This is a genomic window from Microbacterium sp. bgisy189 (genome assembly GCF_965345345.1).
GTDB lineage: Bacteria > Actinomycetota > Actinomycetes > Actinomycetales > Microbacteriaceae > Microbacterium.
Genome location: NZ_CBDRMZ010000014.1, coordinates 1 through 43,754 on the forward strand (window position 1 = coordinate 1; position 43,754 = coordinate 43,754).

The window sequence follows — 43,754 nt, forward strand, 5'->3', positions numbered from 1 at the left end:
CTTCGATTACAGCCCGATCACGGAGCGACCGACGATTTCGTGGCCGAATGGGGCCCGAGTGGCGTTCTATGTCGGGCTGAACATCGAGCACTATCAGATCGACAAGCCCTCCACGAGCATCTTCGGCGGTACCGCGATGCTGCAGCCGGATCCACTCAATTACGGCTGGCGCGATTACGGTCCGCGGGTAGGCCTGTGGCGGATGATCGAGAGCCTCGACCGACATGGAGTGCCCGCAAGTGTGCTTCTCAACTCCGACGTTTGTCGGCACTACCCCCAGATTCTCGAGGCAGGCCGGCAACGCGGCTGGGCGTGGCTCGCGCATGGCCGCGACAATTCCACCTTCCAAGCTGGAATGGGTGCTGACACGGAGCGCGCCTACCTTCAAGACGTGACGGATACAATCGCCTCCGCCACCGGAGTACGGCCGCGGGGCTGGCTTGGCCCGGCGCTCACAGAGACGTTCGAGACGCCGCGGATCCTTCGGGAGCTGGGGTATGACTACGTCCTGGACTGGACGAACGACGATCAGCCGTATCCGCTGAACGTCGACGGGATGTTCAGCGTTCCCTACACGATAGAACTCAACGATGTGACGATGTTCGTGAGTAAGAGCTATACCGGCCCGCAGTTCCTGGAAGCGGTGATCGACCAGTTCGATCAGCTCTATTCAGACTCCGAGCACTCGGGTCGCGTCATGTCGCTGCCGTTGCACCCGTTCATCGTCGGCCAGCCGTTCCGCCACCGCTACCTTGATCGGGCCCTCGAGCACATCACGTCTCACGATGGTGTCTGGGTGACGACGAGCGATGCCATCGCGGCGCACTATCAGTCGACGGGGAACAGGAGAGCCGATTCGTGACGAATACGGAGCTGATCGATGAGTACGCACGGCTGCGCGACGAGTTCAAGGCCAAGGGATTGGGCGGCCGGATCGGCTACGGCGAGAAGCCGGCGCTGCTGATCGTCGACTTGATCACCGGATTCACGGACAGCCGTTCGCCCCTGTCAGGCGAACTGGAGTCACAGCTGGCCGCCACCAATGCCTTACTCGTCCCCGCCCGTGAACTCGAGATCCCCATCTTCTTCTCGACGGTCGCGTACGACACCGAATTGCAGGAGGCGGGGCTCTGGATCAAGAAGATCCCGTCCAACCACCTGTTGGTGGAGGGCAGCGAATGGGTGGAGGTCGACAGCAGGCTGGGCCAGCTGCCCCACGAGATGACCCTGGTGAAGAAGTACGCATCCTGCTTCTTCGGAACTGATCTCGCCGCACGCTTGATCTCACGGGGTGTCGACACCATCATCATCGTCGGCTGCACCACCAGTGGGTGCGTGCGCGCCTCGGCGGTTGACGCCTGCTCCTACGGCTTCCACACCATCGTCGTCGAAGAGGCAGTCGGCGACCGGGCAGCCCTTCCGCACCTGGCCAGCCTCTTTGACATCGACGCGAAGTACGGCGATGTCGTCAGCCTCGACGACGCACGTGCTTACCTGCGGGGGCTTGCGCAACAGAACGATTGACTGCAGTAACGCCGTGGGGCCAACTTCCTCTGTGCGGAATATTGAACCGGCGTGCAGGCCGAGATCCCGCAGATGCTGGCGCAGGGCGGCGGATCCATCATCAACACCGCCTCGTCCCTCGGGCAGGTCGCCATCGCCCACCAGTCCGCCTACGTCACGTCGAAGCACGGCGTCATCGGCCTCACCCGAGCCGCCGCGGTGGAGTACTCCGACAAAGGCATCCGCGTGAACGCAGTGCTGCCCGGGGTGATCCAGACGCCAATGATAGACGCGCTGGAGGAGACCTACCCCGGCTTCAAGGACGCGCTGCTGACGAAGCACCCGATCGGCCGACTCGGCACGCCGCACGACATCGCCGAGATGGTCGCGTGGCTCGGTTCCGACGCGGCCGCCTTCGCGACCGGCGCGCAGTTCGCCGTCGACGGCGGGTACCTCGCGATTTAGACGAGGTGGCCACGACGGACGGGAGGCACGGTGTCAGCTGACACCGTGCCTCACGTCCGTCACCGGTCGCGCCGCGACCCGCGTGTCAGCCGTTCTTCGCGGCCAGTCGGTCCGTCTCGCTGTCGTTCCGCCACCCGGCGGTCGCGCCGCCGTCGACGCTGTAGTTCTGTCCGGTCACCCAAGAGGACTCGTCGGAGGCCAGGTAGAGCGGCATGTACGCGATGTCCTCGCCCGTGCCGGGGCGTTGAATGAGCGCGTTGCCGACCTGCCAGGCCTTGCCCTCCGCATCCACCGCCTTGTCCGTCGCCGGGGTGCTGACGAAGCCAGGCGAGATCGAGTTCGCGCGGACGCCGTAGCGGGCGCCCTCCGCAGCGAGCGACTTCGTCATCGCGATGACGCCGCCCTTCGCGGTGGTGTGCGCGACCTGGCGAGCGGCTCGATCCCGCGACCTTCGCGATCGACGGAAAGCAACTCGAGATCGATCTCGAGTTCGAGGCCTGGGCCAAGAGCGCGCGCCGCATCGGCGCAGCCACCCGGCGTCCGGCGAGGACGTCGCGGGGCGGACGGGCCGATCTCAACACGGTGCGTGAATGGGCCAGTCAGAACGGACACCAGGTCAGCGATCGCGGCAGGGTTCCCGCGTCCATCCTCGAGGCGTACGACGCGGCGCACTGACGCGGTCACTCCTGGGCTGAGCCGCGCGCTGCGCGCCAGTGCTCCGTGACGGGATAACCGGAGCGCACGTGCGCGCGCACGTGGACCTCCCCCGAAGGGGATCCGCTGCCGCCCGGCTCCGGCGGCGGAGGGTTCTGTGTCCAGCCTGAGCCAGGGACCCAGACCGTCCCCGGTTGCACGGGCGCGTCGGCGAGCGCGGGATCGATCAGCTGACGCGCGAGAGCCACGGCCTCACCCAGATCGGTGATCCCGCCGGCTGAGGGCGTGCCGGCCGCGAGCACCCGGTAGGGACCGTCCCAACCGTCCGGGACCGTGAACGTAGTGAACGAGTCGAGCTTTGACAGTGCACGCTTCGCGTCGATGGCCATCTGCAGCTCGCGCAGGTCGACGCGCTGCGTGCGTGCAATGGTGACGATGTCCACCAGGTCTTTCGCGCGGCTGCTGGGGCGGCCGTTGTAGGTGCTCATCGTCGCAGTGACCTTCTCCGCGACCTGATCGGAGATCGGGAACAGCCGGTAGGGGTGCGACGGGACCGGCCGCCCCAGCTGCAGCCGCGTCGACGGCTCGATCGTCTCGACGCGGCCGACCGGGGGAGGGCCGACGACCACGTCGATGGGGATGTCGGAGATCCTCCGGCCGGTGTTCGCGTCCAGACATGTGAACACCAGGCGCCGGGTCGCGACACCCGGCTGGTTCTCTCCTCGCCCGGTCGCACGGGCACGGGTGAGCTGGAACCGCACATGGTCGCCGAGATCACGCGCGGCTGCCTGCTCGAGCGCCTGCTGCGCGGCATCCAGATCGGCGGCGCCGGTCGAGGCCAGATCCAGGTCTTTCGTCGACCGTGACTTCGGCACCCGGGCGAGCATCGCCGTGCCGCCCTTGAGCAGCCACTCGGACTCTTCCCCCTCCGCAAAGACCCGGCTGAGGAAACGATCGTGCTGTGCCTGCACGATCTGCGCATTCACATCCAGCGCGCTCGCGCCGTCACCGGCTGCCTTCGTCGCGGCCGCCTTGATCGCCTGCGCAAGCCCCGTCCAGTCTTTGTAGCCGTCGGGCTCAGGCATCGGCCGGCACCACCGCGTCGACGCCCGCAAGAGCGAGCAGATCAGCCGCGAGCGCGGCACCCGAGGGGTACTTGTTGGGCTTGGCCAGCGGCTCCAGATACTCGGTCAGGCGGGCGGGGGAGAGCAGCTTTCCCGCGTCCGCGGCGTCGGCGAGCGCATCGGCGACGAGGGAGCGGTCGACCCACTGCTCGATCAGGTCGGCGATCGTGCGCTCGACGCTCATGGTCGGCATCCCGTCGACGGAGACCACCTCGGTGGGCGCGAGCTCGCGGGTGCGGAGCCGCACCCCGTCCAGGCGGGTACCGCGGCGGGTGGGAACGACGAACTCGAGTGGCCCGGGGAACCAGTCGCCGATGCCATGCAGCTGCGCGGCCGTCTGGCCTGCGGCGACGACGGGCGGGACGCCGGTGTCTGTGCGGGGACGGTCGGCGCCGCCGAGGGCGAGCCAGGTCGCGAGGATCGCCTCCTGCTCGTGCTCTGGCGCGCCGGCGAGGCGGTAGACGCCGCGCGCGACGCGGATGAGCGCGCCGCTGTTGGCGAGGCGCGTCAGGGTCGGGCGCGCCACGCCAGCCTCGAGCGCCTGGGCGGTGGTCACCAGGCCCCAACGCTGTGACGCGAGCTCGCCCAGACGAGCGAAAGTTGATCCTGCCATGCGCACAGTGTAGCGAGAAACCGCAACAAACGTTGTAGCTCGTTCAGATTGTCGACTTCGAGCCTCTGGGGCCACCCCTTAGCAGTGAGGGGGTTCCAAACCCTCGGGAACGGGTTATATTCGGGAATATAACCATCTGTGAGGAGGAGAAGATGCGGACCCACACCTGCCCGCCGGACCACAAGCACGGGCTGACCTCCACCTGCTACGTCGTCCACCTCTGCGGGTGCCGCGCCTGCATGGACGGCAACGCGCGCCGCCGCCGCGACCGCTACCGTCTCCTGGCCTACGGGCGATACCAGGACGCGCACCAACCCATCGAGCCGATCCGGCAGCACCTGCAGGCACTGGTCGACACCGGGATGATCCCCGAACGGATCGCCATCAGCGCCGGCGTCGGCGGCGCCACGGTCCGTCGCCTGCTCAACAGCGAGACGGCACGGTTCGTCACCGGCGCCACCGCCCGCAAACTCCTCGCAGTCACCCCCGACAGCAGCACTCTCGCCGCGCAGGGCCGAGTCAACGGCCGCGGCACCCGCCGGCGCCTCCAGGCTCTGGCCGCGATCGGATGGAACCACCACGAGATCGCACGCCGACTCGGCTACCCGCGCTGGAAGGTCAACAAGGCACTCGAAGGCGCCTACGTGGACATCCGTGTCCACGACGACATCGCCGCGCTCTACGACGAGCTCTGGGACCAGCAGCCCCCCACCCACACCCGAGCGCAGCGGGTCGGCCGCTCCTACGCACTCACGGTCGCACGCCGGCACGGCTGGCTGCCGCCGCTGGCCTGGGACGACATCGACACCGACCCGGCACCGCCCACAGCCGGGCAGGAACCCCTGCTCGACGAGATCGCGATCGAGCTCGCTCTCGCCGGCCAGAACGTCCGCCTCACCCGAGACGAGCGCCTCGAAGCCACCCGACGCGGGACCGAACGCGGACTCAGCCTCACCCAGCTCAGCGACCTGCTCGGCGTCGACGTCCGCACCATCGACCGCGACCGTGACGACCTCGGACTCCGGCAGGCCGCCTGATGAGCAAGACGCTCGACATCCTCGAAGCCGCCCTGCACGGCACCACCGCCGGCTACCTGGCCGGATGCCGCAGCAAGGGAGGATGCCCGAACCACGGCAACCGCCAGCTGCTCACCTGCACCGAAGCGGCCCGCGCCCGCCGCCACTACTTCTCGCTCGCCTCGCTCGAGGAGACCGAGCCGATCACCCGGCAGATGCTCCGCGACGCCAAGAACAGCCCCTTCGCACCGAAAGAAGCCGCAGATGTCTGACCAGCCGAACACCTTCACCATCGACTCCACCAAAGAGGGAGAGTGGCTGCGGGTCGTCCGCGCGCTCGGCGGCCATCGCTGGGCCCTGTCGCTGCGCTTCAACCCCCTCCCGCTGACTCAGCGAGGCGCCCGGCACACCCGGCCAACGCGGCAGCCCACACCCCACGCGGCAGCAGGCCACGGGCCGAACGCGAGACTGCACCTGCCCAGCTGCGCGATCTCCCCCCAGCTCGGCAACGGCCGCGGCGCCCACCTCAAGCAGATCCCCCACCTGGGCCGAACCGAGGAGCACTGATGACCGACATCGCCGTGCGCCTCCAGGAAGCCATGACCATCCAGACCGGCACACCCGTCACCGTCCGATGGAGCTTCCGCGAGTTCGCGCTCAACTGCACCCGCCGCGACGGCCGCCCCCTCACCCAACGGATGCACAGGCTCTTCCAGACGCTGCTCAACCGTGAAGCGCTCCGCGAGCTCACTCCAGGAGAAGACCCAACGATGGGATCCCGCGCAACCCTCATCGAGATCATCGACGACCTCGCCGTCAGCGCCGACCACCAAGGCGCCCGCGCGGCCGCGCTCGCCGAGGTCCTCCTCAGTGCCGGCATGTTCCACCTCGGCGACCAGCTCCGCCGCCAGAGCCACGCACTCTCAGAGCTCGACGCCGACGACGAAACCCTCGAGGTCATCGACGAGGCACGCACCCAGATCGCCCGAACCATACTGCTGCTCGACCAAGCCGACACCGCACAGGCAAAGGAGCGCAGATGAACCGACGCACCCGCCGCGCCAGCACAGCCCTCGCCGCGGTCGCAGCTCTCGCGCTCGGCTTCGGCGCCCACCAGCTGGGCATCACCTCCTGGATCGACACATGGACGCGCCCGCAGGCACCCGCCCCGGACCCGACCTACGACTACACCGCGCTCGCCGCAGTCGCGCAGGAGCTGCCGCTGATCGATCCCACCGAGGAGATTCCCGAGTATCGCCGCGCCACGTTCGGCGAGCGCTGGATCGACATCGAGGGAAACGGCTGCGATCAGCGAGACGATCTCCTCGCCGTCCAGCTGCAGGACGTCGTCCGTGACGGTTGCACGGTGCTCTCCGGCGTGCTCGACCCCGATCCGTACACGGGCACACGCATTGAGTTCGAGCACGACCGGATCGCCGCCCCTGGAGCCCCGGGAAGCTCCGGCGTCCAGATCGACCACATCGTCAGCCTTTCGGCGGCGCACGCCGGGGGCGCGTGGGCGTGGACCGAGCAGCAGCGCATTCAGTTCGCCAACTCGTTCGACAACATCGTCGCCGTCGATGGCAACACGAATGCGGCCAAGAACGACCACGGGCCAGCCCTGTGGCTGCCATCGAACGCCGACTACGTGTGCACCTACGTCGCCCGCTACACGGAGATCGTCGACACCTGGCACCTCGCGGTCGACGAAGCCGACCGCGGTGCGCTCGTGGACACGCTCTCAACCTGCGCTGCCCAGCAAGCCAGCGACGAGAGCGGGAGCATGTCGTGAAGCCGCTACGAACCCGCGTGGGATCTCGCCGCGCGCGCCTGACGCTTGGCCGCGCGAGCGCGGTCTACGACCTCGTTCGCATCCGTCGTGTCGACACCGAGGGTGCGCCTGATCACCTCGAGCTCGGCGTCGGTCCAGCGGGTGCGCCCTCGCATCCGCTCACCGAACGTGACGACGTTCAAGCCGAGCAGGTCGATCAGAGCCGCCTGCGTGGGAACCTCGGGCGCCCCCGCCCCGTCCGCGATCGCCGCCCGCAACCGCTCCGCGAAAGCCGCATCGCGCGCCAGTCCCGGCATCAGTCGCGGCCGGCGGCCGCGCTGCGAGGGCGCCCTGCGCGCGCGCTCCTGCGCGAATGCGTCGATCGCGGCCTCGTCGTAGAGCGGGGAGTTGCCTTCTATGGCAACCGGCTCGGGGAGCAGAGGACCCTCCTGGCCGGCTCTGCGCAGCTTGTTGCTGATGGAGCGCATCTTGTAGACCGCGACGACGGACACGCCGAGCTTCTCGGCGACGTCCGCCGTGGTGAGGTGCCGTCCGGTCATCAGCGCTCCTCTCAGCTGGATGAATATAACCACTTTCGCGGTTACGGCGCGCCGCGGCAACCAGACCCAACTTGGTTGGGGATGCTGGGGCGCATGGCTAACAAGGACGCGGACGCCATCCGTGAGGAGCTCCGTCGCATCGGCCAGCAGCTCGCGCAAGCGGACGAGCTGCGCGAACGCCGCGGCAAAGTCGTCGACGAGGCGCGCGCGGCCGAGCTGACCCAGCGAGAGATCGCCCTCCTGCTGGGGATGACCGAGGAAGGGCTGCGGAAGGCGCAGAAGTCCTACCACGGACGCGGGCGCTCTTACGGCGGCCGCCTCGCGTCCTAGCGACCCCGCCAGACCTTCATGGAGCGCCCGTCGACTGCGAAATCTGATTGCAATTTTCAAGCACTCTTGACTAATATAACCTGACGAATGAGGGGGTGAGATGGACGAGCTGAACTACCGACCCAAGCCGTGGACGCCGAAGGACGTGCCCACGATCTGGGTCGACCAGACCACCGGGCAAGGCGTCACCGACGCCGGCACGCCCGTTCGCCCCGTCATCGGCGAGCGCCGCAAGAACCCCAACCTGACGGACCTGCTCGACACGGCTGCCTCGTACGGCGCTAACCGCATCATGCTGACCGGGAAGCGCCCCGAGCCTGCGCCTGGCGTGCGGCACTGGCTGTACGTCCAGACCCCGAACTGGAAGCCCGGAGCCCACTGGGTCAACAACGGCCCGCCCACCGGTCGGTTCGAGCACGCGGTCACCGGCTTCAAGATCGAAGTCCGCACCGCGGAGGAGTGGTTCGGCGACGGGCCGCTGACCCCTGCCCAGGCTCGTCTGGCCTGGAACGTCACCGCGTCGATCATTCGCCACGCCGACGAGAACGCGCGCCTGTTCAACAGCCCTGCCGCCACCGGAACGAACCTGTGGGCGCTGTCGCTGCCGAAGAACATCAACCCCGTGCCGGTCGAAGACGACATCGCCCAGGAGATCCACTTCACCTCGGGCCTGCACCACTACGACCACCTGGTCGCGGGGGAGTCGTTCGCCAAGCACGAGGACTGCGTCCCGCTGATCGACCCGGCCAAGACGAAGAAGATCAGCGAGTTCGCCTACGTCGACGGCCGGTTCATGTTCGCCGGCGTCGGGCGCGAGCTCGGTATCGGCCCCGCGATCCGGCTGAACCAGGCCGCCGCGTACGAGCTGCTCGAGCAAGACCCCTACGCGCGCGCCCGCTTCCACGTGCGGTTCCGCGTCCCTCAGGGCTGGAACCACGTTGGCCTGCTCGGTGTGAAGCACCTGGACGTTCGCGAAGGCTGGTTCTATCCGAACCGGCCCGGAGCGGTGCACGACACCTGGGCCGACGGCAGCGAGATCCACGTCGCCCTCAAGCACGGGTGGGAGATCCGCCCTCACGAGGCCGTGGTGTTCCGCAAGGCCAAGCCTCTAGACACCTTCACCGAGCGCATGACGCGCGCCCGCGAGCGAGTCCAGCTGCAGGACGAGATGCACCCGGACCTGCGCCGCGCTGTGCTCGCCGCGCTGCGGAACATCATGCTGCACTCGATCGGTGCATTCGCCGCCGCGGGCCGCGACGAGACCCGCGTCGCCGCGTCGCCCGATGACGTCCCGCCCGAGTACAGGGCCAAGATGCTGCGACAGGGCAACCTCTGGATCTATCGCATCCCGTCGCGCCCGAACGACCGCACCCGAAGCTTCTACCACCCGGAGCTCGCCGCCCAGGTCTGGGGTCGCGCACGCGCTCGCGTCCTCCACGGCCCCAGCTCCCTCGGCGGCTACACCTCCGGTGCTCTCACGGTCGACCCCTCGACGCTCATCGGCATCCAGGGTGATGCGATCTACACGACCAAGCTGCCGGCGTGGTCCCTGCCGGACCGGTTCATCGGCGGCGGCGACGACGGCAAGACCGGGCGCCTGCGCCTGCAGGGCTACCTCAACGGATCCTTCATCACGCCGGAGACGCTGCGGCAGCGTGACGCGCTGAAAGCACGTGCCGAGCGGGCCGGCATCGCCAAGGCGCTCGAGCAGGCAGAGGAGAAGGGCTGATGGCTGACCAGCAGCGCACCGCCCAAGACCTCATCCGCGATCTGCGGCGCAAGGGCATCAGCACGGCCGAGATCGCCGAGGAGCTGCACCGCTCGCCTCGAATGGTCCGCAAGATCCTCAACGGCGAAACCAGCGGCGCCCTCTACCGCCAGGCGCTCCAGGAGCTCGCTGACACCGGACGCCTCACCCACGTCCCGCCGCGGCGCCGGCGCAAGGACGGCTCGATCGCCCCCGTGCGAGGCAAGGCCGGCGCCAAGCCCGTCATCCCCGAAGACCTCAGCGGCACCTACGTTGAGGGTCGCCAGGGTGGTCGGCTGCGCGTCGACGTGGCATACGCCACCGGGGGCGACCGGTACATCGAGATGCGCATCCCCAAGGGCCGCACCGCGAAGGGCCGCGAGCAGGCGAACGCCGAACTGATCAAGCAGGTCCGCAACGCCGCCAAGGGCCAGTCCCACGACAAGCAGAAGCAGATCACCGCCCACCTGACCTTCTCCAACGGCCGCGTGATGGAGGTCAACTCGTACAACGCCTCGACGATGCTCAAGCGCATCCACGAGAACGGCGGCGACGCCCTCGGCTGGTTCCGCGAAGAGTCGAAGAACCGATACGTGAACCTCGACACCAGCCGCGACACCATCACCGGCGTCACCCTCAACGTCGTCAGCACGGCCAAGACGACCGAGTACCAGAGGCAGGCCGAGCGCGGCCGCACTCACCGCCCCCGCTCGCTGTCGCCGGCGGAGCTCATCAGCATGGAAGAGAAGCGGCGCATCGAGGAGCGCCGCGCTCGCCGCCGTGGAAACCGAGGAGGTGGTCAGTGACCATGGCCGCCCCGAAGAAGCCCACAGCTGCAGCGAAGCCCCGCGCACGCAAGGCCGCGCCCCCCGCTGAGGAAGTCACCAGCGACGTCGACCAGGCAGCGACGTCCGAAGCACCCGCACGCGCACCTCGCGCAAGCCAGAAGCCGGCAGCGGCGAGCGCGACGCCTCCTGAGTCGGCCGAGGCGGAGACGCCACCGCCGGCGAAGAAGAAGCGGGGGCCCTACAACGTCGTCTACGTCCAGAAGAAGCCCGTCTCGATCCGTCTCCCCGACGACGCGCTTGAACTGATGGACTGGGCCAAGCAGGATGCAGCCAGCCGCGGCGACCGCCTCACCAAGGACGAGATCGTCACCGTTGCGCTTCGCGCCTACTGGGGCCGCAAACGGCGCCGCGGGTAATGACCGTCTCCTGAGCTGCTGGCAGGGAAGTCGAGATGAGTGAAACTAACGGGCCGGCCGAGTTGCCGGTCTACTCGATCGCCGAGGCATTCGTGAAGCGATCCGGAATGTATATCGGGCAGCCCGTCACGTTCGAGCGAGTGCACACGTTCCTGCTCGGTTTCGAAACGGCGATGTTGTACGTTCGCGACGAGCTCGCGCGCGATCGCAATGCGTTTCAGCCCGTGGGCGTGCTCGGTCAGTTCCGGGAGCAGCTGCGATCCGAGGGGCGGCTCAGGTGGGACTCCTGGTCCCTGACGATCGTGGCGGAAGCGATCGGCTGGACTGGCGACGAGCCTCCGGCGATCGACGATCTGACCGAAGAGCAGCACCTCGAGGCAGTCCGGGACCTTCTCCCGTTGCTCGAGAAGGTCTTTGCCCTCCCCGCGGAGCTTGTCACCTCGCTCCGTGACTCCGCCTGAGAAGGGTAGGCACCCCACCGCTGTCGGTGTGTCGTCCCGCCCATCGAGTTCGAGAACGCGTTCTATGCTGTGCGGCGATGATCAACCTGACCGCCACCGTCCCGCTTGGACCGCTGACAGAACTTGTCGGACGATCCCTCTCGGCGACTGGGAGATGGGTCAACTCATCCGGTAGCGCCTACCTGTCATATCCATCACTCAGAGGATCCTGACCCGGACGAACGATCGCAGTCGCTCGAGGGCAAAGGACCCGTGCGGATGTCGCGCGTCACACCTCGACCTCGAACGGCAACTTTCGCAGTGTCGTCGCGGAAATCCCGGTGCTCTTGTACATCCGGGCGTGGGCGTACTGGATCTCCGGCAGCAGATCGATGCGGCCGATCGCCTCCAGCATGATCTCGTCGGCCTGACCGGTGAGATGACGCAGTTCGGGGATCGCGTACCCGCCCACGTACTTCCCGGAGTTGAGATCCCAGGAGCGCACGGCCGGCAGCGCCTCCTCGATCCTCTCGCCGAGCTCCACCAGAGCATCGAACGTGTCCTGCCCGTAAGCGTGCGGGGAGAATGGGATCTGCGACATCGTGCCCTTGGTGACGTTGAAGCAGTCGCCCGTGAACGTCCACCACAGGAACGCCAGCCGCGACGCCGCGATCGCGCTGGCCGCGAGCTGGTCCTTCCGGTTCTGAACGAACAGCTTCCCCTCGTTGAGGGGCACCGTGGCGTGCGTGGTCTTGTCGTAGGTGACCGGCGGCACCGTGTACGTGCTCAGGAAGTACGTGGCGGTCTTCTTGAAACCGACGGAGTAGTCGCTCACACGGACAAGCGGCGTCGAGGAGATCGTGCCCTTCGCAAGCAGCGTGTCGATCAGCTCGAACATCGCGTCGCTGCTGGCGCGCATCCAGTTCGGGGTCCGCGAGCCGGCGGGCCGAAGCGAATACCGCAGTGTCGCCATCAGATGCGGACGGAACGCCTCGATCCAGCTGTGGGTGAGCGTCGTGTGCAGCTCGGAGACGCTGCCATACCCGGCGGCGGTGATGATCGTGCTGCGCACCTTCACCTGGAACAGGGCAGCCGGGCGTTCCTGGAAGGTGCTCACCCAGATCGCATCGAACCGCCGCTCGTAGAACTTCCGCAGTGACTCGTCGCGATCGGCGAACTGGCTGCGGATGGGAACGATCAGGCTGAGCCGGCCATCCGGGCGCGTGATCTGCGCCGAGCGCTCGCAGCAGGAGGCGTAGATGTCGTCGACGTTGTCTGTCTCGAAGCCGGTGATGCGGTAGCTGAGCTCGCGCCGGTTGACGTAGGGTGGGTTGCCGATGACGACGTCGAAGCCGCCCTGATTGGGGTGTGACACGTCGCCCCGCACCGGCAAGAAGCGCGGCCCGTACAATGTCCAGCGCATCGAAAAACACCCCGCGACCTTCCGACTACCTCCGGACGTCTTCGAGTACATCAACCAGGCACGCGACGAAGCCGCGGCCCGTGGTGATCGCCTCACCAAAGACGAAGCGATCACCATGGCAGTCCGCGCGTTCTGGGGCGGCAAGCGCCAGCGCCGCCGCTGATCACCACACCGACATAACCGACGAAAAGAACTCTGGAGGCATCTGATGAGCCGTCGATCTATGCTCGAGCAGGAAACCGATCCGCTACACCCCGCGCGGATGCTACCGCGCACCTGAGACGAACGCGCGGTCCTTCACCGAGGATGGCTACATCTCGACATGATCAACCGAGGCAGCGAGAAGATTTCGTGCGAAGAGGTGGAGGACCTCGTCTACCGCTATGACAGCTTCGATCTAGCGGCCGCCGTCGCGATGCTCGACCCCGTGTTCAGCGAGCGGGTATGCGTCTACGTGAGTCTCAAGGAGGGCGGCCCGCTCGGGCTCGAACGGATCCGCGCCGCCATGGAGTCCGCCGGGGTGGCTAAGCATAAGCACCCCGAGCGGCTGATCGCCGTCGACGACATGCCCCTCACCAAGGTAGGCAAGATTGACAAGAGGGAGCGGAGAGGGCTTTGCCCGCCGCGACAGCGCCTAATGGGGCAGACGCTCAGCGCCCGCGCCGCCACGCGAGCCAGTGGCGGATGCTCTCCTCGAGCGCGTGCAATAGAGGCAACATCACCCAGATGACGCACGCGACGGTCAGTGGCGTCGTACATAGGATCTGGAGGTACGGCGGCAGGCCGGTCAGGAGCGGAGCGATGAAGTAGGCGTTGAACATGGCAGGCGGTACCAGCGCGATCCACACTAAAATCGCCGTCCACCACCGCGGGCGCGCGGGACCGGCCGTCGGGATTGCACCGGTGAGGGCGTCCGGAGTCAGTGGACGGGCCTGCCCGATCGTGAGCGGCACGGCCTGTTGCAGGTGCGCCTGCCGCTCCTTACTGTCCTCCCACCGGATGAGGTCATGGGGGGAAGCGAACGTGATCTCGACGACAACCTGGCGCCGGTGCCGTTCCGAGACTCGGACCTTCGACTCCCGGTAGCCGGGGAACGACTGGGCCCGGCCGGTGAAACCATGCGCCCACTCGGTGAGATCGTCCAGCCGCCCGGGGACGGCTGTGCGCGCCACCCGAGCCGTGACCGTGAGGTTATCTGGTTGCATGGTGTCCTCCCGGGGCAGAGGAAGCCCCGTCTCCCAGCGTATTGCGCCGATGACGCGGCACTGAACAGCTTCCGACCATCGGGGTCCGGATCAATAGCGCGAAATAGTGCTCTTCCGAGCAGTGGAGTGTCACCGCCACTGCCGCCTCACGCAGGATGGAAAGTTGAAAGACCTGGATCGACGGGGAGGTCATTTGCACGAGGCGTTTCGCTTGCTGCGGGAAGAAAGGCTCAAACGAGGCCGATACCATCGCCGAGCGACGGTGTATCACCCGGACGTAGAAGAGGTCGACCAGCTCTACGGTGTCCGGCTTCAGCTGGAGTCCTTAGGCGCGCGCCGGACGGTGGACGGATGCTGCGCTCCGAGATCGGCGCTTCGCGCGAGTACGGGACGCTAATGGATGCGGCGCTGGCAGTCGGTGACATGGACGCCTGGCTGGTGGCGCACCACGCGTTCCTCCGCTGCTGCGTCGCGCGTGCAGACATCCCGTTGGGGCGGGTAGTGGACTCCTACCCGGAACGCTGCTTACACATCTATCAGTTGTGGCACCCGCAGTCGTTCGCCATCGCTCATCGCGAGTACGAGGCCGTCCTCGAGTCGATCGTCAGGCGTCCGACGCCCAGGGGATCGATCTGTCGCCGCTGGCGACCCACGAGTTCGCCTTCGACGATGCCGCCGCCGCCTTCGAGCAGTCCCGCGACGCGTCCAGCAGCCTGAAGGTCCTGCTCCGACCGTAGAGCGCCTGGGCCGTCGGGGCCGTCACAGGGAGCCACGCGGGCGGCGTGGGGTGGCACGGGCTGCAGTGGCACCGCGGAGACGATCCTCCCGCCTGTCGGGTCGGCATCGGAGCGCGCGGTGCAGGAGGAGCGCGCCCACGTTGCAAGTAAGCTTTCTGCCGTGCAGAATCGACAGCTCGGGTCGCCGGGCGATCCACCCCAGTATCCGATCGAGTCGGTCGACAACGCGCTGAAGCTGATCCTGCTGCTGGGTGAGGAGCACGAGCTGCGGCTCACGGACGCCGGTGCCCTCCTCGGGGTGGCGACCTCGACCGCGCACCGACTTCTCGCGATGCTGGCATGGCGCGGCTTCGTGCGGCAGAACCCGGTGACCAAGGCTTACGGCCCTGGCCCGGCGCTGACGACGGTGGCCTTCTCGGTGCTGCGCAGGATGGATGTCCCGAGACTGGCGCAGCCGATCCTCGAGGACCTCAGCGCCGCCCTCGGTGAGACCTGCCACCTGGGCACGCTCGAGGGCAACCATGTCCGATTCCTCGCCGTTGCCGAGCCCGATGTGGCCGTGCGCGTGGTTTCGAGACTGGGCAAGACCCTGCCGGCGCATTGCACCTCGACCGGCAAGGCGCTGCTTGCCGAGCTGAGCGACGAGCAGCTCTTCCGGCTGTACCCGGACGAGCAGCTCGAGATCGTCACACCGAACTCCATACGTTCCCGAGACGAACTCGTCGCCGAACTGGTTCGGACACGACTGGACGGTTATGCCGTGAATCGGCAGGAAAGCGAGGACGGCGTGGCGAGCGTCGCGGTCCCGGTCCACGTCTCGTCGGGACTGCGACTGGCGATCAACGCCTCCGCGCCCGTGCAGCGGTTACCGCCGGGCAAGGTCAAGTCCCTAGCGCGGTCACTGCGGGACGCCGCGATCCGCCTCGCCGAACTGTTGGGGTGAACCGGCCCGGGTCGTCGTAGCGCCCATGGATGCGCTGCGCACGCGAACACGCCGCTGATGAGCGTGGCTGCGGGAGCGACCGACCCGCCGCCGTGGGCCTCAGTGCCCGTTGGCCGGATCGTCCGGGTCGCGGGCGGCTTCTTCGCCTTGATCCAGCCCACTCAGCGTCGCCATATCCTCCGAGCTGAGCGTGAAATCGAAGACGTCGATGTTCTGCGCGAGATGCTTCTCATCGCCGGCGCGCGGGACGGGAACGATCCCTTCCTCGATGTGCCAGCGCAGTAGGACCTGTGCGGGCGACTTGTCATACTTCGACGCGATCGCGGTCACCGCGGGATCGGACAGCAGGGCTCCTCCGCGTCCGAGCGGGCTCCACGCCTCGGTCAGGATGCCGTGAGCGCGCTGGAAGCTGCGCTGTTCGACACGGGCGATGTCGACGCTGAGCTGGATCTGATCGACGTCGGGGACGACACCGGTCGCGTCGACGACGCGCTGAAGGTGGTGAGACTTGAAGTTGGAGACGCCGATCGCCTTCACTCGTCCCTCTTCGAGCAGTCTCACCAGACCCTTCCACGCTTCGACGTATCGGTCGAGGGCCGGAACCGGCCAATGGATCAGGAACAGATCGAGGTAGTCGACGCGAAGGGTCTTCAGCGATCGGTCGTACGCGCGCTGCACTCCCTCGACGCTGTGGTCCTCCTTGTTGAACTTGCTCGTGATGAAGACCTCGTCACGAGGGATGCCCGATGCACGCAGACCGGCACCGACGGCCTCCTCATTCGCGTACTTGTACGCCGTATCGAACAGGCGGTAACCGTAGCCGACCGCCTTCTCGACCATCGTTGCGCACTCGTCTCCCGTGAGTGGCCACGTGCCCACCCCGATTCGCGGGATGCGGTGACCGTGCAGGAGGGGGAGGGTGGTGTCGTCAGCTCTCATCGGGCGGCCGCCTTCGCCGGAGCCGTGCTCGAGGGCTCGAGGAGGGCGCGCAGCCGATGTATCAGCTCGTCCGCCTTCGCTCGCGAGGCGACCGAGCGGCGGGCGTCGACGAGGGCACGCGGCCAGTTCACGATGACGGCACCTTCGGCCTGCCCTTGGCTCTCGCCGTACACGACGGCGAAGCGGTCCTGCGCAGGGTCGCCCACCATCGTCCAGTGATCAGATCCGGTATGCCCGACGATCTGGATCTTCCAGTCGTACTGGTCGCTCCAGACATACTCGGTCGTGTCGTAGTCCTCGCAATCATCAGGGTGGACGATGTTGTGTGCGACGACGCGAGCCTGATCAACGGCATTGGTCCAATGTTCGAGGCGCAGCGAGACGTTGCGCGACGCACTCGCCCAACGTGCGATATCGCCGACGGCAAAGATCTCAGGATGCCCGATGGCCCGCAGCCCAGAGTCGCAGGTCACCCCGTTGTCGAGTTCGATGCCGGAACCCTCGAGCCACTCTGTGTTGACCACAGCTCCGATACCGACGAGAGCTGCATCGGCCTCGATGATCTCGCCGCCATCGAGCACCACGCGCACCCCGTCTGCCGTCTGTTCGACGCCTTCGACTGTCCTTCCGAAGTACTCCTCGACGCCCTCCTGGGCATACTTGCGGCTGAAGATCTGGCCGACTTCGGCATTGAGCACCCGCGACATCGGCGCCGGGAACGGGTCAACCATGCTGACCCGTACGCCCGCCGTGATCGCCGTTGCGGCAGCCTCCCCCCCGATGAAGCCTGCGCCGATGACCACAAGGTGCCGCGCTGTGGCCAGCTCATCCCGCAAGCGCTCGGCATCGCCGCTGGTACGCAGCAAGTGAATATGCTCACCTTCACCCCACGGAGAGCGACGGGCGCGTGACCCGGTGGCGATCACGAGTGTGTCGTATGAGACGGCTGTACCGTCCTCGAGCGTCACAACCTGGCCTTCGAGGTTGAGGGATGCCGCGGGCGTGCCGAAGATTGAGATGGCTCCGATCCCCCGCGTCTCGTGCTCGGAGAGAAGCTCGATCTCGTGTCGCGCCGTCTCACCGGTGAGGTACTTCTTCGAGAGCGGAGGTTTGTCGTAGGTGGGATGGCGTTCCTGGTCAATCAGGACGATCTCGCCCTCGAATCCCTCGCTTCGAAGGGCTTGGGCGGTCTTGAGCCCACCAACAGAGGCGCCGACGATGACGACCCGCGACACGTCAGTCCTCCACAACCAAGGCGGAGACGGGGCAGCTGCGCGCCGCCTCCTCTACTCGCTTGCGGTCACTGTCGGGCAGGTCCTCGCGCAGAACGATCACTAGGGCGTCGTCATCTAGGTCGAAGTAGTCGCCCGCGGCGACAACGCAATTGGCGTAGCCCTGGCAGGCGCTGCGGTCGGCGATGATCCGTGCCATCGGTCTCTCCTTTTCTACTGCGGTCGCATTTCGGGAAACATCGGCTGGTCAGGCCGCGCGATCATCTCGGAGAACGTCTGCGTGGTCTGCCAGGTCAGGGCCTCGAGTTCCATGGGGTCGATCGCGATCCACTGGCCAGTTTTCGGGGCGTCGATCAGTAGCCTCGTGCCGTTGTGAGTTTCCACGCGGCGCACTTCGATCTCCGAAAACTCGTTGGCGATGACGAGCGGCTCTCCGACGGTGCGGGCAATAAGACGCTCGCGCTCCGCCGCCGCAGCCGCCGCGGCATCACGATCGACGTCGGCACCCTCCCAGTCGAGGCCGCTCACAGGAAGATCGCCAGGTTCTGGGTGCGGAGCACCGACTCGTCCACCATGATCACCCGACGTGCCAACTGCAGGTCGTCACCGACGCGACGCAATACGTCCTCGCGGTGAGCGGAGATGATTGACGGCTCGTTGACGTCTCCCCGGCTGCGGAACAGCAGGACGGCGGAGTCGACGATGAGCTCGTCCTCGACCGAGGACAGGAACACGCGCACGTTCGTCACGTAGTGACGCAGGCGTGAGGGAGGGTCCTCCGTCCAAGCGTGTTCAGTCAGGAATCGCGCGACCCGGCGGCTGAGCGAGTACTTATTCTCGTCCCAGTGCGACATCCCCCTCGCCGTCGTGAAGGAAGACCCGAGAGCCGTCGTCTGACGCACCGGCATGATGTAGTGAATATCCTCTGTAAGCGTCTCAAGCCAGTGCTCGTACCGTTGCTCGTCGAGGGTGTAAGCCTCTTCAATCAACCAACGATGCGCCTCGAGATGCAGTTCGTCGGAGAACAGTAGGGACCGCCCGACTCGATCGGCGCGCGTGGCGTGGGCGCCGAGAGGCGATTGCTCGGATATCTGGACACCGGTCTCGGTGTTCATCATGCGGGTGCCTCCCCGTTGTTGGTGATGCCTGTACCGATGCTCGCGACCTGCACCTCGACTTCGTCATCGGTGTCGAGGTAGTCGGCCCAGCGATCGAGCAGATGACGCTGGTTGTACTCGCCGTAACCAACGTGCGCGACGCCTGGACCGGCGAACTGTTCAGGCGTCAGCGCAGCGACGACCGGAGTGTCGTCTTTGAGAGTCCCCATCCGACTGTTGAGCAGGAGCCGTCGAGCCATCGAACCCTTGGCAGTCGTGGTCAGCGAGACCCAGTTCTCGACATCGTCCTGCTCGAACATTCCCGTGCTACCGAAGCACATAAGGTAGGCCTTGTACGAGAGCTCCTTGAACTCCTCCGGCGCCTCGGCATCGACCGCGAACCAGGAGTAGACCTCCGTCTCGTTCTCGCTAATGGGCTGCCACGAACGGATCGAGATGAAGGGCAGCACGTCGTCCCCGTCCTCCACCTTCGGCCAGTTGTGCACGAAACTCATGTTCGGGAAGAGCGATGCCGCTGAGATCATAAACCCGTCACGGCCAATCACATCGAGCTGCTCAGGCGACCATTGCTCCTTCATCCGCTCGATCATCGCGTCGGGATATCCGACGTAGCGCAGCCGCTCCTCGAGGCTGCCCGGCGGGAGCTTGTAGGTCGTGCCGCCGCCGTTGCCGGCCCAGTACGTGTTGCCGTCCTTGCGCTTCTCCGCCTTCGGCTCACGGAACAACCCGATCTCGACGACCGAGGTGTGGGTCTGGGGCGTGTGATACATGTCGCCGGCGAAGTTCTCGGCGCCGATCTTCCAGTTCGCGTTGACGCGCCACCGCTGCGGGCCACGCAGCTCGATGCCCTTGGCGCTCTGCCCGGTGTAGTAGTCGAGGTAGAACGCGAAGTCGCCGATGTATTCCCGCAGGGTCGGCGCGTTCGGGTCCATGCTGATGAAGATCAGACCGTTGTATGTGTCCAGGTTCGGCGCCGGGAGCAGTCGTGCACCCTTCTTGTTGAACCCTGCCTCACCCCCGTAGGCCTCCTCGTGGAACGGGAGGCCCATAATCCGGCCGTCGTTGCGGTATGACCACCCGTGGTAGGGGCAACGGAAGTGGGAGGCGTTGCCGACCTCGGCGCGGCACACCTGCATCCCGCGGTGCAGGCACATGTTGAAGTGCGCCCGAATCTCACCACTCTCATCGCGCACGACGATAAACGAGTCGTCGAGCACATGCCGCACCACGTAGTCACCGGGCTGAGGGATCTCGGATTCATGTCCGACGAAAATCCACGCGCGGCTGAAGAGCTTGCTCTTCTCCTGCTCGAAGATCTCCTCGTCGTTATAGATGTGCGCCGGGATCATGCCGCGCCGCACGTCCTCGAAGATCGTCGTCTTGCTCGCCATTGGGTCGCTGCTTCCTGATGTCAGAGTCCTATTCCGCGCCTTGAAGATGATGTCGGTCGAGACCGGTTTTCTTTAAGACAGAATCTGATTCTGCTAGATTTTCCAGGAATTCGCAATCGGAGATCACGCCTCGAAGGAGAAGTGGATGATGAACGACTACGTCGACGAACGCATGCTCGTCGCCAATGCTTGCCGCGTGCTCGCGGTCCGGGGGCTCGTGGACGACATCCTCGGGCACGTCAGCCTGCGGGTCGACGACGACACCGTCCTCATCCGAGCCCGCGGACCGCAGGAGCGGGGGCTGCGGTTCACCACCGCCGACGACATCCTCGCCGTGCCCCTTGAGGGATCGTTCGAGCTCGCCGGCGGGTACCGGGCGCCGAACGAGCTGTCTCTGCATCTTGAGCTGCTGCGCCGCAATCCTGCGGCTCGATCCGTCGTCCACGCGCATCCGCCGGCTGTCGTCGCGTTCTCGCTGACCGGACGGACGTTGCTACCGATTGTCGGTGCCTTCAACATCCCCGCTATGCGGATGGCGCGCGGCGGCATCCCCGCGCACCCCTCGTCTGCGCTGATCCGCAACCACGCACGCGCGACGGCCATGGCGGACGATTTCGGCACGCGGCCGGTCGGCATCCTGCGCGGTCACGGCCTCACGGCCGTCGGCGAGAGCGTCCCGCAGGCCGTCATCCGCGCGATCAATGTCGACAGCCTGGCTCGCGTGCACCTCGCCGTTCTGCAGGCAGGGGCCGAGCCTATGCCGATCGATGACGACGATCTCGCCGACCTGCCCGACCTGGGTGACGCATTCAACGACGGGCATCTCTGGCGATTCCTGCTGCAGGAACTTGCTGAGCAACGGCTCCTGCTGTAGTCGGGCCATCACAGATGTCCGGAGCCCGGGTCGCGATCAACTGCACCATCCTCACCGCCGCAGGCGCACATTTGGACCGAGCCACTCCGTCACCAGGGTGAGTACCGCATCGCTGTTCGACTCCTGCATCAGCATGTGGCCGTTGCCAGCCACGTTCGCTGCCGTCAACGCGACGAACCTGACATCGCCGCCTCGCTCGGCGAGCCAGTCAGCAGTCGCGCGGTCCGACTCGATCGGATGATCGGTGTCGTGGGTACCGACCATCACGAGGGTCGGTAGGCCGTCCAACTCCCTGTCGCCGATATGGACCTGCGCACCGCGGACGTTCTGCCGCTCGAGGAGGAGCCCGGCTGGGATTGGCACCAGCTGCGAACGGAGCTCGTCCAGGTGACCGGGTGGGAACTGCTCGCTTGCACCGACCAGCTTCGCCTCGATGAACTCTGGTCCGGGATGCCACCAGCCGCGACGGGGAAGCCTCCAGGTGAGCGGGCGTCCCTGGACGACGATGTGATCGGCGTCCTCTTCCAGCACGGCGGGCTCGGGCTGGATGTCCCCGGGGGGAGCGGGTGCCAGCGCGACTAGGGCGATCAGTGAATCCCGATGGTGGAAAGCGACCCGATAGCCGAAAGCGGCGGACATGGAGTGGACCACGAGGACGACCGGGCCGCCGAGCGCAGCGATTAGCTCGACGATCGCGCCGGCGACCGCCGCCCCATCCAGCCGCGTGTCGGGGTCCCATGCGCCGCCAGCCGACAACCCAGGCCACGTCATCACGACCGCGCGGTATCCGGCTTCGGCGAGACGGGGTGCCCACCCGGGTCGCCCGCCGATCGCTCGACTCCAGCCACCGGGGCCCACCCCCCCGCCGTGAACGAGCAGCACCGTCGCACGGGCGGGGCCGCCGGGCAGCCATTCGGCGTAAGCGACGGTCCCAGCGGAAGTCGCGAAAGAGCGAAACGTCGTCACGACATAACGGAGACGATGGCTGCTGCCAGCTCCACCGGGCGCGTCAACATGGCCTGATGGCTCCCCGGCGAGCTCGCGGTCGTCGGGTTCGTGAGCCGGTCTGCTGATGCGCGGTACAACTCCTGCGGCACAGCCCGATCCTCTTGCAGGAAGATGTAGCCGCTCGGCACGTCACCGGTGCCGGCCGTCCGAAGACGGATCGGCTCGTCGAGCCAACCGCCAGGCGACGGCACCAGACGAGGCTCGACCTGCGCGTGAAGCTCCTCCGATCCGTCCTGCAAGAAAGCCGTCATGAATAGCTGCGGCGGGATCGGCACGCTCTGGTCGGGCGAGGACGCGGCTGTGCCACGGGCGAAATTCGCCAACTCGGCGGGGAGGATCGCATTGATCGACTCGCCGTCGGCGAGTACCCACGCGTCGATGAAGATCGCCTGCTCCACCTGCTCCGGCATCGCCTCAGCTACGAGTTGGATGAGCGGGCCGCCGCCACTGTGGCCGACTACGACGAACCGGTCCCACCCCTTGTCGGCGATCCGGCCGATGAGATTGTCCGCCATGGTCGAGAGCGTGACACCTGCACGGTCGTCGTTGTCACCGTGACCCTGCAAGGTTGGGGCCCATACCTCGTGGCCTGCCTTCGTGAGCTCAGCGACAACGCCGTCCCACGCCCAACCACCCTGCCAACCTCCATGAACCAAGACGATGCGCATTCTGGAACTCCTTTGTTCACCGACGGCGGGTTCCGTCGGATGGAATCCCACTCTACCTAGCAGAATCTGTGCAGAACAACAGTCCTGTTCAATCCCTTCAGAAAGGGTCATTCGTACTCGTCGAGCTTCCGGAGGACGGTCTATCTGAGCGGCGTCTCACGGAGGTCCTGCAGCATGATCGCCCGGTTCAGGGGCGAGATGCATTGCGGGACCTCTCTGGCCAGCGTGACCGCCACTGCGCCGAGCGGGGTGCCGGATCCATGTGAGTCGCGTCGACACGAATCCGGAGATTGTGCCGGCGCCCAGCACGATGAGGGAGTTGACGATCATCCTGACGATGATCTGAACTCCGCCGAGAACGAATCCCTGAGCGGTCGTGTTTCCCTGCCCGTGATCTATGAACTGCGGGATGATCGCGAGTTACATGACAGCGGCCTTGGGGTTGAGCAGGTTGGTGACGAGCCCCATCCGGAACAGCTTCGACCGGGAGTCGCGCGCGTGGGATTGTGTCTCGAATAGCCCGTTGCCGCCGGGGCGCAGGGTTGCGGACGCCAGCCACGCGAGATAGAGCACTCCAGCGGCTGTCCCGGTCCAGCTCACCTTGACAGGGCTCTCAGGGGTGAGTGCTCGACCGGACGATCCCCCGCGGACTCGCCATGGAGCCACGGCCAAGGAATGCGGAGATCGAGGACGCCGGTCGCGCTGAGCAACACCGGGATGAGGAGAAGAGTGAGCCGCCCCGTCGGCGATCGCCCTCGCCTCTGAACGGCGCGGCTGCTCACTCGTTAACACACTCTAGGTCGATCTGCCTGCCGCAAGCGGGCATCTGAGTTGAGTCGGACCAACTGTAGGAAAATGCCATTTCGCGTGGAATCCTGGCCCTGAAACCGTTGCCAACTACCGTGGAATCGCGAGGGGTTCATGCCATCTCGAGCGGGAACCTACAATGCCGCTTTCCTCGAGGAGGATGCGACCGTGAGGATCCTCGCGGTCGGTACAGACGACTATGAGGTGTTCCCCTCGGCGCTGGCGCACGAGATCGCCCGAGGTCTCTGACGCGCTAGAGGAGCGCGGTGTCCACGCGGCAGCACTTCTGCTGCGCGTAGGGACGGTCACTCAACGGGATCCAGCCCTCTTCTCCTCGGCGGAGGAGGCGCGGGTGTCCGGGCTCGGTCTCAGCAGTCATGTGTGGGCCAGCGTTGGTCCAGCAGTTCTGTGCGCGCGTCTCGCACCACAGCGCGAGTCGCGCTTCGCGGGGGAGACATGCCCGGTGCGTCCACCAGGCGCGCTTCTCCCCGTAGGGGCCGAATTGGTGCCCTTCACTGTGGGCGATTGCGTCGTGGACAGCGCGGAACACGTCGTTGGCGAGCATCGGCGCGCGCTCTCCCGAGGGGAGGGTGACGGTCACGGTGCGTGCCATCGGGTGGTCCGGCGGTAGAGCGCCTTCGGTGTGCTGCGAGACCTCGGTGCGGAAGTAGAACAGATGCTTGTTCTGTCGCAGATCGTCGAGCATCGCGGCGGAGTCGGCATAGGGCTGCTCGGCCTCTCCGTGCCAGGGCTCGAAGGTGTAGCCGGCTTCCGTGAGCATGTCCCACTGCGCGCCGATGTGCTGGCGCAGGCTTCGGTAAGACCGGGCGACCTGTGGGTGGGTGGGTTCGTGCGCTGCGGCCGCGTAGGCTCGCGCTGCAGCGATGTCGTCGAGCTCGGTCAGCCGGGGGATGGGTTTGCGTTGCGGGAACCCGTGCGCGTCGGCGTATCGCTCTCTGAGCGATTGGATCTCCTTGATGGGCTGGTGGCGCTGGTAGCTGTCGGTGCCTGGCACGAACGCGACGTGCGCTCGAGCGAAGGTGGGCGACGTGCCGAGACGTGCGGCGATCGCGTTCACGGCGGATGCCGGCAGCGGGTACTCGGCGGGTTCGGCGATCTCGAGCTTGCCGTCGTAGAGCCTGCCACCTGGTGCGCCGGCGGCGCGGAGGATGTCGAGAGTCTCCTGGACTTGCAGCTGCGAGCCGGTGTCGGCGGCGAAGCTGTAAACCCGGTCAGGTCCGTCCGGGTCGAAGTACCCGGCCATGATGCTGTCCTGCTCATACCGTCCTGCGAGCTCTCCCGCCCAGTCGGTGACCTGCTCGAAGCTGTCCGCACGGACGATGTAGGCGCCGGCTGGTTCAGATGCGCCTTCCCAGAGCCCGTCTGCGTGCTGCAGTTCCGAGATCTCGATGCCGTGGCGTTCCGCGGCGGCGCGGAGGGTGTCTTCGTACTCGATCCACTCGTCGGTGTCGTAGTAGCTGGGGCGGGAGCTCATTCGCATCAGCTCGCCAGAGACCGGCCGGAACGGGGTTGCCCCGATGAAGGCCTCGAGCTGCTTCTCGGCGTTCTGCTCACGCTTCTCTGCACGCCGACGCCGCTGCCCTGCGGCTGTCGACGACGGGCACCGTCGCCCTCCGTGGTCGATGTCGTCGCACATGGCCTCTCCCGTTCGTCTGCTGGGTATAGGCCGGTGTTGGGGGTGTTCGCGGACAGAAATCGGGCCCCGCCGGTGAGCGGGGCCCCGAGGAGTGCGGTCGAGGTCTGGGTCAGCCGTTGAGCTCCTCCCAGACCTGGTACGCGCGGTGGAACTCGGGGCTGTCATCGTTCCCCTCATTGATGAGCTGGTCGAGGTACTCGTCGAGCTCGGCCTGCGAGAGCTGGCGTGGATCCTTCATGACACGGACCCATCCGCTACCGGCGGGCAGCTGCATCGGGCGCGTGGCTGCTGGCCTTTCCAATTGCCGGTGTAGAACAGCGCGCACGGCCACTCATGCTCGCCGCGGCGCCGCGGCCTCGGGACGGCGACCGTGAGCTCACTGCCCAGGTTCAGCGCGTCCATGATGTCGTCGGCGATGAAACCTGCCTCTTCGTCAGGCTCGTCGGTGTGCTGCTGGATTATTCGCACGATCGTCGCGCGCACATCCAGAGTGACGGACGACGGCGCAGCCCCGGTCATCGGGTGTACTCGCTCGGTGAGGGGATCGGCAGGTCGGGGTCGCGCAGCTCGTACTGCCGGTCCTCCACGTAGGCGGCGTACTCGTCGGCGAACTCACGCGCCTCGGCCTCGTTGTGTCCGTCCTGGCGGGCGTGATCGAACGCCGCCCGCCACTGCTCCCCCACTGCGCGATCGCGCAGCGCCGCGCTGACACCATCCATCAGCTGACCGGCCCGCACGGACGCGAACCGCAGATCCCCTTCGGCGAGGGCGAACAGGATCTTCTCGATGCCTTCGATGGCGGGTGCGGGGATGGTCAGGGTGATGTCGTCGCCGGCGTCGTGCTGGCCGGTGCGGAGGCGCCAGAGTGCGTCGGAGAGGGTGAGTGCGCGTTGGCGCTGGATGGGGGTAAGGAGGGAGCTGTCGGTGCCGGTCGTGGTGGGGGCGGGGTTAGGCATGCTCGGCCTCCTCTGTGGGCGGATTCATGATGATGAACCCTGTGCCGGTGGGCGGCTGGTCCTGGCGCAGTCCGATGATCTCGGTGTCGTTCGCGTCGGTGTCGTTGAGGGTCTGCGTGAGCAGGTCGGCGTACTCGTCCGGGGTGAGTGCCTGGACGGCCGCGGCGTCGGTGACGTCGACGGGCTTGCCGTTGACGTGGAAGATGCGGGTCATGGTGCTCCCTGGTAGTGCGTCGGTGGTGTCCATCTTCGTCGCGGGTCAGTGGAGGTCGAGTTCGACGCTGTCGGCTTCGAGGTCGGGGATGGTCTGGTCAGGGTGGCTGAACGTGGCGGCGGGGGCGTGGACGGTGACGCGGTCCCCGCGGTGCGTTGTCAGTCGGAGCAGCTCGGCGAGGGCGCCGTTGGCGTGGACGTTGTAGGGGCCGGCGTCGGTGTCGACGCGGAACCCTACTCGTGCTCGGCGGTCGGGGAGGCGGCGGACGAGGGTGAGCGGGGTGCGGATGGTTCCTGTGATGGTGACCGCGGTGCCCGTGGGGGCGGCGGTCTGGGTGATGGTCATGGCGTTTCTCCTCAATCGAACAGTGAATGTGACATTCACTGACTATACGCCTGCATGCCCGGTGGGGGAACCCCCGTGCATGGTGTTGCTGCAGGCCCTTCTTGCTGGGTATAGGCCGATGTTGGGGGTGTTCGCGGACATCCGGGTTGTGGAGGTCGGTGCGGTCAGTCGTCGGGGCCGCTGTCGGGTTCGTCGCACGCGCCGCTGTTGATGGCGTCGACGCCGACTTTCGTGAGCACCCAGCCGGGTTCGACCCACGAGTAGCGTTCGATCAGTCCTCGCCTGCGGAGGGACTGGATGGTGCCGCCGGGGATCCCCAGGCCTGTCGTGTCGAGGTAGCTGGCGCCGCCGGAGAGTGATCGGCCATCGGCGATCATCCGCATGGTGACTCGTTGGGACCAGTTCAGCGGCCGGGCGTTCTGGCGGCGCTTGAGCTCGGTGGTGGCGCATCGCGTGGCGTCGGCCTCGGTGGTGTGATGGTGGGCGCAGCGCCACACTCGTTCGCCGGACTGGTGGGTGTCTTTGTCGGCGACGTCGTCGATGACGCCGCGCAGCGCGCCTCCTGGGCGTCCGGGAGTCCATGATGACCAGCTGGCGGTCAGCATGCGATCGCCGCGGTCAGCTCGGGGGTGAGGATGCCGGCTTGCTGGTCTGCACGCACGGCTGCGCCGCAGTCTTTGCAGGTCACGTCGGCGATCGTGGTGGCTGCCGATGACGTCTTGCGTCCGCAGTAGCCGCGTTGCCCTGTGGCGGTGGCAAGGCAGGTTCGGGCGGTGCTTTCCTGTGTCATTGGTGGGGCCTGTCCTCGCAGCTCGAGCAGAGGTCGGGGGTGCCGTCGTCGTTGACCCACCAGCAGCCGCCGAAGCATGCTCGCTCGTCGGTGCAGCCGCAGACGTGACAGGTGCGCACGAGCTCGAGGAGCACCTGGTCGATTCCGCCTTGGGCGCCGAGCTCCGCGCCGAGCGCGGTGACTCGTGAGATCACGTCCTCGGGTGCGGTGCTGGGCACTTGGATCGTGATGGTGGTGGTAGGTGTGGTGCGGTCGTTCATGGTGGCCTTCCTGATGTTGGTGTCAGGCGGAGCGGGCGAACTTCGTGGCTGCGGTAGTCGGCTGCAGGGCGAGCAGTCGTCGTGCTTTCTCTGCTTCGATCTCGCGGGGCAGCTCTCCTTTGCGGGTGCCTGAGCGGCCGTAGAGGAGGATCTTCACGCCGGTCTTGGACACCTGTGCCTGGTCGGCGATCTCGAGGACGGTCATGCCGGATGCCATGAGCTGGCGGACGTGCTGTCGGATCGGCTCGGCGGGCACGCGCGGGGCCTGCGGGGCGATGCCGGCCTCCCGGCGTCGGCGCCGTTCCTCAGCCAGTGACGCATCGGCGCACGAGATCTCCGCGGGGCAGTGGTCGCGGTCCTTGCAGCCGAGCTGGTAGCCGTAGGCGGTCCCGTGGTGCTCGAGCGGGATGCTCTGCGCCTTCCGGTTCGCCATCCACTGCCGGTGATACTCGCGGCCGGCTTCGATGCACTCGGGGCGGTCGCAGCCGCGCGCTCGGCATGCGTTGGTGCCGTGCGGCTGCAGCTGCCTCGGCTGCGAGGTTCGGGCAGCACGCGCGGTCCGAAGTCGCGGTGTGCGTGGCCTGGCCGGTGGGGAAGGGCGATCGTGGTCTGCGAGGGCGTCGACGGCGGACTGGTGCCGCAGGGTTGCCTCCTGCAGCGCTCTCTCGATCACCCCTCCGACGGAGAGGCCGGTGCCGGCGGCGATGGTGGCCGTCTTGAGGGTCTCGGCCGCGGCGCGCAGCTGGCCGCGCAGCTCTCGGTGGTCTTTGCGCCACTGCTCGAGCTCGTCGACGTGACGATCGAGGTCCGCTTCGTAGCCGTCGAGTGCCTCTGAGAACGCGCTGGCGAGCTCTGCGGGGAGCTTCTCGGCGTCGCTGCGTGCCTTGTCGAGCCACTGGTAGCCGGGATGGGTGCGCGGCCGCGGCGTCGACGGGCGAGGCCGTGCGGTCGGCGCCGGCGCCGGCGCCTCCTTCGGCATGCGCGGGGGTTTGGGTGTGTTGGCGCGCGCCGGCTTCGGTTTGGGGGTCGGCTTGGGTCGACGGGGGCGTGTGGCTTCGACGGCGGCACGGCGCTCTTCTCGAGCGGCGATCTTGTCCCGTTGCCGCGACTCGGCACGCGCGGCCTCGTCGCGCTCGAGGATCTCGGCGAGCGGTGTGCCGGCGTCGATGAGCTTCGCGAAGGAGTAGTCGCCCACGTAGCGGGTGTGGACGGTGCGGCAGGGGATCAGCGCGGGGCACGCGGCAGTGCGGCATCCGTGGCGGTACCCGTCCGGGGTACCGTGCGGGAAGCGGTCGTCGAGGAGATCGAGGGTGGACATGACGGTCGACCTCAGTAGCGGAGGAGCTTCGCGGTGACCAGGGTCAACAGTGCTGCCCGCTGCGGGGCGTTGAGCCGTGAGAAGTGCGCACCAACGGTGTCTAGCGCCGTGGTGAACTCCTCGGGCAGACCGTCGAGATCCCGCTTGATGCGCCGCTCATTCGCATCCCGCTGCGCCTCCGCTTGATCGGCCACGCGCCACTCGTCGGTGGCGGCTGTGTCGGCGTATCTGCCGGTGATCCGTGGCGTGTACTGTCCGCCCGTGTAGAGCACGGTCGGCTCGCCGGCGGGGCGGGTGATCGTGATGATCGCGCCCACCGGAGCCGACGTGTACGGCTTGTACGAGCCGAGCTCCTTGCTGGTGAGCTCACCGTCGTCGAGCGTCCGATACCAGTGCGCGAGCTTTCCATTACTCGCGGCCTTGCGGCCGACGTAGACGACTTCCTCGGTGACGGTCGCTGCCTCTTCGCTCATTGGGGAGCACTCCTCGGATCAGTAAGAAAGTAGTGAATGTGACATTCACTGATACTAGAGAGGTTGCAGGGTCTTCGCAACCGTCGTCGTCGTCACGTCGACGGGCCGCTCTCGACGCTCGTTGACGGGAATCATCCGCACGGGCTCGTCGCGGGGAGCTTCGATCTCGAAGCCGCACGCGCCGCAGCTGTGCAGCCCGATCCCGTCGACGTCGTCGGAGGGGATGTACATGGTGGTCGGCTCTTCGCACATAAGGCAGCGCATGGTGATCTCCGTTCGCGTGGTCAGGCGCTTGTTGCCGGGGTGATCGGTTGGACGGTGGCGGAGTAGCCGCGGTGGGAACCCCAGGCGGCGGCGATGCGGTCGGCGACGTCGCGGTCCTCTCCGAGGTACGGGCGGTATCGCTTGCCGCGGGGGTCTGTGATGACGACCTGGACGACGCCGGATGGCTCGCGCACGGTGACTCTGGCTGCGGGGATCGGATACGCCTGGACGTGGCCGGCGATGATGAAGATCGGGTACAGGTCGCGTGCGAGCTCGGGGGTGCGGAACACGTCGTGAACCCATGCCGTGATGGCGAGCGCGCCGGCGGGGCTGAATCCGATGAGTCGTGCGGGGAGCTGCTCGAGCCCGGCGCGCACGAAGTAGTGCTCGTCGACGAGGATCGGCGTCGGTGGGAGCAGAGACTTCTCGTCGTGGGCGGGGTAGATGGTCAGGCTGGTGCGGCTGTTCATGAGGCGCTCGTTCATGCGGTGCGGCGGATGCCGGCGGCGATGATGTGTGCCTTGGTGGGCCGGGAGTAGAAGCCGAAGCTGTCGTCGTCGTCGGAAGCGGAGACGGTGGCGGTGAACGCGACGACGTCGCCGCGGGCGGCGGTGGAGATCTCGGAGGGCTTGGTGCCCCATACGCGCCAGCCCTCGCCCTGGACGAGGATCTTGACGGTGATTCCCCACTGAGTGTCGGTGGTCTTGGTCGCGAGGATCTCGCCCTGGATGAGGGTGCGCCCGGTGGGGACCGGGCGGCGCGCGGCCAGCTCGAGCTCGTACTGCTCGAGCAGCTCGTGGGCGGTGCGGACCTCGTCGTCGTCGAGGGTGCCGGTGTAGTCCTCGAGGGAGTCGAGGATGTAGCCGATCTTCTCGCGCAGCGGGTTTCCGTCTCGCATGCTCAGGTGTGCCTCGGTGAGCTGGTCGCGGAGGCCGGGGTGCTCGGCCTCGAAGGCGGCGCGGCGGGCGGTGATCGCCCGTGTTGTGTCGACGTGCTCGGCGTGTGCCTTCGCGTGGGCTCGTGCGGTGGCGCGGGCGCTGCTGACGAGGCGGCTGCGGGTGCCGGTGCCGCGGCAGTCGAAGCAGATCGGGCGCCCCTGGCCATCGGTGAAATGTGTCGGCGCGGTGTACAGGCCGGTGCCGATGCACTTGCCGCAGGTGTCGGTGATCCGCTCGGAGCCCTTGCGGCCGGGGAAGGGGTCGACGTAGAAGTCGTGCCAATCGGCCGGTGCGGTGGTGTCGATGCTGTCCATGGGATCCTCCGGTTCGTCTGTGGGTATAGGCCGCGGATCGTTCTCTTCGCGGACATGAAGGGGAAGGGGCGGGGGCGGCTGTGTCACGGAGCCGCCCCCGCGGCGGCGACCTGGTTGGGAGGACGGCGGGTCGCCGGGAGGGACATGGCGGCGAGCGCGGCGAGCGCTCGTCAGGCTGCGGTGTGGCGCCTGTCCCTGGGAGGGGAACGGCGTTGCGCGGTTCCCCTGGTTGTGGGTCTGTGGGTTCTCCCTCTACTCAGTTAGTAGTGAATGTGACATTTACTAGGGTAGGTGTTTCCTGCCCGGAGGTCAAGTGGCGATCTGGCCTGCATCTGCTGGATCAGCTCGCGGGTGCGCGGTCCTCGTCGGCGGGGCCGAGCCCTTCCCAAAGGTCGGGGCGGTTCTCGTGGATCCAGGCGCAGATGGTGGCCCAGTCCGCGACGCCGGACGGGTGCTGGTTGATGGTTGCCATGGTGTCCTCCCGGATCGTCGGCTAGTGAATGTGACATTCACAGCTTAGGGAGGGGGTCGGACATCGCTGGGGGACATCGCGAGTGCGTCACTGAGGGCGGCGGAGTTGCCGCCGCCCTCAGCTCGGTCTATTGCATCTGTCTGGCGATGCCGGCTGCGGCGCTGACGACTCGACGGGGGATGCCGAAGATTTCGGGAGGGCCGGACGCGACGCCGTTGCTCCACACCTTTCCGACGCGCCATCCGATGGGGAACCGGATGGTGGTCGTGGTGTAGGTGGCCCCGGATTCGAGGGGGCCGGCGATCACACCGAGGGGGCTGACCTCGACGTACCACCGGCCAACGGTCTTGGAGCCGCCTTCGTGGCCGGTCATGCGCCGGCGTTCTCGAGCGGCTGCGCGACGTGTGCCGGCAGGGCGCGTAGCGCGGCGCGGGTCACCCACTCGTCGGCGGTCTCGTCGAACTGGCCGAGCTCGATGATCGGCCCCTGGTCGTCGTGGTGGATGAACAGCGATCCGTACTCGCGGCCGTCGACGTACAGGTAGATGTTCCCGGCGTAGGCGCCGATCTCGCCGTTGTCGAAGAGTCCGTCGCGGGCGTCGGGTTCGCCCAGGTCGATCTCTTCCTGGCGGTGCCCGAAGTTGAGGGTGAGTTTCATGGTGTCCTCCGTAGTAGGTGGTGAATGTGACATTCATAGGCTACGGTGGGGGTCCGACATTGCGCCGGCGAGCGAGCGATGCACTCTGTGTCCGCGAAGCAGCCGGGATGCGGCCTATACCCCTCAGACGGGCACAAGCCCGCGACGAGAGGAGGAGCGATGCCGAGTCGCGAAGAGGTAGACGACGTCCTGCAGCGCGTGGGGCTGGCGGCGATCTCGTACTACCCAGAGATTCACATCGACGAGCCGGACTACACCGTCGACACCGACGTTGATTGGTGCCTCGAGCCGGTGACCGACCTGACCGATGAGCAACGCGCCCCGCTGCGAGAGGCGGTCGGCCTGGCGATCACCAACCCGACAGCTCACCGGTACGCCCTGTTCCAGACGTTGCTCGAGCTGGCGCCCGCGGAGTCGTAATGTCCGCCGGCGTCGACGACTCGTCGGCGCGACCGGTTGGCGGACCAACCGACCCTCATGCGGCATGGCTGCGAGCGGGTCGGGCACGCCAGCAGGCGAAGCGCGCCGAGCAGGAGCAGTCGGCTGCGGCGAGCGCTGCGGCCGATCCGAAGCGGGACTACGCGAAGCGGTATCGCGAGGAGCATCGCGAGGAGATCCGCGCGTACCGGGCGAAGTATCACGCGGAGAACCGTGACGAAGTGAACCGGAAGAACCGGGAGTACATGCGGGAGCGGTCGCGGAAGATGCGAGCGCAGAAGGAGCGGCGCGAGAAGGACCGCGAGCGGGTGCGGCGGTGGACCGAGGCTAACCGTGAGCGCAAGCGCGAGACGATCAGGCGGTGGCATGCGGAGCACCCAGAGAAGACGGCGGAGTACTCGCGGCGCTACTACGAGCGCAACCGTGACGCGGTGCTGGCCAGGGCGAGACAGCGTCGAGATCAGAGCCCGGAGAAGGTGAAGGCGTCGGCGCGGGACTGGCAGCAGCGCAACCGGGAACACCTGACCGAGTGGCAGCGGCAGTATCGGGCTGAGAACCCGGATGTGTATGAGCGGGCGCTGCAGTCCAACCGTGAGTCGAAGCGGTTGGCTCGCCGCCTCAAGTCGTTGGGGTTGCCGGCAAAGCGCGTGCGTCGGTCCCCGGCAGCAGAGCGGCGAGCGCATGAGGCGGAGTCGCGGGAGTTCTTCGAGCGGGAACGGGCGGTGAGCGCGCGGAAGCGGGTCATGGCGGAGTACACACCGCTGGATCAGGCGGCGCTCGAGGCGTGGCGGGCGAGGTCGCCATTGGCGCGTCGACGGGATGCGCAGCTGTCGCGGTTCCGGCGGCAGCTGCGCACGGGCGCGGGCAGGATATCGGAGATCCGTGAAGAGGTTCGGATGGATGCCGTTGCACGGCGACTGCGGGGAGACAGCCTCGACGCGCCCGCGGAGCTGCGTCAGCGGGTCTTCGACGCCGCGGGAGGCCAGGAGTACCTCGCGGCGGGTGGCGATCGCCATACGGCGGCGCTGATGCTCGAGGAGTCCCTAGATGGGCTGGTCAAGCCTGTCGCGCTCCCGGATGGGCGGGGGATGGTGTGGGTGCCGGAGCACACGCGCGCAGGACGGGAGATCGCCGGTCACTGGCGCCGGCGCCCCGGCGCGTGAGCAGCTGCGCGGTGAGGACTGCGGGGCGTCCCTGTGTGGGGCGCCCCGCACTCGCTCAGCTGGCTGCGGCGAGCGCGTAGCTGCGTGCCCGCCAGCGGGGGATGCGCACGCGCACGCCGTGGTGGTCGATCACGCGGAGCACGTCGCGCCCTTCGACCTCGAAGACGGTCTCCGTGGTGGTCTGCAGCCCTCCTCCGAAGGTGAACGGCTCTGCGAAGCGGATGTGGTCGCCGCGGCGGACGCGGGGCTTGGCTTCCTCGAGCTCGAGGTTCGCCCAGCAGGCGGCGCGCCACTGGTTGGCGTACTCGTGGTCGGTCGGGGTGAGGGCCTCGAGCACCCGGCGGGGTGCGTGGACTGCGCCGGGGCCGACCGTCTCGTCCATGTCCTTGTACGTGAAGTTGTAGTAGCTGGACGGGGCGACGGAGTAGAGCACGACGAACGCGAAGACCTCCCCGGCGTGGGGGTGGCCGTCGTTGTAGCGCACCGCGGCGTAGAACTCGTAGGGCCAGTCGTAGCTCCCGCCGATGTAGTCGGGGTCGCGGCGGGTGCCGCTGGCGATGATCGTGGCGTTGGTGAAGTAGTCCGCGAAGTAGTCGCTGACGCTGACGCCGGCCGTCTTGTGAGTGGATGTGGCACCCATGGTGTCCTCCTCGGTTGCTAGTGAATGTGACATTCACAGGCTAAGGGAGGCCTCCGACATCGCCGACGTGACAGCAACAACGACGGCGGCGGGATGGCGAGCGCGAGCGCGGGGCCGAGCTCGGGGGAGAGCGAAGGGGCTACCAGGCCTCGGGGTCAAGAAGTTCGTCAGCGACATCGACGAAGTAGTCGTCGTCTTCACTCCATGCGTAGAGGCCCTCGAAGACCACGCCGATTGCAAACGTCATCACGACGAGTCCGCCCCAACGGCCGATGAACTCCGAGTAGGAGTCGAAAGCTCTGTGCTCTCTGGCTCGCTCGAAGATCTCGTACATGATCTTGCTTGACTCCTCGTCCCAGCGTTCGGTGAAGGATGGGCGCGCGATTGCCCCGGTGAGAACCTCGTCCTCGAACCAGGAATCCAGGAGGCTGAGCGTCGTCCCGATGATCTGCGCGGGGGTTGGTTCTTCGTCGGGGGTCATCCCGGTGAGGAAGTCGGAGAAGTCTTCGTAGTCGGCCTCCCACAAGTACTCTGCAGCGAGCCGTATCGCGCGGAACGCCTCTTTTCGAGCCTCACCTGTAGGCACCGCCATGATGAAGTTGTGACGTTGGATCGCCACCTGTAGGCCATCGTTGATCTCGTCGATTGTGTAGGCCTTGCCGCTGTCGAGGTCGATGTCACTTTCGAGAAGCAGCGGCTTGAGCTGCTTGAAGAGTTCAGCTGCCAGCCCTGTCTCTACACGCCGCCCGAAACTGTCGCGGCCGCTGCTGTCTACGTTGGGCATGAACGAGTCTCCTCATCAGGCGTCTGTAGCTCAGACCATAGCCGAGGGGTCTGTTGCCCGGAGCCGGGACATCGCCTGTGGTGCCGTGAGACGATGCGTCGATGAAGACGACCCATCGCGACGGCGAGGCGGGTGGGCTGCGGATGCCGGCCGTGTGGGATCGGGCCTCGCTCGAGGCGGTCGGGTTCGTGGGGTTCGTTCGATTCGCGGATCTTGCGGCCGCGAGGGTGCCGACTGAGGCGGGGATCTACGTGGTGCTGCGTCCGGCGGCGACGTCGCCGGAGCTGCTCGAGCTGACGCGAGCGCGGGCGGGATCCGCCTACCCTTTGGATGACCTCGCGGCTCGGTGGGTGTCGGGGACGCCGGTGCTGTACATCGGCAAGGCAGAGGCGAAAGTGGGCGGGCTGCGCAAGCGGCTGGGGCAGTTCGCGCGGAAGGGTGCCAGCCACCAGGGCGGGCGTTCGATCTGGCAGCTGGCCGATCAAGACGAGCTGCTCGTTGCGTGGGTGACGACGCCGGAGGAGTCCGCGGAGGACGTGGAGGTTCGCTACCGCGCCGCGTTCGCTGACGTGTTCGGTCGCTGGCCGTTCGCGAACCGGAAGCGATGAGGGCAGGCGGTTGATGAGAGGGGTTTCGCCGGGGATCTAGGTTGCTACCGCGGGCCTGTGTACGCTCTCGGCCATGAGGGCAGACAGGTTTGAGGACGTGGAACTTGGCGCGTTTGAGCGCTTCTATGACGAGCGACCCTTCGAGGGGCGCAGCTATCCCGGCCCATACTTCGAGACCGAGATCGCGTCGGGCATGAAGCGCGGGTTAGCGGTGTCCGTGGAGGGGCCTACGGTCGATGACGCGCGGGCGCTCATGGATCAGGTGAGGGCCATTATCGCCCGCCCGCTGCCCACCCACGAGATGTACTCTGCGCTGCTCGAGACATTCCCCAAGGCGTTCCCCTGGAATACCCCAAGACAGATGAGCTATGCCGTCACGCCGAGTGCCATTTGCGTCGGAAGGGAGGGAGACTACTCGGTCCACTTCGACGTCGACTCGGAAGACGACACTCAAGTCGACTATTGGCCTGTCGTGTGGCTTGACCGTGAAGGCAACATCCTGAGCGCTCACGCCGATGGCGGACGTGGCGAATATCCCGGAGGTCGGGACTACACCCTCCCGGAGGCGACCGAGGCGTTGGTTCGCTCATGGCCGTCGAAGAACATTTGGGCAGAGGACGTCGCGACCCGTCTGGACAAACTGGATGGGCTGGGCTGAGCCCCACGTTCGTCGACGGGGCCCAGCGTTGGGGTGTCAGCCTCGTGCGGCTGCCAGCTCGGCGTCGATCCGGCGCCGCTCGCCGCCGGGGTGGGTGCTGCCCAGCAGCACGACGCGGCGGTCCCATGCGACCTCACCCGTGAGCGAGTCGACCCAGTCGGTGACGTCGGCGCGCTGCGCCTCGGTCAGCTGGTCGACGGCGAGGCCGGGCAGGATCGCGTCGGGCAGGGTGAGGGTCTTGCGCAGGTACTCGAAGTCGACCTCGTTGCGCCAGGCGCGCTCCGACTCGATGAACCGGTCGATCTGCGCGGTGTCGGGGTGCCACTGGCACCCGCCGATGCAGGCCTCCTCGGGGTCGACGGACTGAAACCAGACAGCGTGTACGGTGCGGTTGGTGGTCATGGCATCCTCCCGGATTGCTAGTGAATGCGACATTCATAGGCTACGGGTGGCCTCCGACATTGGCTGCGGCGAGCGCCGCGAGGGGCGGGGCGGGCGGTGTGCCCACCCCGCCTGGTTGGGCTACTCGCGCTCCCAGTCGGTGACTTCCGCGTCGATCGAGTCGGCGACGTAGTTGTCGGATCGGAGCGACTCGATCACGTCTTCGACGGTGTACGCCTCGGTCGCGAGGTCTTCCGCTTCGTCCGACGTGCGGGCGGTGACCGAGACGGTGACGCGCTGGGTCAGCGTGACGGAGAGGGTCACGCGGAAGTCGCGCTCGCGCGGGGTGCCGCCGATCGCTTCCACGAGCCGGTCGTACTCGGAGCAGAAGCCCTCATCGTTGGCGATCTGCTCGCCCTTCTCCCAGATCGCCGCGAGCCGGTCGTCGGCGGCGTCGGTGATCGGCAGTCGCAGCCGGTCGATCTCGCGCTGCTGCCGTTCGACGGTCAGCGCGAGATCCGCGGCCTGCGCTTGGGCGGCGACGAGGTCGGCCTGCGTGCGGGCCATCTCTCCGACGTAGGCGCCGCGCCGCTCGGTGACCGGGGCGGGCATGTCGAGCTGGCCCTGAGCGAACTCGATGTTGGTGGTGGTTGCCATGGTGTCCTCCTTGGAACGTAGGCGGTGAATGTGACATTCACAGGCTACGGGAGGCCTCCGACATTGCTGCGGCGAGCGCGGCAGTGCCCCGCCGTGAGGGGCGGCGGGGCACTGGGGGAGGTTCAGCTGGCGGGTGGTGTGAGTGCCGCGAGGAGTGCTCTGAGGGCGTCCACAGCCCCGTCACGGGCATCGAAGACGGCATCCATGGTGTCGGCCTCGGTGGAGCGCTCGGCCTCCTCGATCGCCTCTTGCGCGGCGCCGGTCAGCTCGCGCAGTCGGTCGGTGTCTGCGGCGAGCGCGAGGGGTGCCCCGTGCTCGGTGATGTGCAGCGTCCAGCCGTCGCCGGTCGGGGTTGCCCACACGGTGGCGATCGCCTGTCCTTCGGGGTTGTCGAAGTCGACTTTGCCGAAGTCGTCGCCGTGGTGGGCGAGGATGCGGGCTCGGTCGTCGACGGGCATCGAGTACAGGTGGGAGTTGCTCGGCGTCCAGGTAGCCGGCTCGGCGCGCTGGCCGGTGTCGTAGGGGGTGAGTGCGGTGGTCATGGCTGGGCCTTTCGTCAGAGCGCCGGGGGCGGGCGCGGTGCCCGCCCCCGGTGTGTGTCAGTGGGTGAGCAGCCCGGCGATGATCTTGTCGACGGACTCGGCGGAGACCGTCACGGCGCAGGGGATGCAGACCTCTGTGCGGGTGTGGCGGATGTCCTCGTGGTCCAGGATCGTGACGACGTAGTTGTGGGCGTCCTGGACGCCGCACTCGGCGCAGGAGTACCCGACCGGCGGGGCGTCGGTCTCAGTGTCGTCGTCGATGCCCTGGCGGGCCAGTTCGACGGCCTGGCCGACCCAGTAGGCGACGGCCTGGTCGTCGACGACGAACGCGCCGTCGTCGATTGCCTCGATGAGCGAGCCGCCGTGGTTGCTGGTCATCCGCTCGAGGATCGTCCGCGAGATCTCGTCGACGGTGAGTGGTGTGGGTGCCATGGTGTCCTCCTTGGAACGTAGGCGGTGAATGTGACATTCACAGGCTACGGGAGGCCTCCGACATTGCTGCGGCGAGCGCGGCAGCGCCCCGCCGGTAGATCCCGGCGGGGCGCTGGTGGGGGTCAGTCTTCGCCGGGGAGGGCGATGATGATGCAGGCCTGGCCGGTGAGGTTGTACCCCTCGATGCTCACGCGGAGTCGCTGGCGGCTGGCGGTGGTGGCGGTGCTCGGGTTGCCGGAGCGGGTGGCGTTCGGCACGCGCAGCACGTAGGTCTCGCGCGGGACGAGATCGCCGGCGACCTGGCGGGCGGTGGGGCGGATGACGTTGAGCACGTCCCAGAATCGGGCGTCCTCGCTCTGCCAGTCGCCCTCGCGGGTCCACTGCACCGCGGCCTCGTAGGCGGCGCGGGTGAGCAGTACCGTGAGCCGGTATCCGGCCTCGAGGGCGGTGGCGGGGTTGAAGTGCAGCAGCAGCCCGTCTGCGACGGCCTCCTCTGCGGTGTAGACGGCGATGATTTCTGCGCCCTTGAACGGGTTCTCGCTCTGCTCGGTCATGGTGTCCTCCCGGATCGCTTGCTAGTGAATGTGACGCTTACACTCTAAGTGAGGGGTCAGACATTGGGGCCGGCGGGTGAGCGCAGGACGATGGGGAGACGGCGGCGTGCATGACTGAGACGTGGATCTACGAGCGCACGGCGGACAACTCTGCGCGCTTCGTGCTGGGGACGGTGGGCGTAAACCCTCTCGTGTGCGTCGGTGTGAACCCCAGCACCGCGGCGCCGGGAGACCCGGATCGCACCGTCAGCAAGGTCATGGGGTTCGCGGCCCGAAACGGGTTCGACAGCTGGGTGATGCTGAACCTCTACCCGCAGAGAGCCACCGACCCCAAGGGCATGCACCTGGTGCACGACCCCCAGCTGCAAGCCGATAACGAGCGACACATCGCCGATCTCATCGGCGGACGCCAGCTCACGATCGTCGCCGCGTGGGGCGAGCTGATCCGATCCCGCCCTTACCTCCCGCAGATGCTTGAGGGCATCGCCTCGGTGACGGATGCCTCCGGCTGTGACTGGGTGTCGATCGGCGATCTGCTCAAGAGCGGGCACCCCCGGCATCCGTCACGCGCCCGCTACGCCTGGCCGTTGCAGAGCTTCGACGTGGCGAGCTATCTGGCCTAGACGTGACGGTGCCCCGCCGATTGATCCCGGCGGGGCACCGTGCGGCTATTCCTCGTCCTCCGACCATTCCAGGCGGGGGTCGAAGTGGAACCGCTCGCGGGCCTCGTTGTGGGCGAGGTCGTCGCTGCGGGCCACGTACTCGTCCTCGCTGAGCCGGGAGCCGTGGCCGTTCGCCCAGGGGAGCGGGTCGCGGTCACCGTCGCTCTCGGCCAGCCAGGTCTCGCGGATGATGTGGTCGGCTGTGCCGGTGTGACCCAACTCGTCGAACAGGTCGGCGAGGATGCGAGCCTCGGTCATGTTGATCGCCGCGAAGACATCATCGTGCCACCCGCCGATCATGTCGGCCGCGGCCGCGACGACGGCGAGGTCGGGGATCGTGCCGCTGCTCATCGCTGCACCTTCCCCAGTCCCCAGTCGGCTCGTTCCTGGTCGACCATCCACACGGCCCGGTCGAGCGCGGTGTGGATGTCGACGCTACGGGCGTCGGCCAGGTGCACGAGATCGGTGAGCACGTCGCGGATCGCCTGATCCGGCTCGCTCGGCTCGTCGTCGTACCAGGCCGCGATGAGCGTGTGCATGCGGAACTGCGCTCGCCGCAGAGTGTCGGTCTCGGTGCGGTTGTCCAGCTCGCGGCTCATCTCGAGCTCGAGCTGCGTGGTGGGGTTTGCCATGGTGTCCTCCCGGATCGTTGGCTAGTGAATGTGACATTTACAGCCTAGGGGGAGGGTCAGACATTGGCTGCGGCGAGCGCGACGGTGCCCCGCCGGGATGATCTCGGCGGGGCACCATTCGGGGGTTCAGCTGCGGATGCCGCGCGCCCAGTACAGCGCCCGCGGTAGGTCGAAGCGTGCCGCGATGCCGTCGTGGGCGATGTGCAGCGCGCTCGCCGCGTACCGGCGCGTCGGCAGGGGAGCGACGGTCTGCGGGTGCAGGTCGCGAGGGGGAGCCTGATGCGGGGTGCTGCCGGTCAGGATGCGGCGTGCCGTGCCCTGGTAGGCGCGGTCGGCGTGGCGGGTGATGATCTGGAAGGCCACGAAGCCCGGCCCTCCCCACGGGGCGGCGTACTGCGTGTCGAACAGTCGCCACGTCTCGGTGATCGTCCGCGCTGCCGGGTCGAAGCTGCGCGTGTGGATGACCGCTTCCGGGTCGTCCGGCCGCTCGCCCTCGATCGCTTCCAGCGCTGTGCGCAGCCGGTCGAGCGCCCGGCGAGCGCGGGCGATCTGATCGCGGGTGCTGATCGCGTCATGGTCGCCGCGGTCGATCGAGTGCACCCACTCGTCGCAGGCCCACGCGGTGAGGGGGAACGTCTCAAGGCAGGCCCAGTCGCGGAACGCCTCGATGATCGGGTTGCGCCGGGTCGCGCTCGCCGCGGTCACGGGGTCACCACCCGCAGGGAGCGCAGCCAGTCGGCCTCTTGGGCATCGAGTACGTGCCCGGCGGTGATCCAGTCGGCGGCATCGTCGGTGCCGTCGAGATCGCGGAGTGTGTACACCTGGCCGGGTGCGTCGTCCTGCTCGGGGTTGCCGTCGTAGATCGTGCCGTCGTTGAGGAACACGCGGACGTGGCTGGTGCCCTCGGTGGTGTCGATCTGCGCGACGGCTGCGCCGTCGATGAGGGACACGTAGCCGTGGACGTCGATGCCCGCGGCCTCTCCGGCGTGGTCGGCGACGGCTCGCTCTGCGGCACCTTCGGCGAGCGCGCGGATCGCGTCGGCGTCCACGTCGCCCTGGCCGAGTGCTTGGGTGAGTCCGTCGATGTCCTCGTAGTTGAGCGCGATCGTCTCGGCGACGATCTCGCTGATCGGTTTGGTTGCCATGGTGTCCTCCCGGATCGTTGGCTAGTGAATGTGACATTTACAGCCTAGGGGGAGGGTCAGACATTGCGGCGAGCGCGCGACAGCGCCCCGCCGGATCGTTCTCGACGGGGCGCTGTCGGTGGGTGTTGCGCGCCTACTGGGGGGAGAGTGCGCTGGTGACCTGAGTCTTGATCTCTTCTGCTGCGAGGATCATCGCGCCGTCCCTGTGCGATTCGCCGTAGGCCGCGATCACTCCCGCGATAGCGCCCCATGCGTCGGCGGGCAGGCTCACTGGGATCGCTTTCGACCCTGTGCTCGATCCGCTCTGGTTGGTCATGGATATCTCCCGAGTTGCTAGGTAGTGAATGTGATATTCACAGTTTAGAGAGGGTGTCAGACGTTGGGGTGAGCGCGCGACAGCGCCCCGCCGGATCGTTCTCGGCGGGGCGCTGTCGGTGGGTCAGTAGCCCTCGTCGGTGCGGGCGAGGGTGTCGACGATGCGCAGACCGTCGTGGGTGGGGATGGTGACGGTGGACAGGAGCGCGTAGCCCTGTGTGCCGTAGGCGTTCAGGTCTTCCTCGCGCTGCTGGCGAGCGCGGTTGCTGGCGATCTCTCCCGCTGCCTCGGTGTACTGGCGGGTGTCGATCGTGATGAATCGAGTGCGGTTTGCCATGGTGTCCTCCCGGATCGTTAGCTAGTGAATGTGACATTCACAGCCTACGAGTGGCCTCCGACATTGGAGTTGCCCACGGGTATAGGCCTCGGTTTCGGTGGTTCGCGGACATGGCAGGGCGGTGCCCCGCGACCGTCGCCGCGTGGCACCGCCCCAGGGGCCGGCTATCCGCCGGGGCACTCCGTGTCGATGTCGTCTTGGTCGAGCGGCAACAGGCCGCACGCCTGGCAGGTCGTCGTGCCGGTGAAGCGGCCGCTCTGCCACTGATGGGCGAGGGGCGCGGCGGGTTCGTCGTCGGTGTCCATGGTGGCGGTCGCCCCGCAGTCCAGGCATCGGGCGGCGGTGTCTCCGTTGAGGGTGACGACGACGCCGGGGGTGCCGGAGAGCCATTCGACGTTGGTGTGGGTGCACTCGCTGGTGGTCATGGTGTCCTCCGTGATCTGGTGAATGTGACATTCACAGGCTACGGATGGCCTCCGACATCGCTCGCGGCGAGCGCGACGGTGCCCCGCCGGTCGTCCGGCAGGGCACCGCTGGCGGTCAGGCCGCGTCGATCGGCGTCCAGTCCCGTTCGTGGGCGGGGATGTAGTCGATGAGCGCGGCGAGCCGGTCACGCGCGGCCTGTAGTACCTCGATCTCGTCGTCGTTGCTGTCGCCCTCGGCGGCGGCGAAGGTGGCTTCGATCAGACCGGCGATCTCCTTCTGCGCGGCCTCGTCGATGAGGGTGAGGCGGGCGATCTCCCCGTCCGGGTATCGGGCATCCAGCGCGGCGGCGTCCTGGTAGTCGAAGGCCCATTGCTCACCGAGGATCGCGAACGCCGCGGCGAGGTCGCGCTCGCGGTTGCCGGTGCTGACGGCGACGTAGCCGCGGTTCAGCTGCGTGCCGACGTGCGGGTGCAGGTTGGCGTGGTCGGGGCCGAAGGTGATGTAGGTGGTCATGGTGTCCTCCCGGACGGTTGCTAGTGAATGTGACATTCACAGCCTAGCGAGAGGGTGAGACATTGCCGACGATGGCGGCTGTAGGGATTTTTTTGAAATGTCTCTTTCGCAGATGAAATGTCCACGCGATGTCCAAATGGACATTTCGGGCGTCGACGGACGGCTTGGGCGGCCGTCCAAGCGGGTCTCGTCGCCAGCGCATCGTGATGCGTTTGACGCACCCAGCTGCGAATTCAAACCGGGCAGGTGCTACGGGTGTCGACGGCGCTCGAAAACTGGACAGTTGCGGCGCGGTGGTTTCCAGTGACCATCGCAACGAGGACCATCCGGAAGGGGTTCTCGTATGTCGTCTCGTCGTTTTCGGAAGGGGCCGGGTCGTAGGCCGAAGTCGTTGGCTCGGAAGCGGTTCATGGAGCTTCTCGCTGAGGGCTGGTCCA

The 43,754-nt window shown here is 67.1% G+C and carries 70 protein-coding genes; 23 read left to right on the top strand and 47 right to left on the bottom strand.

Going from position 1 to position 43,754, the window contains the following annotated elements; all coding sequences use genetic code 11:
• From ACSF8R_RS13740 to ACSF8R_RS13750, 3 genes are all read left to right on the top strand, one after another.
• Nucleotides 1-862, top strand: an 862-nt coding sequence (locus ACSF8R_RS13740; RefSeq protein WP_236969048.1) for a polysaccharide deacetylase family protein, incomplete at its 5' end; no start/stop codon positions are given.
• Nucleotides 859-1,524, top strand: coding sequence for an N-carbamoylsarcosine amidohydrolase (locus ACSF8R_RS13745; RefSeq protein ID WP_005050795.1), 666 nt, complete (start codon nt 859-861; stop codon nt 1,522-1,524). The genes ACSF8R_RS13740 and ACSF8R_RS13745, both read left to right, overlap by 4 nt.
• Before the next feature lie 51 nt (nt 1,525-1,575).
• Complete coding sequence (locus ACSF8R_RS13750) at nt 1,576-1,968, top strand: SDR family oxidoreductase (protein ID WP_005050794.1); 393 nt, start codon at nt 1,576-1,578, stop codon at nt 1,966-1,968.
• A gap of 85 nt (nt 1,969-2,053) precedes the next feature.
• Here the strand turns inward: ACSF8R_RS13750 and ACSF8R_RS13755 are convergent, their stop codons facing one another.
• On the bottom strand, nt 2,054-2,497 hold the full coding sequence (locus tag ACSF8R_RS13755; protein ID WP_082157159.1) for an SDR family NAD(P)-dependent oxidoreductase: 444 nt from the start codon (nt 2,495-2,497) through the stop codon (nt 2,054-2,056).
• Between ACSF8R_RS13755 and ACSF8R_RS13760 the strand changes: the two genes are divergently transcribed.
• The gene (locus ACSF8R_RS13760) at nt 2,488-2,643 is read left to right on the top strand and encodes an Lsr2 family DNA-binding protein (protein WP_425488716.1); all 156 of its coding nucleotides are present in this window, start codon (nt 2,488-2,490) and stop codon (nt 2,641-2,643) included. The two genes, ACSF8R_RS13755 and ACSF8R_RS13760, sit on opposite strands and share 10 nt — an antisense overlap.
• 5 nt (nt 2,644-2,648) lie before the next feature.
• On the opposite strand, the gene ACSF8R_RS13765 is transcribed toward ACSF8R_RS13760, so the two are convergent.
• Both ACSF8R_RS13765 and ACSF8R_RS13770 read right to left on the bottom strand, forming a co-directional pair.
• A complete protein-coding gene (locus ACSF8R_RS13765; RefSeq protein WP_005050776.1) occupies nt 2,649-3,707 on the bottom strand; it encodes a nucleotidyl transferase AbiEii/AbiGii toxin family protein in 1,059 nt (352 codons plus the stop codon).
• Entirely contained in the window at nt 3,700-4,359 is a 660-nt protein-coding gene (locus tag ACSF8R_RS13770) for a type IV toxin-antitoxin system AbiEi family antitoxin domain-containing protein (protein ID WP_005050774.1), read from the bottom strand. The genes ACSF8R_RS13765 and ACSF8R_RS13770 overlap by 8 nt, the downstream gene beginning before the upstream one ends.
• A gap of 152 nt (nt 4,360-4,511) precedes the next feature.
• Here ACSF8R_RS13770 and ACSF8R_RS13775 point away from each other — a divergent pair, with 152 nt between their 5' ends.
• From ACSF8R_RS13775 to ACSF8R_RS13795, 5 genes are read left to right on the top strand one after another with little or no spacing between them, the layout of a single operon-like run.
• Nucleotides 4,512-5,396 (top strand): hypothetical protein, encoded by an 885-nt coding sequence (locus ACSF8R_RS13775; RefSeq protein ID WP_005050771.1) that lies wholly within the window; start codon nt 4,512-4,514, stop codon nt 5,394-5,396.
• Nucleotides 5,396-5,647 (top strand): hypothetical protein, encoded by a 252-nt coding sequence (locus ACSF8R_RS13780; protein ID WP_005050769.1) that lies wholly within the window; start codon nt 5,396-5,398, stop codon nt 5,645-5,647. Before ACSF8R_RS13775 ends, ACSF8R_RS13780 begins: the two co-directional genes overlap by 1 nt.
• Entirely contained in the window at nt 5,640-5,942 is a 303-nt protein-coding gene (locus tag ACSF8R_RS13785; RefSeq protein ID WP_005050767.1) for a hypothetical protein, read from the top strand. The genes ACSF8R_RS13780 and ACSF8R_RS13785 overlap by 8 nt, the downstream gene beginning before the upstream one ends.
• The gene (locus ACSF8R_RS13790) at nt 5,942-6,418 is read left to right on the top strand and encodes a hypothetical protein (protein ID WP_005050765.1); all 477 of its coding nucleotides are present in this window, start codon (nt 5,942-5,944) and stop codon (nt 6,416-6,418) included. Before ACSF8R_RS13785 ends, ACSF8R_RS13790 begins: the two co-directional genes overlap by 1 nt.
• Nucleotides 6,415-7,167 (top strand): HNH endonuclease family protein, encoded by a 753-nt coding sequence (locus ACSF8R_RS13795; RefSeq protein ID WP_005050763.1) that lies wholly within the window; start codon nt 6,415-6,417, stop codon nt 7,165-7,167. Before ACSF8R_RS13790 ends, ACSF8R_RS13795 begins: the two co-directional genes overlap by 4 nt.
• 5 nt (nt 7,168-7,172) lie before the next feature.
• Here the strand turns inward: ACSF8R_RS13795 and ACSF8R_RS13800 are convergent, their stop codons facing one another.
• Entirely contained in the window at nt 7,173-7,706 is a 534-nt protein-coding gene (locus ACSF8R_RS13800; protein ID WP_005050761.1) for a helix-turn-helix transcriptional regulator, read from the bottom strand.
• 93 nt (nt 7,707-7,799) lie between these two features.
• On the opposite strand from ACSF8R_RS13800, the gene ACSF8R_RS13805 reads away from it, so the two are divergent.
• The 5 genes from ACSF8R_RS13805 (at nt 7,800) to ACSF8R_RS13825 (ending at nt 11,448) form a co-directional block, all read left to right on the top strand.
• Nucleotides 7,800-8,036 carry a hypothetical protein gene (locus ACSF8R_RS13805; RefSeq protein ID WP_043340519.1) on the top strand — a complete coding sequence of 79 codons (237 nt, stop codon included), beginning with the start codon at nt 7,800-7,802 and terminating at the stop codon, nt 8,034-8,036.
• 100 nt (nt 8,037-8,136) lie between these two features.
• Entirely contained in the window at nt 8,137-9,765 is a 1,629-nt protein-coding gene (locus ACSF8R_RS13810; RefSeq protein ID WP_005050756.1) for a hypothetical protein, read from the top strand.
• Entirely contained in the window at nt 9,765-10,589 is an 825-nt protein-coding gene (locus ACSF8R_RS13815) for a hypothetical protein (RefSeq protein WP_005050753.1), read from the top strand. The genes ACSF8R_RS13810 and ACSF8R_RS13815 overlap by 1 nt, the downstream gene beginning before the upstream one ends.
• Complete coding sequence (locus ACSF8R_RS13820) at nt 10,586-10,987, top strand: hypothetical protein (protein WP_005050751.1); 402 nt, start codon at nt 10,586-10,588, stop codon at nt 10,985-10,987. Before ACSF8R_RS13815 ends, ACSF8R_RS13820 begins: the two co-directional genes overlap by 4 nt.
• 62 nt (nt 10,988-11,049) lie before the next feature.
• The gene (locus ACSF8R_RS13825; protein ID WP_043340515.1) at nt 11,050-11,448 is read left to right on the top strand and encodes a hypothetical protein; all 399 of its coding nucleotides are present in this window, start codon (nt 11,050-11,052) and stop codon (nt 11,446-11,448) included.
• A 268-nt stretch (nt 11,449-11,716) separates the two neighbouring features.
• On the opposite strand, the gene ACSF8R_RS13830 is transcribed toward ACSF8R_RS13825, so the two are convergent.
• Nucleotides 11,717-12,802: an SAM-dependent methyltransferase gene (locus ACSF8R_RS13830; RefSeq protein ID WP_039712022.1), complete on the bottom strand. Its 1,086-nt coding sequence runs from the start codon at nt 12,800-12,802 to the stop codon at nt 11,717-11,719.
• Between ACSF8R_RS13830 and ACSF8R_RS13835 the strand changes: the two genes are divergently transcribed.
• Both ACSF8R_RS13835 and ACSF8R_RS13840 read left to right on the top strand, forming a co-directional pair.
• Nucleotides 12,789-13,013, top strand: a complete 225-nt coding sequence (locus ACSF8R_RS13835; RefSeq protein ID WP_039712023.1) for a hypothetical protein — start codon at nt 12,789-12,791, stop codon at nt 13,011-13,013. The genes ACSF8R_RS13830 and ACSF8R_RS13835 overlap by 14 nt on opposite strands.
• 159 nt (nt 13,014-13,172) lie before the next feature.
• Nucleotides 13,173-13,580, top strand: a complete 408-nt coding sequence (locus tag ACSF8R_RS13840; protein WP_005050745.1) for an AMP-binding enzyme — start codon at nt 13,173-13,175, stop codon at nt 13,578-13,580.
• On the opposite strand, the gene ACSF8R_RS13845 is transcribed toward ACSF8R_RS13840, so the two are convergent.
• Nucleotides 13,501-14,055 carry a hypothetical protein gene (locus ACSF8R_RS13845; protein ID WP_005050743.1) on the bottom strand — a complete coding sequence of 185 codons (555 nt, stop codon included), beginning with the start codon at nt 14,053-14,055 and terminating at the stop codon, nt 13,501-13,503. The two genes, ACSF8R_RS13840 and ACSF8R_RS13845, sit on opposite strands and share 80 nt — an antisense overlap.
• An 855-nt stretch (nt 14,056-14,910) precedes the next feature.
• Between ACSF8R_RS13845 and ACSF8R_RS13850 the strand changes: the two genes are divergently transcribed.
• Nucleotides 14,911-15,735, top strand: coding sequence for an IclR family transcriptional regulator (locus ACSF8R_RS13850; RefSeq protein ID WP_434812367.1), 825 nt, complete (start codon nt 14,911-14,913; stop codon nt 15,733-15,735).
• A 99-nt stretch (nt 15,736-15,834) separates the two neighbouring features.
• Here the strand turns inward: ACSF8R_RS13850 and ACSF8R_RS13855 are convergent, their stop codons facing one another.
• Genes ACSF8R_RS13855 through ACSF8R_RS13880 form a run of 6 tightly spaced genes read right to left on the bottom strand, consistent with a single transcriptional unit; the run spans nt 15,835 to nt 20,415 of the window.
• The gene (locus ACSF8R_RS13855) at nt 15,835-16,674 is read right to left on the bottom strand and encodes an aldo/keto reductase (protein ID WP_005050739.1); all 840 of its coding nucleotides are present in this window, start codon (nt 16,672-16,674) and stop codon (nt 15,835-15,837) included.
• Nucleotides 16,671-17,909 carry an NAD(P)/FAD-dependent oxidoreductase gene (locus tag ACSF8R_RS13860; RefSeq protein ID WP_005050737.1) on the bottom strand — a complete coding sequence of 413 codons (1,239 nt, stop codon included), beginning with the start codon at nt 17,907-17,909 and terminating at the stop codon, nt 16,671-16,673. The genes ACSF8R_RS13855 and ACSF8R_RS13860 overlap by 4 nt, the downstream gene beginning before the upstream one ends.
• 1 nt (nt 17,910) lies before the next feature.
• Complete coding sequence (locus ACSF8R_RS13865; protein ID WP_005050734.1) at nt 17,911-18,105, bottom strand: ferredoxin; 195 nt, start codon at nt 18,103-18,105, stop codon at nt 17,911-17,913.
• Between the two features lie 14 nt (nt 18,106-18,119).
• On the bottom strand, nt 18,120-18,434 hold the full coding sequence (locus tag ACSF8R_RS13870) for a hypothetical protein (protein ID WP_005050731.1): 315 nt from the start codon (nt 18,432-18,434) through the stop codon (nt 18,120-18,122).
• Nucleotides 18,431-19,024, bottom strand: coding sequence for a 3-phenylpropionate/cinnamic acid dioxygenase subunit beta (locus ACSF8R_RS13875; protein ID WP_005050730.1), 594 nt, complete (start codon nt 19,022-19,024; stop codon nt 18,431-18,433). Before ACSF8R_RS13875 ends, ACSF8R_RS13870 begins: the two co-directional genes overlap by 4 nt.
• Nucleotides 19,021-20,415, bottom strand: coding sequence for an aromatic-ring-hydroxylating dioxygenase subunit alpha (locus ACSF8R_RS13880; RefSeq protein ID WP_005050729.1), 1,395 nt, complete (start codon nt 20,413-20,415; stop codon nt 19,021-19,023). The genes ACSF8R_RS13875 and ACSF8R_RS13880 overlap by 4 nt, the downstream gene beginning before the upstream one ends.
• A gap of 145 nt (nt 20,416-20,560) precedes the next feature.
• Here ACSF8R_RS13880 and ACSF8R_RS13885 point away from each other — a divergent pair, with 145 nt between their 5' ends.
• Entirely contained in the window at nt 20,561-21,289 is a 729-nt protein-coding gene (locus ACSF8R_RS13885; protein WP_005050727.1) for a class II aldolase/adducin family protein, read from the top strand.
• Between the two features lie 51 nt (nt 21,290-21,340).
• Here ACSF8R_RS13885 and ACSF8R_RS13890 read toward each other — a convergent pair whose 3' ends face one another.
• The 20 genes from ACSF8R_RS13890 to ACSF8R_RS13985 form a co-directional block, all read right to left on the bottom strand.
• Nucleotides 21,341-22,255, bottom strand: a complete 915-nt coding sequence (locus tag ACSF8R_RS13890) for an alpha/beta hydrolase (protein ID WP_005050725.1) — start codon at nt 22,253-22,255, stop codon at nt 21,341-21,343.
• On the bottom strand, nt 22,252-22,965 hold the full coding sequence (locus tag ACSF8R_RS13895) for an alpha/beta fold hydrolase (protein WP_005050723.1): 714 nt from the start codon (nt 22,963-22,965) through the stop codon (nt 22,252-22,254). Before ACSF8R_RS13895 ends, ACSF8R_RS13890 begins: the two co-directional genes overlap by 4 nt.
• Before the next feature lie 420 nt (nt 22,966-23,385).
• A complete protein-coding gene (locus ACSF8R_RS13900; protein WP_005050722.1) occupies nt 23,386-23,565 on the bottom strand; it encodes a LysE family transporter in 180 nt (59 codons plus the stop codon).
• A 460-nt stretch (nt 23,566-24,025) separates the two neighbouring features.
• Nucleotides 24,026-25,429 carry a hypothetical protein gene (locus ACSF8R_RS13905; RefSeq protein WP_005050720.1) on the bottom strand — a complete coding sequence of 468 codons (1,404 nt, stop codon included), beginning with the start codon at nt 25,427-25,429 and terminating at the stop codon, nt 24,026-24,028.
• A gap of 109 nt (nt 25,430-25,538) precedes the next feature.
• The gene (locus ACSF8R_RS13910) at nt 25,539-25,667 is read right to left on the bottom strand and encodes a hypothetical protein (RefSeq protein WP_264674921.1); all 129 of its coding nucleotides are present in this window, start codon (nt 25,665-25,667) and stop codon (nt 25,539-25,541) included.
• The gene (locus ACSF8R_RS13915) at nt 25,664-25,948 is read right to left on the bottom strand and encodes a hypothetical protein (protein WP_005050718.1); all 285 of its coding nucleotides are present in this window, start codon (nt 25,946-25,948) and stop codon (nt 25,664-25,666) included. The genes ACSF8R_RS13910 and ACSF8R_RS13915 overlap by 4 nt, the downstream gene beginning before the upstream one ends.
• Complete coding sequence (locus tag ACSF8R_RS13920) at nt 25,945-26,385, bottom strand: hypothetical protein (RefSeq protein ID WP_005050717.1); 441 nt, start codon at nt 26,383-26,385, stop codon at nt 25,945-25,947. Before ACSF8R_RS13920 ends, ACSF8R_RS13915 begins: the two co-directional genes overlap by 4 nt.
• A complete protein-coding gene (locus ACSF8R_RS13925; RefSeq protein ID WP_005050716.1) occupies nt 26,378-26,599 on the bottom strand; it encodes a hypothetical protein in 222 nt (73 codons plus the stop codon). Before ACSF8R_RS13925 ends, ACSF8R_RS13920 begins: the two co-directional genes overlap by 8 nt.
• Before the next feature lie 45 nt (nt 26,600-26,644).
• On the bottom strand, nt 26,645-26,944 hold the full coding sequence (locus ACSF8R_RS13930; protein ID WP_005050714.1) for a hypothetical protein: 300 nt from the start codon (nt 26,942-26,944) through the stop codon (nt 26,645-26,647).
• 164 nt (nt 26,945-27,108) lie between these two features.
• Entirely contained in the window at nt 27,109-27,549 is a 441-nt protein-coding gene (locus tag ACSF8R_RS13935) for a hypothetical protein (protein WP_005050713.1), read from the bottom strand.
• Complete coding sequence (locus tag ACSF8R_RS13940; protein WP_005050712.1) at nt 27,543-27,734, bottom strand: hypothetical protein; 192 nt, start codon at nt 27,732-27,734, stop codon at nt 27,543-27,545. Before ACSF8R_RS13940 ends, ACSF8R_RS13935 begins: the two co-directional genes overlap by 7 nt.
• Nucleotides 27,731-27,994, bottom strand: coding sequence for a hypothetical protein (locus tag ACSF8R_RS13945; protein ID WP_005050711.1), 264 nt, complete (start codon nt 27,992-27,994; stop codon nt 27,731-27,733). The genes ACSF8R_RS13940 and ACSF8R_RS13945 overlap by 4 nt, the downstream gene beginning before the upstream one ends.
• 22 nt (nt 27,995-28,016) lie before the next feature.
• Nucleotides 28,017-29,312: a hypothetical protein gene (locus ACSF8R_RS13950; protein ID WP_193599313.1), complete on the bottom strand. Its 1,296-nt coding sequence runs from the start codon at nt 29,310-29,312 to the stop codon at nt 28,017-28,019.
• 11 nt (nt 29,313-29,323) lie between these two features.
• Nucleotides 29,324-29,785 carry a hypothetical protein gene (locus ACSF8R_RS13955; protein ID WP_005051910.1) on the bottom strand — a complete coding sequence of 154 codons (462 nt, stop codon included), beginning with the start codon at nt 29,783-29,785 and terminating at the stop codon, nt 29,324-29,326.
• Nucleotides 29,786-29,839: 54 nt separating this feature from the next.
• The gene (locus ACSF8R_RS13960) at nt 29,840-30,016 is read right to left on the bottom strand and encodes a hypothetical protein (protein ID WP_193599314.1); all 177 of its coding nucleotides are present in this window, start codon (nt 30,014-30,016) and stop codon (nt 29,840-29,842) included.
• 53 nt (nt 30,017-30,069) lie between these two features.
• Complete coding sequence (locus tag ACSF8R_RS13965) at nt 30,070-30,519, bottom strand: hypothetical protein (RefSeq protein ID WP_193599315.1); 450 nt, start codon at nt 30,517-30,519, stop codon at nt 30,070-30,072.
• 11 nt (nt 30,520-30,530) lie between these two features.
• Entirely contained in the window at nt 30,531-31,301 is a 771-nt protein-coding gene (locus ACSF8R_RS13970; RefSeq protein ID WP_193599316.1) for a hypothetical protein, read from the bottom strand.
• 340 nt (nt 31,302-31,641) lie between these two features.
• Nucleotides 31,642-31,773 carry a hypothetical protein gene (locus ACSF8R_RS13975; protein ID WP_005050812.1) on the bottom strand — a complete coding sequence of 44 codons (132 nt, stop codon included), beginning with the start codon at nt 31,771-31,773 and terminating at the stop codon, nt 31,642-31,644.
• Between the two features lie 127 nt (nt 31,774-31,900).
• Nucleotides 31,901-32,146: a hypothetical protein gene (locus tag ACSF8R_RS13980; RefSeq protein WP_434812368.1), complete on the bottom strand. Its 246-nt coding sequence runs from the start codon at nt 32,144-32,146 to the stop codon at nt 31,901-31,903.
• Nucleotides 32,143-32,430 (bottom strand): hypothetical protein, encoded by a 288-nt coding sequence (locus tag ACSF8R_RS13985; RefSeq protein ID WP_005050816.1) that lies wholly within the window; start codon nt 32,428-32,430, stop codon nt 32,143-32,145. The genes ACSF8R_RS13980 and ACSF8R_RS13985 overlap by 4 nt, the downstream gene beginning before the upstream one ends.
• Before the next feature lie 159 nt (nt 32,431-32,589).
• Between ACSF8R_RS13985 and ACSF8R_RS13990 the strand changes: the two genes are divergently transcribed.
• Both ACSF8R_RS13990 and ACSF8R_RS13995 read left to right on the top strand, forming a co-directional pair.
• Nucleotides 32,590-32,850 carry a hypothetical protein gene (locus ACSF8R_RS13990; RefSeq protein ID WP_005050818.1) on the top strand — a complete coding sequence of 87 codons (261 nt, stop codon included), beginning with the start codon at nt 32,590-32,592 and terminating at the stop codon, nt 32,848-32,850.
• Nucleotides 32,850-34,031: a hypothetical protein gene (locus ACSF8R_RS13995; RefSeq protein WP_434812369.1), complete on the top strand. Its 1,182-nt coding sequence runs from the start codon at nt 32,850-32,852 to the stop codon at nt 34,029-34,031. The genes ACSF8R_RS13990 and ACSF8R_RS13995 overlap by 1 nt, the downstream gene beginning before the upstream one ends.
• A gap of 55 nt (nt 34,032-34,086) precedes the next feature.
• Here the strand turns inward: ACSF8R_RS13995 and ACSF8R_RS14000 are convergent, their stop codons facing one another.
• Entirely contained in the window at nt 34,087-34,671 is a 585-nt protein-coding gene (locus ACSF8R_RS14000) for a DUF6927 domain-containing protein (RefSeq protein ID WP_005050822.1), read from the bottom strand.
• 139 nt (nt 34,672-34,810) lie between these two features.
• Entirely contained in the window at nt 34,811-35,455 is a 645-nt protein-coding gene (locus tag ACSF8R_RS14005; RefSeq protein WP_005050824.1) for a hypothetical protein, read from the bottom strand.
• A gap of 101 nt (nt 35,456-35,556) precedes the next feature.
• Here ACSF8R_RS14005 and ACSF8R_RS14010 point away from each other — a divergent pair, with 101 nt between their 5' ends.
• Nucleotides 35,557-36,063: a hypothetical protein gene (locus ACSF8R_RS14010; RefSeq protein WP_005050828.1), complete on the top strand. Its 507-nt coding sequence runs from the start codon at nt 35,557-35,559 to the stop codon at nt 36,061-36,063.
• A gap of 73 nt (nt 36,064-36,136) precedes the next feature.
• Nucleotides 36,137-36,721 (top strand): hypothetical protein, encoded by a 585-nt coding sequence (locus tag ACSF8R_RS14015; protein WP_434812370.1) that lies wholly within the window; start codon nt 36,137-36,139, stop codon nt 36,719-36,721.
• Nucleotides 36,722-36,757: 36 nt separating this feature from the next.
• Here the strand turns inward: ACSF8R_RS14015 and ACSF8R_RS14020 are convergent, their stop codons facing one another.
• The 5 genes from ACSF8R_RS14020 to ACSF8R_RS14040 form a co-directional block, all read right to left on the bottom strand.
• Nucleotides 36,758-37,123 (bottom strand): hypothetical protein, encoded by a 366-nt coding sequence (locus ACSF8R_RS14020; RefSeq protein WP_434812371.1) that lies wholly within the window; start codon nt 37,121-37,123, stop codon nt 36,758-36,760.
• Nucleotides 37,124-37,243: 120 nt separating this feature from the next.
• Nucleotides 37,244-37,759 (bottom strand): hypothetical protein, encoded by a 516-nt coding sequence (locus tag ACSF8R_RS14025; RefSeq protein ID WP_434812372.1) that lies wholly within the window; start codon nt 37,757-37,759, stop codon nt 37,244-37,246.
• Between the two features lie 122 nt (nt 37,760-37,881).
• Nucleotides 37,882-38,301: a hypothetical protein gene (locus ACSF8R_RS14030; RefSeq protein WP_434812373.1), complete on the bottom strand. Its 420-nt coding sequence runs from the start codon at nt 38,299-38,301 to the stop codon at nt 37,882-37,884.
• 57 nt (nt 38,302-38,358) lie between these two features.
• Complete coding sequence (locus ACSF8R_RS14035; RefSeq protein WP_434812374.1) at nt 38,359-38,733, bottom strand: hypothetical protein; 375 nt, start codon at nt 38,731-38,733, stop codon at nt 38,359-38,361.
• 122 nt (nt 38,734-38,855) lie between these two features.
• Nucleotides 38,856-39,287, bottom strand: coding sequence for a DUF6573 family protein (locus ACSF8R_RS14040; protein ID WP_005050841.1), 432 nt, complete (start codon nt 39,285-39,287; stop codon nt 38,856-38,858).
• A 110-nt stretch (nt 39,288-39,397) separates the two neighbouring features.
• Here ACSF8R_RS14040 and ACSF8R_RS14045 point away from each other — a divergent pair, with 110 nt between their 5' ends.
• On the top strand, nt 39,398-39,910 hold the full coding sequence (locus ACSF8R_RS14045; protein WP_434812375.1) for a DUF1643 domain-containing protein: 513 nt from the start codon (nt 39,398-39,400) through the stop codon (nt 39,908-39,910).
• 45 nt (nt 39,911-39,955) lie between these two features.
• On the opposite strand, the gene ACSF8R_RS14050 is transcribed toward ACSF8R_RS14045, so the two are convergent.
• The 8 genes from ACSF8R_RS14050 to ACSF8R_RS14085 form a co-directional block, all read right to left on the bottom strand.
• Nucleotides 39,956-40,300, bottom strand: a complete 345-nt coding sequence (locus ACSF8R_RS14050) for a hypothetical protein (RefSeq protein ID WP_434812376.1) — start codon at nt 40,298-40,300, stop codon at nt 39,956-39,958.
• Nucleotides 40,297-40,581: a hypothetical protein gene (locus ACSF8R_RS14055; RefSeq protein WP_434812377.1), complete on the bottom strand. Its 285-nt coding sequence runs from the start codon at nt 40,579-40,581 to the stop codon at nt 40,297-40,299. Before ACSF8R_RS14055 ends, ACSF8R_RS14050 begins: the two co-directional genes overlap by 4 nt.
• A 126-nt stretch (nt 40,582-40,707) precedes the next feature.
• Nucleotides 40,708-41,286, bottom strand: coding sequence for a hypothetical protein (locus tag ACSF8R_RS14060; RefSeq protein ID WP_434812378.1), 579 nt, complete (start codon nt 41,284-41,286; stop codon nt 40,708-40,710).
• Nucleotides 41,283-41,726 (bottom strand): hypothetical protein, encoded by a 444-nt coding sequence (locus ACSF8R_RS14065; protein ID WP_434812379.1) that lies wholly within the window; start codon nt 41,724-41,726, stop codon nt 41,283-41,285. The genes ACSF8R_RS14060 and ACSF8R_RS14065 overlap by 4 nt, the downstream gene beginning before the upstream one ends.
• A 133-nt stretch (nt 41,727-41,859) precedes the next feature.
• Nucleotides 41,860-42,042, bottom strand: a complete 183-nt coding sequence (locus tag ACSF8R_RS14070; RefSeq protein WP_299091658.1) for a hypothetical protein — start codon at nt 42,040-42,042, stop codon at nt 41,860-41,862.
• A gap of 123 nt (nt 42,043-42,165) precedes the next feature.
• Nucleotides 42,166-42,378 (bottom strand): hypothetical protein, encoded by a 213-nt coding sequence (locus tag ACSF8R_RS14075; protein WP_434812380.1) that lies wholly within the window; start codon nt 42,376-42,378, stop codon nt 42,166-42,168.
• A gap of 164 nt (nt 42,379-42,542) precedes the next feature.
• Nucleotides 42,543-42,803, bottom strand: a complete 261-nt coding sequence (locus ACSF8R_RS14080) for a hypothetical protein (protein ID WP_434812381.1) — start codon at nt 42,801-42,803, stop codon at nt 42,543-42,545.
• Nucleotides 42,804-42,918: 115 nt separating this feature from the next.
• Nucleotides 42,919-43,317, bottom strand: coding sequence for a hypothetical protein (locus ACSF8R_RS14085; protein ID WP_434812382.1), 399 nt, complete (start codon nt 43,315-43,317; stop codon nt 42,919-42,921).
• Nucleotides 43,318-43,754 lie beyond the last annotated feature (437 nt).

Coding starts and splice junctions, on each gene's coding strand:
- ACSF8R_RS13915 (WP_005050718.1), bottom strand. CDS start 25,948: ATGACCGGGGCTGCGCCGTCGTCCGTCACTCTGGATGTGCGCGCGACG.
- ACSF8R_RS13945 (WP_005050711.1), bottom strand. CDS start 27,994: ATGAACGACCGCACCACACCTACCACCACCATCACGATCCAAGTGCCC.
- ACSF8R_RS14065 (WP_434812379.1), bottom strand. CDS start 41,726: ATGGCAACCAAACCGATCAGCGAGATCGTCGCCGAGACGATCGCGCTC.
- ACSF8R_RS14055 (WP_434812377.1), bottom strand. CDS start 40,581: ATGGCAAACCCCACCACGCAGCTCGAGCTCGAGATGAGCCGCGAGCTG.
- ACSF8R_RS13895 (WP_005050723.1), bottom strand. CDS start 22,965: ATGCGCATCGTCTTGGTTCATGGAGGTTGGCAGGGTGGTTGGGCGTGG.
- ACSF8R_RS14035 (WP_434812374.1), bottom strand. CDS start 38,733: ATGGCACCCACACCACTCACCGTCGACGAGATCTCGCGGACGATCCTC.
- ACSF8R_RS14045 (WP_434812375.1), top strand. CDS start 39,398: ATGACTGAGACGTGGATCTACGAGCGCACGGCGGACAACTCTGCGCGC.
- ACSF8R_RS13990 (WP_005050818.1), top strand. CDS start 32,590: ATGCCGAGTCGCGAAGAGGTAGACGACGTCCTGCAGCGCGTGGGGCTG.
- ACSF8R_RS13935 (WP_005050713.1), bottom strand. CDS start 27,549: ATGCTGACCGCCAGCTGGTCATCATGGACTCCCGGACGCCCAGGAGGC.
- ACSF8R_RS14025 (WP_434812372.1), bottom strand. CDS start 37,759: ATGGCAACCACCACCAACATCGAGTTCGCTCAGGGCCAGCTCGACATG.
- ACSF8R_RS13770 (WP_005050774.1), bottom strand. CDS start 4,359: ATGGCAGGATCAACTTTCGCTCGTCTGGGCGAGCTCGCGTCACAGCGT.
- ACSF8R_RS13980 (WP_434812368.1), bottom strand. CDS start 32,146: ATGACCGGCCACGAAGGCGGCTCCAAGACCGTTGGCCGGTGGTACGTC.
- ACSF8R_RS13960 (WP_193599314.1), bottom strand. CDS start 30,016: ATGTACATCCCCTCCGACGACGTCGACGGGATCGGGCTGCACAGCTGC.
- ACSF8R_RS14015 (WP_434812370.1), top strand. CDS start 36,137: ATGAGGGCAGACAGGTTTGAGGACGTGGAACTTGGCGCGTTTGAGCGC.
- ACSF8R_RS13955 (WP_005051910.1), bottom strand. CDS start 29,785: ATGAGCGAAGAGGCAGCGACCGTCACCGAGGAAGTCGTCTACGTCGGC.
- ACSF8R_RS13950 (WP_193599313.1), bottom strand. CDS start 29,312: ATGTCCACCCTCGATCTCCTCGACGACCGCTTCCCGCACGGTACCCCG.
- ACSF8R_RS13925 (WP_005050716.1), bottom strand. CDS start 26,599: ATGACCCGCATCTTCCACGTCAACGGCAAGCCCGTCGACGTCACCGAC.
- ACSF8R_RS13880 (WP_005050729.1), bottom strand. CDS start 20,415: ATGGCGAGCAAGACGACGATCTTCGAGGACGTGCGGCGCGGCATGATC.
- ACSF8R_RS13975 (WP_005050812.1), bottom strand. CDS start 31,773: ATGGCAACCATCAACCAGCACCCGTCCGGCGTCGCGGACTGGGCCACC.
- ACSF8R_RS13785 (WP_005050767.1), top strand. CDS start 5,640: ATGTCTGACCAGCCGAACACCTTCACCATCGACTCCACCAAAGAGGGA.
- ACSF8R_RS14040 (WP_005050841.1), bottom strand. CDS start 39,287: ATGACCGAGCAGAGCGAGAACCCGTTCAAGGGCGCAGAAATCATCGCC.
- ACSF8R_RS13920 (WP_005050717.1), bottom strand. CDS start 26,385: ATGCCTAACCCCGCCCCCACCACGACCGGCACCGACAGCTCCCTCCTT.
- ACSF8R_RS13810 (WP_005050756.1), top strand. CDS start 8,137: ATGGACGAGCTGAACTACCGACCCAAGCCGTGGACGCCGAAGGACGTG.
- ACSF8R_RS13940 (WP_005050712.1), bottom strand. CDS start 27,734: ATGACACAGGAAAGCACCGCCCGAACCTGCCTTGCCACCGCCACAGGG.
- ACSF8R_RS14030 (WP_434812373.1), bottom strand. CDS start 38,301: ATGACCACCGCACTCACCCCCTACGACACCGGCCAGCGCGCCGAGCCG.
- ACSF8R_RS14010 (WP_005050828.1), top strand. CDS start 35,557: ATGAAGACGACCCATCGCGACGGCGAGGCGGGTGGGCTGCGGATGCCG.
- ACSF8R_RS13885 (WP_005050727.1), top strand. CDS start 20,561: ATGATGAACGACTACGTCGACGAACGCATGCTCGTCGCCAATGCTTGC.
- ACSF8R_RS14020 (WP_434812371.1), bottom strand. CDS start 37,123: ATGACCACCAACCGCACCGTACACGCTGTCTGGTTTCAGTCCGTCGAC.
- ACSF8R_RS13875 (WP_005050730.1), bottom strand. CDS start 19,024: ATGATGAACACCGAGACCGGTGTCCAGATATCCGAGCAATCGCCTCTC.
- ACSF8R_RS13800 (WP_005050761.1), bottom strand. CDS start 7,706: ATGACCGGACGGCACCTCACCACGGCGGACGTCGCCGAGAAGCTCGGC.
- ACSF8R_RS13855 (WP_005050739.1), bottom strand. CDS start 16,674: ATGAGAGCTGACGACACCACCCTCCCCCTCCTGCACGGTCACCGCATC.
- ACSF8R_RS13795 (WP_005050763.1), top strand. CDS start 6,415: ATGAACCGACGCACCCGCCGCGCCAGCACAGCCCTCGCCGCGGTCGCA.
- ACSF8R_RS14005 (WP_005050824.1), bottom strand. CDS start 35,455: ATGCCCAACGTAGACAGCAGCGGCCGCGACAGTTTCGGGCGGCGTGTA.
- ACSF8R_RS13970 (WP_193599316.1), bottom strand. CDS start 31,301: ATGGACAGCATCGACACCACCGCACCGGCCGATTGGCACGACTTCTAC.
- ACSF8R_RS13910 (WP_264674921.1), bottom strand. CDS start 25,667: ATGAAGGATCCACGCCAGCTCTCGCAGGCCGAGCTCGACGAGTACCTC.
- ACSF8R_RS13765 (WP_005050776.1), bottom strand. CDS start 3,707: ATGCCTGAGCCCGACGGCTACAAAGACTGGACGGGGCTTGCGCAGGCG.
- ACSF8R_RS14070 (WP_299091658.1), bottom strand. CDS start 42,042: ATGACCAACCAGAGCGGATCGAGCACAGGGTCGAAAGCGATCCCAGTG.
- ACSF8R_RS13995 (WP_434812369.1), top strand. CDS start 32,850: ATGTCCGCCGGCGTCGACGACTCGTCGGCGCGACCGGTTGGCGGACCA.
- ACSF8R_RS13865 (WP_005050734.1), bottom strand. CDS start 18,105: ATGGCACGGATCATCGCCGACCGCAGCGCCTGCCAGGGCTACGCCAAT.
- ACSF8R_RS13790 (WP_005050765.1), top strand. CDS start 5,942: ATGACCGACATCGCCGTGCGCCTCCAGGAAGCCATGACCATCCAGACC.
- ACSF8R_RS13780 (WP_005050769.1), top strand. CDS start 5,396: ATGAGCAAGACGCTCGACATCCTCGAAGCCGCCCTGCACGGCACCACC.
- ACSF8R_RS13965 (WP_193599315.1), bottom strand. CDS start 30,519: ATGAACAGCCGCACCAGCCTGACCATCTACCCCGCCCACGACGAGAAG.
- ACSF8R_RS13840 (WP_005050745.1), top strand. CDS start 13,173: ATGATCAACCGAGGCAGCGAGAAGATTTCGTGCGAAGAGGTGGAGGAC.
- ACSF8R_RS13815 (WP_005050753.1), top strand. CDS start 9,765: ATGGCTGACCAGCAGCGCACCGCCCAAGACCTCATCCGCGATCTGCGG.
- ACSF8R_RS14085 (WP_434812382.1), bottom strand. CDS start 43,317: ATGACCACCTACATCACCTTCGGCCCCGACCACGCCAACCTGCACCCG.
- ACSF8R_RS14000 (WP_005050822.1), bottom strand. CDS start 34,671: ATGGGTGCCACATCCACTCACAAGACGGCCGGCGTCAGCGTCAGCGAC.
- ACSF8R_RS14050 (WP_434812376.1), bottom strand. CDS start 40,300: ATGAGCAGCGGCACGATCCCCGACCTCGCCGTCGTCGCGGCCGCGGCC.
- ACSF8R_RS14080 (WP_434812381.1), bottom strand. CDS start 42,803: ATGACCACCAGCGAGTGCACCCACACCAACGTCGAATGGCTCTCCGGC.
- ACSF8R_RS13905 (WP_005050720.1), bottom strand. CDS start 25,429: ATGTGCGACGACATCGACCACGGAGGGCGACGGTGCCCGTCGTCGACA.
- ACSF8R_RS13845 (WP_005050743.1), bottom strand. CDS start 14,055: ATGCAACCAGATAACCTCACGGTCACGGCTCGGGTGGCGCGCACAGCC.
- ACSF8R_RS13985 (WP_005050816.1), bottom strand. CDS start 32,430: ATGAAACTCACCCTCAACTTCGGGCACCGCCAGGAAGAGATCGACCTG.
- ACSF8R_RS13805 (WP_043340519.1), top strand. CDS start 7,800: ATGGCTAACAAGGACGCGGACGCCATCCGTGAGGAGCTCCGTCGCATC.
- ACSF8R_RS13775 (WP_005050771.1), top strand. CDS start 4,512: ATGCGGACCCACACCTGCCCGCCGGACCACAAGCACGGGCTGACCTCC.
- ACSF8R_RS14075 (WP_434812380.1), bottom strand. CDS start 42,378: ATGGCAAACCGCACTCGATTCATCACGATCGACACCCGCCAGTACACC.
- ACSF8R_RS13930 (WP_005050714.1), bottom strand. CDS start 26,944: ATGACCATCACCCAGACCGCCGCCCCCACGGGCACCGCGGTCACCATC.